The following is a 57,671-nucleotide window of genomic DNA, read 5'->3' as shown; positions in this document are numbered from 1 at the left end:
CGGGTGCCGGCCGAAGGGCTGCGGCTCACCCCGGAGGCGGCCCGGCACCGGCTGGAGATCCTCGGCTTCGCCGACCCGGCCGGGGCGCTGCGCCACCTCCAGGCCCTCACCGGCGGGGTGAGCCGGACCGCGGCCATCCAGCGCACCCTGCTGCCGGTGCTGCTCAGCGAGTTCGCCGACGCGCCCGAGCCGGACCGGGGGCTGCTCAACTACCGGCAGGTCTCCGACAAGCTCGGCAGCACCCCCTGGTACCTGCGGCTGCTGCGGGACTCCGGGCCGGTGGCCCGCCGGCTGGCCCGGGTGCTCTCCTCCTCCCGGTACGCGGCCGACCTGCTGGCCCGCGAGCCGGAGGCGCTGCGGCTGCTGGCCGAGGAGAGCGAGCTGACCCCGCGCCCCCGCGAGGTGCTCTGCGAGGGCTTCACCGCGGCGGCGGCCCGGCACGACGACCCGGTCGAGGCGACCCGGGCGGTCCGCGCCCTGCGCCGCCGGGAGCTGGTCCGGCTGGCCTGCGCCGACGTGCTCAGCCGGGCCGGCGCGCTCGCCCCGCTCACGCCCCGCTCGGCCGACGGCGCCCCCCGGATCCCGACGCTGGCCGACATCGGCGCGGTCGGCACCGCCCTCTCCGACGTCGCGGACGCCACCCTCGCCGCCGCGCTGCGCACCGCCCGGGCCGCCCAGCCGGGGCCGCCCGGCCTCCGCTTCGCCGTGATCGGCATGGGCCGGCTCGGCGGATACGAGTCGAACTACCTCTCCGACGCCGACGTGCTCTTCGTCTACGACCCGCCGCCGGGCGTCGAGGAGAGCGCGTCCAGCGCCGCCGCCCACGCCGTCGCCGAGGAGCTGCGCCGGCTGCTCTCCGCGCCGGCCCCCGACCCGCCGCTCGGCGTCGACGCCGACCTGCGCCCGGAGGGCCGGCAGGGCCCCCTGGTGCGCAGCCTCGCCGCGTACGCGCAGTACTACGCCCGCTGGTCGAAGGTGTGGGAGGCGCAGGCGCTGCTGCGCGCCCGGTTCGTCTGCGGAGACGCCGACCTGGGCGCCGAGTTCCAGGCGATGGCCGACCGGGTGCGCTACCCGGCGGACGGGCTGACCCGCGAGCAGGTGGTGGAGATCCGCCGGATCAAGGCCCGGGTGGAGACCGAGCGGCTGCCCCGCGGCGCCGACCCGGCCACCCACACCAAGCTGGGCCGGGGCGGCCTCGCCGACGTCGAGTGGGCGGTGCAGCTGCTCCAGCTCCGGCACGCCGGCCGGCACCCCGAGCTGCGCGGCACGCGTACCCTCGACGCCCTCGCCGCCGCCCGGGACGCCGGCCTGGTCGACCCGGACGACGCCGCCGCGATGGCCGCCGGCTGGACGCTCGCCGCGCAGGTACGCAACGCGCTGATGCTGGTCCGCGGCCGGGCCGGCGACCAGCTGCCCCGGCACGGGGTGGAGCTGGCCGGCGTGGTCCGCCTGCTCGGCCGGGACGACCCCGGCGAGTTCCTGGACGACTACCTGCGGGCCGGCCGCCGCTCCCGGGCGGCGATGGAGCGGGTCCTCGGTGCCTGAGCTGCACGGCCGGGCCCCATCCGATCGCCGCCCGCCCGGCGGCGGTCCCCGGACGATCGGGCGGCCGGGCGTGCTGGCGGCCGGCGTCGCGCTGCTGCTCGGCGTGGCGTTCCTGCTCGCCCCGCCGATGGGCACCGACCTGGCCGCCCAGGTCGCCCGGGCCGGCTTCGTCGACCGCCACGGCGCGGCCCCGATCGACCTCGGCTGGTACGGCGGGGTCAACCAGTACGGCTACAGCCTCTTCACCGCCCGGCTGGGCGCCTGGCTCGGGGTACGGCCGCTGGGCGTCCTCGCCGCGGTGGCCGGGGCCGCGGCGCTGGGCTGGCTCTTCGCCCGGCACCGGGCCCGCCGGCCGGCGCTGGCCGGGGTGCTCGGCGCGGTGGTGCTGGTCGGCAACCTGGCCAGCGGCCGGATCACCTTCGCCGTCGGCCTGGCCTTCGGGCTGCTCGCGCTCGGCGCGGTGAGCGCCGACCGGCCGGGGCGGCCGGCCCGCCTGGTCCTGGCCGCCGCGCTCGCCGCCGCCGCCACCTGGGCCAGCCCGGTGGCCGGGCTCTTCACCGGCGTGGCCGGCGCGGCGCTGCTGCTGGCCGGGCTGCGCCGGGGCGACGGCCCGGGCCGGCCGTTGCGGGGCGGCTGGCGGGCGGACCGTCCGCTGGCCGAGAGCCTGGTGCTCTGCCTCGCGCCGGCGCTCGCGCTCGCCCCGATGGCCGTGCTGTTCGGCAACGGCGGCACCCAGCCGTACTCGGCCGAGTCGATGCGGATCAACGTGGCGCTGGCCGTGCTGGTCTGCGCCGTGCTGCCCCGGCGCCGCCGGGTGCTGCGGATCGGCGCGGCGCTCACCGTGCTGCTGCTGGTCGCCGCCTTCTACCTGCCCAGCCCGGTCGGCTCCAACGCGCTGCGGCTGCCCATGCTCTTCGCGTTGCCCGTCCTCGCCGGCTACGCCGCACTGCCCGGGCCGTGGCTGGCCGCGCTGCTCGCCGCGACCGTCTGGTGGCAGAACCCGGTGATGGTCAGCGACGTGACCCGGGCCGGCGCGGCGGAGAGCGACCCCGCGTTCCACCGCCCACTGGCCGACGAGTTGGCCCGGCGGCAGCCGGTCGGCCGGGTCGAGGTGGTGCCGCTGCGCGACCACTGGGAGTCGGCGTACCTGCCGCCGACCGTGCCGCTGGCCCGGGGCTGGGAACGGCAGGCGGACACCGACCGCAACGGCCTCTTCTACGCCGACCCGCTGACCGCCGACGGGTACGCGGACTGGCTGCGCCGGGAGGCCGTCCAGTACGTGGCGGTCGCCCCCGACGCCCCGCCGGACCGGTGGGGACGCGCCGAGGCCGACCTGATCGAGGCGGGCCAGCCGTACCTGCGCGAGGTGTGGCGCGACGCGCACTGGCGGCTGTACGCCGTGGTCGACCCGACGCCGCTGGTCGGCGCGCCGGGCCGGCTGGTCGCCGCCGACCAGGCCCGGCTGCGCTTCACCGCGGAACAGGCCGGTGAGGTTCCGGTCCGGGTCCGCTGGTCCCGCTGGCTCACCCTCGCCGGCGGCGACGGATGCCTGCGTCCGGGGCCGGACGGCTGGACCGAGGTGCGGGTGCGTACCCCGGGCGAGTTCAGCGTCTCCAGCAGCCTGACGCCGGGGGGTCACTGCTGAGCCCGCGCCCCGGCCCGGTGCCCAGCGTCGGTCCCGCCCGGCCGGGCTGGCAGCATGGCGGGGTGCCTCACCACCTCTCGCGCTGGACCGGCCTGGCCGGCTCGGCGCTGCTCGCCCTGTCCGCCTACCTCGGCGGCGCGTTCCCGCACGCGAACCTGCGCCCCACCCCGGTCGGCACCTGGCAGGGCCGGAACGGACCGCTGATCATCGCGGCCTGGCTGGTCGGCACCGCGCTGCTGGCGTGGGCCTGGTGGTCGCTGCGGGACCGGGTGCCGTCGGTGCGCTGGGCGCTGGTCACCGCCGGGCTCTGGCTGCTGCCGATGCTGGTCGCGCCGCCGTTCGGCAGCCGCGACGTCTACGCGTACGCCTGCCAGGGCGCCAGCTATGCCGGCGGGATCAGCCCGTACGAGCAGGGGGTCTCCGCGCTGCCCTGCCCGTGGCTGGACACCGTCTCGTTCATCTGGCGGGACACTCCGGCCCCGTACGGGCCGCTCTTCGTGGTGATCGCCGGGGCGGTGGTCAAGGCGACCGGCTCGCTGACCGCGAGCATCGTGCTGTTCCGCCTGCTCAGCCTGGCCGGCGTGGCGCTCATCGGGTACGCCGTGCCGGTGCTCGCCCGGCGCCGCGGGGTGCCCGCCGCGCGGGCGGTCTGGCTGGCGCTGGCCTGCCCGCTGGTCGCCATGCACCTGATCGGCGGCCCGCACAACGACGCCCTGATGGTCGGGGCGCTGGTCGCCGGGCTGGCCCTGGTGGCGTCCCGACCGGGCCGCCCCGGCCCGCTGCTGGCCGCCGGGGCGCTGCTCGGCGTCGCCGTGGCGATCAAGGTGACCGCGCTGGTCGTGGTGCCGTTCGCCGCGCTGGCCGCGATGGTCGGGCCGTACCGGATCCGGACGCTGGTGCGCGACGGCGGGTGGGTGGTCGGCGGCGCCGTCGCAGTCGTGGTCGCGGTCACCTTCGGCGGCGGCCTGGACTTCGGCTGGGTCGGCGGGCTGTCCCAGGGCGGCGTGGCGGTGGCCTGGACCTCCCCGCCCACCGCGGTCGGCCAGACCATCGGCTACCTCGCGGTGCCGTTCGGCGCGCACATCGACGCGCTCCCGGCGACCCGGGGGATCGCCGTGGTGCTGCTCGCCGTGCTGCTGGTCTGGCTCTGGTGGCGGGCCCGCCACCGGGACCCGTTCTACCACGCGGGGCTGGCGCTGGCGCTGACCGTGGCGCTCTCCCCGGTGGTGCACCCCTGGTACTGGACCTGGCCGCTGGCCGTGCTCGCCGCGACCGCCGCGGTGCGGGAGAAGTGGTACCTGGTGGTCGCGCTCGTCGGCTGCTTCCTGATCCTGCCGGACGGGCTCGGCCTGCCCCGGTGGACCAAGATGCCCGGCGCGCCCCTGATGACGCTGTTGGTGATCGTGGTCACCGTCCGGTTGGTACGGTCGGCTCGGGCGGCCCGGAAGGCGGTCCCCGCCGAGGCGGCAGCCGACTGAGGAGAGGTGCCGGTGAGCGAGCCGGGCACGCTTCCCGACGGGCCGGTCCGGCCGGTCGCCGCCGCGCTCGCCCGGTACGCCGGCCTGCTCGGCGCGGTGCTGCTGACCGTCGCCGGCTGGCTGGGCGGCGCGCTGCCCGACGCCCCACCGGTCACCCGCTTCGCCGACCTCTGGCGCGCCCCGCACGGGCCCCCGGTCCTGGCCTGCTGGCTGGCCGGCACGGTGCTGCTGGTCGGCGCCTGGTGGTCGCTGCGCTGGGGCGCCCCGTCGACCCGGTGGGCGTACCTGACCGCCGGGCTGTGGCTGCTGCCGCTGCTGGCCGCGCCGCCGCTGGGCAGCCGGGACGTCTACTCGTACGCCTGCCAGGGCTGGTCCTGGACGCACGGCGCCGATCCCTACCGCGTCGGGGTGGCCGCGGCCGGCTGCCCGTGGACCGACGCGGTGCCCCCGATCTGGCGGGACACCCCCGCCCCGTACGGGCCGTTCTTCGTGCTGCTGGCCGGCCTGGCCGTACTGGCCGGGGGCGGCCTGGTCGGTGCGCTGGTGGCGCTGCGGGTGGTCGCGGTGGCCGGGGTGCTGCTGGCCGCGTTCTGCCTGCCGGGCCTGGCCCACGCCGCCGGCGTGCCGGCCCGGCGGGCGACCTGGCTGGTGCTGGCCTGCCCGCTGGTCGGGGTGCACCTGGTGGCCGGCGCGCACAACGACGCCCTCGGGCTCGGGCTGGTCCTGTGCGGGCTGCTGGTGCTCCTCCGCCGGCCGGGCCGGCCGGGCGTGCTGCTGCTCGCCGGGGCGCTGCTGGGCCTCGCCGTGGCGGTGAAGGCGGTCGCCGTGGTGGTGCTCCCGTTCGCCGCGCTGGTCGCGCTGCCCACCCGCTCCCCGCGAGCCGGCGCTGCCGGGCTCGGCGGCGCGGCGCCCGACCGGTTGCCCCGACGCGACAGTGCCGGGCTCGGCGGCGCGGCGCCGGACCGGTTTCCCCGACGCGGCGCTGCCGGGCTCGGCGGCGCGGCGCCGGTTGCCCCGGTACGGGCGCTGCTGGGTGCCGGTGCCTGGCTCGCCGGCGGGGCGCTGGCCGCGTTGCTGACCACCTCGCTCGCCACCGGGCTGGGCCTCGGCTGGCTGGGCGGCCTGGCGCGCAGCGGCGACTCGCAGCAGTGGACCTCGCCGCCGACCGCGGTGGGCTTCGTCGTCGACTACGCGGGCGGCCTGTTCGGGCGGGAGCCCGACGCCGTGCCGGTGGCCCGGCTGGTCGCGCTGGCCGTGCTCGCCGTGCTGCTGGTGGCGCTCTGGTGGCGGTCGTGGACCGCGCTGCGCCGGCCGGGCGTCGTCCGGGAGCCCGCGGCGTCGACAGCCCCGTTGTCGACGCCGGCCTCGCCGCCGGAGTCGGCTTCGCCGTCGGAGTCGGCCTCGCTGTCGGCGGTGGCCCGGGCCCGGGTGGCGCTGCTCGGAGCGGGCCTGGCGCTGGCCGCCACGGTCCTGCTCGCCCCGGTCTTCCACCCCTGGTACGCGGTCTGGCCCCTCGCGCTGCTCGCCGTGGCGACCCGGTCGCCGGCCCGGACGGCCTGGTTCGTGGCGCCCTGCGCGCTGGCCGGGCTGCTCGTCCTCCCCGACGGCACGAACCTGGCCCGGTTCACCAAGGCCCCGGGCGCGATCGCGATGACGGCGCTGGTCCTGGCGGCAGCAGCCGCCGCCATCCGGGCCGCCCGGGCCGCTCCGACCACCCGCCGGCCCGGCCCGGTTTGATCGACTCGGGTTGCGGCAAACGGTGGCTTCGAACCGTGCCGAGAGGCCGATTTGCCGCAACCGGAGTCGATCAAGGAAGCCCGGCCGCGACTCGGGCCGGTGCGCACGGAAAGCGGCCGGGCCGGCCCCGCTGTCGCGGAGTCGGCCCGGCCGCTGCTGTGGTGTGTGTCGCCCTGGCGGGTCAGCAGTCGAAGTACATCGCGAACTCGTGCGGGGTCGGGCGCAGGCGCACCGGGTCGACCTCGTTGGCCCGCTTCCAGGACACCCAGGTGGAGATCAGATCCGGGGTGAAGACGCCGCCGTCGAGCAGGTAGTCGTGGTCGGTCTCGAGGGCGTCGAGCACGGCGGGGAGCGAGCCCGGCACCTGCTTGACGTCGCCCCACTCCTCCGGGGGCAGGTCGTACAGGTCCTTGTCGATCGGCGCCGGCGGCTCGATCTTGTTCTTGATGCCGTCCAGGCCGGCCATCATCATGGCGGAGAAGGCGAGGTAGGGGTTGCTGGACGGGTCCGGCACCCGGAACTCGACCCGCTTGGCCTTCGGGTTGCCGCCGGTGACCGGGATCCGGGTGCAGGCGGAGCGGTTGCGCTGCGAGTAGACCAGGTTGACCGGCGCCTCGAAGCCCGGCACCAGCCGGCGGTACGAGTTGACCGTCGGGTTGGTGAAGGCCAGCAGCGACGGCGCGTGGTGCAGCAGGCCGCCGATGTACCAGCGGGCCGTGTCGGAGAGGCCGGCGTAGCCGGTCTCGTCGTAGAACAGCGGCTCGCCGTTGAGCCAGAGGCTCTGGTGGGTGTGCATGCCGGAGCCGTTGTCGCCGAAGAGCGGCTTCGGCATGAAGGTGGCGGTCTTGCCGGCGGCCCAGGCCTCGTTCTTGATCAGGTACTTGAAGAGCTGGAGCTGGTCGGCCGAGTGCAGCAGGGTGGAGAACTTGTAGTTGATCTCCGACTGGCCGGCGGTGCCGACCTCGTGGTGCGAACGCTCCACGGTGAAGCCGGCGTCGATCAGGCGGCGGACCATGCTGTCGCGCAGGTCGGCGTAGTGGTCGACCGGCGGCACCGGGAAGTAGCCGCCCTTGTACGCGGTCTTGTAACCGCGGTTGCCGCCCTCCTCCTCGCGGCCGGAGTTCCACGCGCCCTCGATCGAGTCGATGTAGTAGAACGACCGGTGCGCGGAGGTCTCGTGACGGATCGAGTCGAAGATGTAGAACTCCGCCTCGGCGCCGAAGTACGCGGTGTCGGCGATGCCGCTCGCGGCCAGGAACGCCTCGGCCTTCTTCGCCACGTTCCGCGGGTCCCGCGAGTACGCCTCGCGGGTGAACGGGTCGTGGATGAAGAAGTTGAGCGCGAGGGTCTTCTGCCCGCGGAACGGGTCGATGAAGGCGCTGGCGACGTCCGGGAGCAGGAGCATGTCCGACTCGTGGATCGCCTGGAAGCCACGGATCGACGAACCGTCGAACGCGAGGCCGTCGGTGAAGACGCTGTCGTCGAAGGACTCAACCGGCAGGTTGAAGTGCTGCATCACGCCGGGCAGGTCACAGAAACGTACGTCGACGAACTTCACGTCCTCGTTCTTGAGGTATCGCAGGAGTTCCTCGGGATTGGCGAACACACGTCCTCCTGGCAGGTCCACTCCGGTGGCTGGCTCCTGGCGACGCTATGGCCGCGCGGTTGCCCGGCCGTGTCTCCTCTGTTTCCGCCGTGTTACGTCCCTCGCGGAGCGTCATCCGAGCCGCTCAGTCGCCGTGGAGTCTCCGTTCGGACGATACCCGCTGTGGTGATGTGCCGCTGATTGATGGCAATGGTCCGTTTCCTTGCTGGGTGGCGATCCGGTCCAGCCGGGCGGTGACCGCGCCGCGCAGCGCCGCCGAGGTGGCGATCCGGTCCGGCCGGGCAGTGACGGGCACCCCGCGGCGCCGCCGCGCTGCCCGCGCCGGGACGCGGGCTGGCTACCCTTGACCGCTGTGACCGATACCGCCGCCGTGCCGGTGCCGCCCGCCGCGGACCCCACCTTCACGCCCCCGAGCCTGGGCCGCCGCTTCGGCGCGCTCGTCATCGACTGGGTGCTCTGCCTGCTGGTCGCCAACCTCTTCGCCGACCCGGCCCGGGACGGCTGGGCGCCGGTGCTGGTGCTGGTGCTGGAGTACGGCTTCTTCCTCGGCCTGTTCGCGCAGACCCCGGGCATGTACGTCACCCGGGTCCGCTGCCTGTCCTGGGCCGACGGCGGGCGGATCGGCCTGGCCCGGGCGCTGCTGCGCGGTCTCCTGCTCGCCCTGGTCGTCCCCGCCCTGATCATGGACGAGCACCGGCGCGGCCTGCACGACCGGCTCACCGGCTCGGTCATCGTCGACGCCCCCCGGCCGGCCCGCCGCTGACCCACCGGACGACGAAGGAGCCGGCCCCGCGCGGGTCCGGCTCCTTCTCGCGTACGCCTCGGGTCAGCGACCCCGGGTCTGGCGGAACGCGCCGCGCGGCGGCCGCATGTTTTTCGGGATCGCGCCCTTGGGCAGTTGCGGGCGGGCGGTGAGCGCCTTGAGCCGCTTGTCGAGGGCGTTGACGTCCTTCGGGGCGAGGTTGCGGGGCAGCCGCATCAGGGTCATCCGCAGCTTGCGGATCGGCAACTCGCCCTCGCCCTGACCGATCACGTAGTCGTGCAGCGGGGCGGTGCCGATCACCTTGGCCAGCCGGCGCTTCTCCTGGCCGAGCAGGCCGCGCACCCGCTGCGGGTTCCCCTCGGCCAGCAGGATCACGCCGGGGCGGCCGATCACCAGGTGCACCATGTCCATCTGGGTGGTCGAGCTGACCGCCGGGGTGACCCGCCAGTCACCGCGCATGCTCTCCATGATCTGCGCCGCCGCGCCGGGCTGCCCCTCGGCGGCGTTCATCATCGCCTTGTTGGACCGCAGGTTGAGCACGATCAGCACCGCGAGCAGGATGAACAGGATGCCGATCGGCAGCCAGATCCAACCCCACAGGAGCACGGCGACCACGGTGAGCGCCAGCGGGATCAGCACCGCGGCCGCGGTCAGCGGCGCGAACCACCGGTCCTGCTTGGCGGTGAACTGGAACACCATCCCGATCTGCTTCAGCCGCTGGCCGAACGAGACCTTCTCCTGGGGCTTTGCCATGCCGCAGAGTCTAGTGGTCGCCCCGCCACCGGTTGATCCGTGGCCGGCCTTCCGCGCGCGCTGAGTACCTTACGTCGCCGGCGACCCCCTCAGGCCCGCCGGTAAGGAGGGGGAGGGGTCGAAGATCAGGCAGTGGACCCATGCCCCGGGGCCACCTTCGCGCGGAAAGTGAGTGTCGACAGCGAGAACGACACGACAGGGGAAAAGACATGTTCGGCAACGACGCGGAATTGATGCTCACCATCCACCGCAGCCACGCCTCCGAGCTCCAGGCCGACGCGGCCCGCGACCGGCTCGCCCGGTCGGTGCCGCGCCGCCACCAGCGCAGCTGGCTGGGCCGGCGCCACGACACCGCCCGCGCGGCCCAGGGCCGGCGGTGACCACCCTCGCCGCGCCGCCCACCGGCGGTCGGGGCGACCGCACACCCGGTCCGGCCGGCCCGGTGCCGCCGCCACCCGGCGACGCGCCCGGCCCGGCCGAGCGGGATCCCGCACCTGACCCGGCCCCTGCCGCGGGCGCGGCCGGGTTGGGTGCGGTCGGGGCAGCTGCCGGGCCGGCCGCCACGGGGGCGGCCGGCCCGGGGGCGGCCGGTCCCGCAGACCGGCCGGTCGGCCGGGACGGTACGCCGCCCGGCCGTGGCATGCTCGACGGCGTGACCGTACGCGCCGCCAGCACCGTCCTCGTGGGCCGCCAGAAGGAGCTGGCCGAGCTGCGCGCCGCGCTCGGCCGGGCCCGTGCCGGCGAGCCCGTCACCGTGCTGGTCGGCGGCGAGGCCGGCGTCGGCAAGACCCGGCTGCTGGAGGAGTTCCGGGCCCACGTCGCGGCCGCCGGGGCCCGGATGCTGGTCGGCCAGTGCCTGGAGCTCGGCGAGGCCGGTCTGCCGTTCGCGCCGTTCGCGGCCGCGCTGCGCGAGGTGCTGCGCCGCGACGGTCCGGCGCCCTTCGCCGGGTACGAGGCGGAGTTCGCCCGGCTGCTGCCGGAGCTGGCCCGGGTGCCGGCGGCGGTGGCCGCGCCCGCCGGGCTGCCCGTCTCGGACACCCCGCGGGGCTACCTGTTCGACCTGGTCTGTGAGCTGTTCGGCCGGATCGCCGAGGAGCGCCCGCTGGTGCTGGTGATCGAGGACCTGCACTGGGCGGACCGCTCCACCCGGGACCTGATCGGCTTCCTGGTCCGGGCCGCCCGGGCCGCCCGCCTGCTGCTGGTCTGCACCTACCGGACCGACGAGCTGCACCGCGGCCACCCGCTGCGCCCGTTCCTGGCCGAGCTGGACCGGGCGCGTGGCGTGGAGCGGGTGGAGCTGGGCCGGCTGGACCGGGACGGCACGGCCGCGATCCTCGCCGACCTGATCGGCGCCGAACCGGCGCCCCGGGCGGTCGACGACGTGCACGAACGTACCCAGGGCAACCCGTTCTTCATCGAGGAGCTGGCCGCCGCGGGCGACCCGGTGGGCTGCGCCACGCTCCCGGAGACGCTGCGCGATCTGCTGCTGGCCCGGGTGGACCGGCTGCCCGAGCCGGCCCAGCGGGTGCTGCGGATCGCCGCCGCCGGTGGCACCCGCTTCGCCCACCAGCTGCTCGCCGAGGTGGCCGGCCTGCCCGAGCTGGAGCTGGAGGACGCGCTGCGCGCCGCGGTGGCCGCCCAGCTCGTGGTGGCCGACCCGGACGGGGACTACGAGTTCCGGCACGCCCTGGTCCGCGAGGCGGTCCACGACGAGCTGCTCCCCGGCGAGCACGCCCGGCTGCACGCCCGGTACGCCGCCGCGATCGAGGCGCAGCCGCATCTGGTGGCCGCCGGCCGCGCCCCGGCCGAGATCGCCCACCACTGGTACGCCGCGCACGACCACCCGCGCGCCCTGGTCGCCGCCCGGGCCGCGGCCAGCGCGGCCGCCGACCGGTACGCCTACGCCGAGCAGAGCCGGCTGCTGGAACGGGTCCTCGAACTCTGGGAGCTGGTGCCCGACGCCGCCGACCGGTTGGGCATGGACCACCTGCGGGTGCTGGAGGAGACGCTGGCCGCGGCGGTCACCGCCGGCGACTACAACCGGGCGCTCACCCTCACCCGGGCCGGGCTGGCGGAGGTGGACTCCGCCGCCGAGCCGCTCCGCGCCGCCCGCCTGCTCTACCAGCGCGGCCGGCTGCTCGCCCTGCTCGGCAAGACCGACGGCACGGCCGAGGTCCGCGAGGGGTACCGGCTGGCCGCCGACACGCCGGACGGCCCGGAACGGGTACGGCTGCTCGCCGACATCGCCGCGCACCTGGTGAAGATCGATCCGGGGCAGGCCGCCTCAATTGCCGCCGAGGCGATGGCCGGCGCCGAGGCGGTCGGTGAGGAAACGGCCCTGTTGGCCACCCGGATCGCCATGCTCTGCCGCACCGCACGCGCCCCGGACCTGGGATTGGTCGAGCTGCGCCGGGCGGAGGCCCTGGCCCGCGCCACCGGCAACGCGTCGGCGCTGGTCAGCGCCCTGGTCCACCTCTCCGACGTGCTCTACGAGCTGGGTTCGTACGCCGAGTCCGCGGAGGCGGCGGCCGGCGGGGTCGCCGAGGCGCGCCGGGTCGGGATCAGCCGCTCGACCGGGGCGTACCTGCTGTCCAACCGGGCCGAGGCGCTGATCGCGCTGGGCCGCTGGGACGAGGCCGACGAGGCCTGCGCACAGGCGGCCCGGATCGACCCGCCGGGCGTGTCCGGGCTGCACTGGCTGCAGCTCCGGGCCGGGCTGCGGCTGGCCCGGGCCCACCCCGCCGCCGACGAGCTGACCGGCCGGGCGCTGGCCTTCCTGGCCCGCCCCTATCTGTGGCCGAACCTCCGGCTGCCGTTGCGGGAGTTGCGGATCGAGGCGGCGCTCGCGGTCGCTGACAAGGTGGAGGCGGTGGCCGCGGCGCGGGCCGCCCTGGCCGACGAGCGCCTGCCCGACCTGCCCCGCGAGGGGTGGTCGCTGCTCAGCGCAACCGCCCGGGCCGCCGCGCTGGTCGGCGACGCCGGGCTGGCCGCCGAGGTGGCCGAGGTGGCCGCCGCGCTGCCGGCCCGCTATCCGGCCGAGCGGGCGCACGCCGCCCAGATCCCCGCGATCCTCGCCGGCATCGACGGCACCGGTGGGCGGGTCCGGGCCGGCGAGGGAACGGTGGCCGGCACGCGGGTCGCCGGGGCCGGCGCCGTGCTGGCGGCGTGGCGCGCGGCGGTGGCGGCGTGGCGTGCGGCCGGGCCGCCGTACCCGCTGGGCCGCGCGCTGCTCGGGCTGGCCGAGGCCGCCGCTGCGGTGGGGGAGCGGGACGAGGTCGCCGCGGCGGTACGCGAAACAGCCGAGATCGCCGGGCGGCTCGGTGCCGTCCCGCTGGCCGAGCAGGCCGCCACCCTGGCCCGCCGGGTCGGGTTGCGCGGCGGTGGCCGCCCCGGGCCGGACCTGCTCACCAGCCGCGAGCAGGAGGTGCTGCGGCTGGTCGCCGAGGGGCACAGCAACAGCCGCATCGCCGAGCGGCTCTTCATCTCGCCGAAGACGGCGAGCGTGCACGTGTCCCGGATCATCGCGAAGCTCGACGTCGGCAACCGGGTGGAGGCGGCTGCCCTGGCCCACCGCCTCGGCCTGCTGGAGCCGCCGGCGGGCCCGCCGGACCAGCGGCGCGGCCGGTAGCCGGGCAAGCGGGCCGGAGGACGGGCGCGGCCGGTGGCCGCGGAGCGGGCCGGATGACGGGCGCGGTCCGCGTGAGCGGGCCGGCCAGTACGTCGATCGCCCCGGACCGGGGACCGGGCCGGGGCGACGGGTGACGCGGCAGGTGGGCGGCTCAGCCGGCGGCGGTGACCGCTTCGCGGGCCGACAGGGCCTGCTGGTAGAGCCGGCCCGCCCGGTACGAGGAGCGGACCAGCGGCCCGCTCATCACGCCGGCGAAGCCGATCTCCTCGGCCTCCTCGCGCAGCTCGATGAACTCCTCCGGCTTGACCCAGCGGGTGACCGGGTGGTGCCGGGGGGAGGGGCGCAGGTACTGGGTGATGGTGATCAGCTCGCAGCCGGCGTCGTGCAGGTCGCGCAGCGCCTGAGAGACCTCGGCCCGCTCCTCGCCCATGCCGAGGATCAGGTTGCTCTTGGTGACCAGCCCGGCGGCGCGGGCCTGCCGGATCACGTCGAGCGAGCGGTCGTAGCGGAACGCCGGGCGGATCCGCTTGAAGATCCGCGGCACGGTCTCCACGTTGTGCGCGAGCACCTCGGGACGCGAGCCGAAGACCTCGGCGAGCTGCTCGGGCACCGCGTTGAAGTCGGGGATCAGCAGCTCGACGCCGCAGCCGGACTGGAGGGCGTGGATCTGCCGGACCGTCTCGGCGTAGAGCCAGGCGCCGCCGTCGGGCAGGTCGTCGCGGGCCACGCCGGTGATGGTCGCGTAGCGCAGGCCCATCGCGGCCACCGACTCGGCGACCCGGCGCGGCTCGTCGGCGTCGAACTCGGCCGGCTTGCCGGTGTCGATCTGGCAGAAGTCGCAGCGCCGGGTGCACTGGTCGCCACCGATGAGGAAGGTGGCCTCCCGGTCCTCCCAGCATTCGTAGATGTTGGGGCAGCCGGCCTCCTGGCAGACGGTGTGCAGCCCTTCGCGCGAGACCAGCCCGCGCAGTTGGGTGTACTCCGGGCCCATCTTGGCCTTGACCTTGATCCACGGCGGTTTGCGCTCGATCGGCGTCTCGGCGTTGCGCGCCTCGATCCGCAGCATCCGCCGCCCCTCGGGGGCGACGGTTGCGGGGCGCGCGGCCTGCTCAGTCGTCGGCGCGGAATGCTCGATCGTCACAACGCCGAGCGTACGCCGGTCGGTGGCCGTCGATGGACTTCGGGCGACGGGCGTCACGCGCCAGAGGTTGTGACACCGGACACCAGTGGCGAAAAATGGCCGTCACAGTGGCCGGGTCCGGGTGCTAGCGTGGCCGGCAGAGCTGCGACGGAGCCGAGTAGCGCGCCGACCCGCCAGCGCAGAGAGCCGCCGGTTGCTGAGAGGCGGTCTGGCGCCGGTGCGCGAAGACCCTCCCGAGCTGCGGGAAGAACGGTGCGGCGCACGGCAGGGCCCGGCGGGAACGCCTGCGATACGCGAGGGCCCGGCCGGACAGGCGCACCCAGTAGAACCCGCCCGGCTGGCCCCGGTGAAAAGGCGACGAACGAGGCCTCCGCGCGAGCGGGGGCGAAGGTGTGGTGGCACCGCGAGGATCCCGCTCGCCCACACTCCCTGGGGATCGCGTTGCGATTGATCAAGGAGGTAGCCACCATGCAACGCATCCTGTCTTCCCAGCTCAACCACCATGTCGGCGAATCCGTCCGGATCGCCGGCTGGACGCACCGCCGCCGGCTGCTCAAGTCGGTGGCCTTCCTGATCGTCCGGGACGCGGCCGGCCTGGCCCAGGTGGTGGTCACCGACCCCGCCGTGCGCGCCGCCGTCGAGGCGCTGCCCGAGGAGAGCGTCGTCGAGGTCACCGGCACGGCGGTCGCGAACCCGACCGCGCCCGCCGGGGTCGAGGTCGTCGACCCCACGGTACGACCGCTCGGGCCGCCCGCCGTGCCGCCGCCGTTCGACCTGTACCGGCCGGCGCTCACCGCCTCCCTGCCCACCCAGCTCGACCATGCCCCGACCGCGTTGCGCCACCCCACCCGCGCGGCGGCGCTGCGGATCTCCGCGGCGGCGGTGGCCGGCTTCCGCGCCGCCCTGGACGAGCGCGGCTTCGTGGAGATCCACACCCCGAAGGTGGTCGCCACCTCCACCGAGAGCGGGGCGAACGTCTTCGCGCTGGACTGGTTCGGCCGGCCCGCGTACCTGGCCCAGTCGCCGCAGTTCTACAAGCAGCTCATGGTCGGCGTCTTCGAGCGGGTGTACGAGGTGGGGCCGGTGTTCCGCGCCGAGCCGCACGACACGGTCCGGCACCTGGCCCAGTACACCTCGCTCGACGTCGAGCTGGGCTTCGTCACCGACCACCGGGAGGTGATGGCGGTGCTGCGGGACGTCCTCGCCGGGATGCTGGCGGCGGTGGCGGACCGGGCCGGCACCGCGCTCGGCACGCTGGGCCTGACCCTGCCCGGGGTGCCCGCCGAGATCCCCGCGGTGCACTTCACCGAGGCGCTGGCGATCGCCGGGGCGCCGGCCGACGAGCCGGACCTCGCCCCGGCCCACGAGCGGGCACTGGGCGAGTGGGCGCAGGCCGAGCACGGCAGCGACTTCCTCTTCGTCACCGGCTACCCGATGGCGAAGCGGCCCTTCTACACCCACCCGGACCCGGCCCGGCCGGGCCACTCCAACGGCTTCGACCTGCTGTTCCGGGGGATGGAGCTGGTCACCGGCGGGCAGCGGCTGCACCGGTACGAGGACTACCTGGCCGCCCTGGCGGCCCGCGGCGAGCCGGTCGAGCCGTACGCCGGCTACCTGGACGCGTTCCGGCACGGCATGCCGCCGCACGGCGGCTTCGCGATCGGGCTGGAACGGTTCGTGGCCCGGCTGACCGGCGCGGCCAACGTCCGGGAGGTGACCGCCTTCCCCCGGGACCTGCACCGGCTCACACCCTGACCGCCGGCGGGCTCCGGCCCAGGACGCGCACGCCCTGGGCCGGAGTGCGGCCGGGCCGGTCAGCTGAAGTTCACGTCACTGCACCACATGTACGCCTGGTCGAGGTGGGATGCCTGCCAGATGACGAAGAGGATGTGGTGTCCGGTGTAGCCGGAGGTCGAGATGGTGAAGCTGATGTTCTGCGCCGGCGCGTACCTGCCGGTCTGCGTGATGTAGTCGAGGTTCCCCCAGCCCAGGCGCTGGGTGGTCGGGTTGAACCCCTGCTTGCTCACGTAGACCCGGAAGTAGTCGGCGCCGTGGCTGGCCTGGTCGTAGAGCTGGATCGTGAAGCTGCGGCCGACGTTGGTCGTCTTCCACGGCCCGGGCTGGTTCAGGCTGTCGTTGCGGGAGAGCGCGTTGCTGCACAGCTGCCCGTCGGGCGTGCGGGCCTGGAACTGCCCGCCGAGGCCGTCCCGCAACGCGCTCATCCAGTTCCACATGGTGTCGGGGTTGGCCTGGAACGCCCGGTAGCACATCGGGTCCTGCTGCTGCATGGCCGGATTGGTGTGGTTGTTCCCCCAGTTCTGCCAGCACTTGTAGGCCCTGGTCCCCGGGCTGACGATGGTGCCGTGGGCCTCGGCCGTGCCGGGCGCGGCCAGCATGCCGACCAGCATGGTCAGCACCACGGCGAGCGCTCGAACGGGGTGGTGGACGGCTGAGCGGGGCTGCCGGCCGGATTGCTCGGGCTTGTGGGAACGCACGGTACGTCCTCCTTCGGCGCGTGGAGTCGTTGATGGGAGCGCTTCCAAGCCAGAATTGCATCCATGAATACAAATATCAATCGATGTCTATATGGTGGACCGATTTGCCCTACGGGGCGATCGGGAGCCGGCGCTTGTGGTCGGTGGCCCGGTAGCGGGCGACCAGCTTCTCCTCGACCTGCGCGGGCACCGGCCGGCCCTCCAGGTAGTCGTCGATCTGCTCGTACGCCAGGCCGAGCGCGTCCTCGTCGAGCTTGCCCGGGGCCAGGCTCTCCAGGTCGGCGGTGGGCGCCTTGCCGACCAGTTCGGCGGGGGCGCCGAGCGCCGCGGCCAGCGCCCGCACCCGGCGCTTGGTCAGCCCGGTCAACGGCACCACGTCCGCCGCCCCGTCGCCGTGCTTGGTGAAGAAGCCGGTGACCGCCTCGGCGGCGTGGTCGGTGCCCACCACCAGCCCGCCCGTCGCGCCGGCGACCGCGTACTGGGCGATCATGCGCTGCCGGGCCTTGATGTTGCCGAGCACGAAGTCCCGCTGGGCCGCGTCGCGGAACGCCAGCCCGCCGGCGACCAGCGCGTCCAGGGCGGCGTCGGCGGCCGGCTTGACGTCGACGGTCAGCACCCGGTCCGGGCGGATGAAATCCAGCGCGGCCCGGGCGTGCTGCTCGTCGGCCTGCACCCCGTACGGCAGGCGCATGGCGACGAACTCGGCCCGGTGGCCGGCCTCCCGGGCCCGGGCCGCGGCGAGCTGGCAGAGCCGCCCGGCGGTGGTGGAGTCGACGCCGCCGCTGATGCCGAGCACCAGCGTGGCCAGGCCGGTGTCGACCAGGCGGTCGGCGAGGAAGACCAGCCGTCGCTCGATCTCCTCGGCGGCGTCGAAGGTCGCCGGCACCTGCAGCTCCGCGGCGATCCGTCGCTGGGTCGGCAGCACGTCGGTCATCGAGGTCCTCTCTCGGGTCAAGCGGGGCCGAGCAGGTCCCAGGGGTTGCCGGCCAGGTCCCGGAAGACGGCGACCCGGCCGTACGGCTCGGTGCGCGGGGGCCGCACGAACTCGACCTTCGCCTCGACCATCCGCCGGTAGGTGGCGTCGAAGTCGTCGACCTGGAGGAAGAAGCCGACCCGGCCGTGGGTCTGGTCGCCCACCGCGGCCTGCTGGTGCTGGCCGTCGGCGCGAGCCAGCAGCAGGCCGGTGCCGCCGCCCGGCGGGCGGACCACCACCCAGCGCTTGGGGCGGCCGTCGTTGGTCAGCGACGGCTTGTCCTCCACCAGCTCGAAGCCGAGCACCTCGGTGAAGAAGGTGATCGCCGGGTCGTACTCGGCGACGACCAGGGTGACGAGATCGATCCGCACCGCACGAGCCTACGCGGCGGCCCGGACCCCTCGGGACGTGGTCAGCCGGCCGCGACGATGGTGGCGAGGTGCCGCTCGACGACCGGGAGCACGTCGGCCACCGTGATCGGGCGGCCCAGCTCGGCGCTGAGCGAGGTGACCCCGGCGTCCCGGATCCCGCACGGGACGATCCGGTCGAAGTAGGTCAGGTCGCAGTCGCAGTTGATCGCGAAGCCGTGCAGGGTCACGCCGCGCGCCACCCGGATGCCGATGGCCGCCACCTTGCGGGCCGGCCCCCGGTCGTCCTCCGGCACCCAGACGCCGCTGCGCCCCTCGACCCGGCCGGCGGCCAGCCCGAACTCGGCGCAGACGTCGATCAGCATCTGCTCCACGCGCCGCACGTAGGCGACCACGTCGACCGGGTCGGGCAGCGTGACGATGGGGTAGCCGACGAGCTGCCCCGGACCGTGCCAGGTGATCTTGCCGCCGCGGTCGACGTCGACGACCGGGGTGCCGTCCATCGGGCGGTCCCACGGCTCGGTCCGCTTGCCGGCGGTGTAGACGCTGGGGTGCTCCAGCAGCAGCACGGTGTCGCCGCGCTCGCCGGCCACCACGGCCTCGTGCAGCCGGCGTTGCTCGTCCCACGCGGCCTGATAGTCCAGCACCCCGGCACGGACGATGGTCAACCCGGAAGTCGTCACGCTCACCCGTCCAGCCTAGTCCCGCCCCGGGTGGACGGGCGGCGTGAGCCTCGTCGCGTCCGGCCCGGGTGAGCGGTTGCGCCGGCGGGTCGAGCGCCTTCCCGACCAGGTGCGTCGAGTCACCCGGGCGGGACCCGCCAGAGCCAGACGTCGTCCACCCGCTCGGGCGGGCCGAGCAGCGCGGTGGCGGTGCGGCGCACCGTCTCCTCGTCGACGTCGAACTTGGCGCCGTGCACCCGGTCGGCCAGCACCACCGTCTCGACCCGCCAGTAGTGCAGGTCGGCCAGGGCCTCCTTGATGCTGCCGTCGGTGATGATCGGCACCAGGCGGGTCCGCCCCGCCTGGTCCATCAGGGCGCTGAAGCTGCGCGGCACCGGCCCGATCCGCCCGCGGCCGTCCGGCCCGCCGGGGCCGAGGAAGAACCCGGCCGGGATGCGGAACGTGCGCTGCTGGTGGGCCAGCGCGTACGCCTGCCAGCGCTGGCCGTCGGGGTAGAGGTCGACGGTCACCGGCAGCGGGGTGAGCACCCCGTCGGGCGAGACGTAGCGCTGCCAGGTGCCGCTGGTGATGAAGTCGGGGATCGGCTCGCGCACGCTGGTGAGCAGCGGGGTGGGCAGCAGCGGCAGCAGCGCGGCGGCGAAGCCGAGCGCCCAGGCCAGCTCGGTCCAGCGGTGCCGGGGTGGCCGGGCGCGCAGCCGGTCGATCGTGTACGCCAGCAGCAGGCCGATCACCGGGGCCGCCACCAGGGCCAGCCGGGACGGCAGCGCCGCGTTGATCACCGGCAGGTTGTCCAGCACCCCGAACGGCAGGAGCTGATCGGTGCGCCGGCCGTTCCACTTGGCCCGGGGCCCCCAGGAGAGCACCGCGAAGACCACGGCGGTCAGGCCCAGCGCGGTGAGGGTGGCCCGGAACGCCCGGTCCGCCCGGGTCCAGAGAAAGGCGAAGCAGCCGGCCGCGAGCAGCAGCAGCGGGATGCCGAAGAAGGAGTTCTCCTCGGTCGGGTTGGGGGCCAGCGAGGTGCCCAGCCCGGCCCAGCCGGCCAGGGACCGGCGCGGGTACGACCCGAACGCCGCGATGTCCTCGGAGTGGATCATCGGGTCGAAGCCGGTGCCGTGGAAGCGCTGCGGGCCGGCGAAGTGCAGCCACAGCGGGTACGCCAACAGCACGCCGGCCACCAGCGCGGTCACCCCCAGGCCGCGCAGGAAGGGGAGCAGGTCCGCCCGGGCCTCGGCCCGCCGGGCCGGGTGCACCGCGCGGACCAGCAGGAAGAAGGCGAGCGCCAGGGCGGTGAAGAAGAGCCCCTCGGCGGCGATCGAGAACGCGACCGCCACCAGCACGCCGAGCACGATGCCGCCGCGGATCGCCCGGCCGGGTCGGCGCAGCCGGAACACGCCCCAGATCAGCAGCGGCACCAGCCAGCCGGCGGTCCAGTTCAGGTGCGCGTTGGCGTGCGAGACCATCGCCGGGCAGTAGGCGATGAAGAGCGCGCCCACCCCGGCGGCCAGCCGGCTGCCGACCAGGTACCGGCTGAGCAGCCAGTACCAGGCCACCGCGGTGGCGGCGAGGTTGAGGGTGAGGATCACCAGGAAGGTGGCGGGCGGCCCGATCAGGTACGTCAGCGGCGCGAAGACCACCGCGTACGCGGTGATCGAGGTGTTGACCGCGAGGTTGACCCCGTCCGGGACGTTGATCAGGTCGGTGAAGAACGGGTTCTCGCCGTGGGTGAGCGCGTGCCCGCCGAAGGCCAGCAGCCACTCGAAGAGCGCCTGGTCGCTGGAGTTGACCGTGATGGCCCGGGTGTTCGGGCCCCACCACAGGCCGCTGGTCACCCAGCAGGCCAGGGCCAGCGCGGCGAGCACCACGACGAGGTCGGCCCGCCGGTCCCGGTGGCCGGGCTCGGGGGCGGGCGACGGGCCCGGGACCTGGGACGGGGAGGACGGCACGGAGCGGACGTTACCAACCGGACCTGGACAGGCCGGTCAGACTCCTAACCTTTCCTCACCCGGCCGTCGACACTTCGGCGTCCGTGAATGTGTGAGCGGACGCCATTCCGGCGCGGGGAAACGGCGTCGTAACGTCTCGGCAACTCGAAGGTGACCCAGTTCACATTCCGCCACCAGGGAGGTCGCCGTGCGCCGCTCCTCGACCCTGCTCACCCGACTCGCCGGGGCGGCCGCCGGCGTGGTGCTGGCCGCCGCCGCGGTCCTCACCGCCGCGCTGCCCGCCCAGGCCGCCGCGCTCACCCAGGTCACCGGCTTCGGCTCCAACCCCGGCAACCTGGCCATGTACGCGTACCGGCCGAACGGGCTGCCGGCCAACGCGCCCGCCGTGGTGCTGCTGCACGGCTGCACCCAGAACGCCACCGGCTACTTCACCAACTCCGGCTGGCAGAAGTACGCCGACCTGTGGAAGTTCACCCTGATCGTGCCCCAGCAGCCCTCGGCCAACAACGCCAACTCGTGCTTCAACTGGTTCGAGACCGGCGACACCGCCCGCGGCCAGGGCGAGGCCCTGTCGATCAAGCAGATGGTCGACCACGCGAAGACCACCTACGGCACCGACCCGGGCCGGGTCTACGTCAGCGGCCTGTCGGGCGGTGGGGCGATGAGCGCCGTCATGCTCGCCACCTACCCCGACGTGTTCGCCGCCGGCTCGGTCATCGCCGGCCTGCCCTACCGCTGCGCCACCAGCATGGTCAACGTCTTCAGCTGCATGAACCCGGGCGTGGACAAGACCCCGGCGCAGTGGGGCGACCTGGTCCGCAACGCCTACTCCGGCTACGGCGGCAAGCGGCCCCGGGTGGCCATCTGGCACGGCACCTCGGACACCACGGTCGCGCCGCTCAACGCCGCCGAGTCGCGCGACCAGTGGACCAACGTGCTTGGCGTCCCGTCGACCCCGACCAGCACCGGCACCCTGCCCGGCGGCACCAGCCTCGAGGTGTACGGCGCCGACCAGGTCCGGCTCTACCGGGTCTCCGGGATGGGCCACGGCACGCCGGTCGACCCTGGCTCCGCCACCGACCAGTGCGGCAGCACCGCCGCGTACTTCCTGGACACCATCTGCTCGACCTACCGGGACGCGCTCTTCTTCGGCCTCGACGGCGGGGTGACGCCGAGCCCGACCACGAGCCCGACCACGAGCCCGACCCCGACGGCGACCGCGTCGCCCTCGTCCTCGCCGTCGCCCACCGCGGCTCCGGTCTGCGTCACCGCCAGCAACTACGCCCACGTGACCGCCGGCCGGGCCTACCAGTCCGGCGGCTACGCCTACGCCCTCGGCAGCAACCAGCGGATGGGGCTCTACAACACCTTCTACACGTCCACCCTCAAGCAGACCGGCCCCGGCTACTGGGTGATCGGCTGCTGACCCGCGGCCCGCGCCGCTCCCGCCGGCTCAGCCGGCGAGAGCGGCGCGCAGCGCGCCCGGCAGGTCGGGATGGGTCCACCGGAACCCGGCCCGGTCCAGCACCCCGGGGAGGACCCGCGCGCTGGTCAGCGCCTCGTGGGCGAAGCCGCCCAGGGCGATCTTCAAGGCCAGCGCCGGCACCCACATGACCGCCGGCCGGTGCAGCTGCCGGCCCAGCTCCCGGCTGAACTCGGCGTTGGTCACCGGCGCCGGGCCGACCACGTTGACCGGCCCGGCGAGATCCGCGCGGTCGAGCAGGAAGGTCAGCGCGTCCAGCCAGTCCCGCATCGAGATCCACGGCAGCCACTGCCGGCCGTTGCCCAGCCGGCCGCCGACGCCCAACCGGAACGGCAGCAGCTGCGGCTTGAGCAGGCCACCGGTGCCGTCCAGCGGCAGCCCGATGCGCAGCCGGACCACCCGCACGCCGGCGTCCTCGGCCGGCCGGGTCGCGGCCTCCCAGACCCGGCACACGTCGGCCAGGAAGCCGTCGCCGGCCGGCGAGTCCTCCTCGACCGCCCGGTCGCCGGTGTTGCCGTACCAGCCGACCGCGGAGGCGTTGAGCAGGACCGCCGGCCGGTCCGCGGCGGGCAGGCCGGCCATGGCGATGGCGAGCGTGGTGGTGCTGTCCACCCGGCTGCTCCGGATCAACCCCTGGTACGCGGCGTCCCAGCGTTTGTCAGCCACCCCGGCCCCGGCCAGGTTGACCACGGCGTCGGACTCGGCGACGAGCTGCGGGTCGAGCTGCGCCGCGGACGGGTTCCACTGCCGCTCGTCGCTGCCCCGGGGTGGGCGGCGGACCAGGCGGGTGACCTGGTGCCCGTCCGTGGTGAGCCGGTCGACCAGTCGGGTGCCGAGGAAGCCGGACACACCGGCCATGAGGATCCGCATGTGCATATCTTCGGGTACGGAGCCGCGGGCGGATGCGTTGAGCGACATCACTCACCTCCTCACGCCGGCCTCCCGCACGGCCGCGCCCGGCCCGCGGGTCAGGCGTGCGCCGGCGCGGTGCGCAGCTCGGCGAGGAGCCGCTCCACCTCGGCGAAGGCCGCGTCGGAGAGCGGGCCGCACGCCAGGGTGCCCAGGTTCTCCTCGGCCTGGGCCACCGTCCGGCAGCCGGGGATGGGCAGGGTCCGCGGGCTGCGGGCGAGCAGCCAGCCCAGCGCCCCCTGGGCGAGGGTCCGGCCGTCGGCGGTGAGCACCGCCCGGACCCGGGCCACCCGGTCGGCCCACTCGGCCCGCGGCACCCCGCCGCTGAACCAGGGCAGCCACTCGGGGGCGATCCCGCGCACGTCGTCGCCGCCCCGGGCGGCCGGCGTGCCCTGGTACTTGGCGGTGAGCAGGCCCATCGCCAACGGGCCCCGGTTGAGGCTGGCCAGGTCGAACTCGTCGCAGACCGCGAGCATCGCGGCGTTGTCCCGCAGCACGGACTGGTCGTGCTGGATGGCTGTGCAGTGCGGGCCGGCGGCGGCGAACGCCCGCGCCGAGTCGGGGTCGTCGGTGCTCCAGCCGTACGCCCGGATCTTGCCCTGGCTGACCAGGTCCTCCAGCGTGTCGACCAGCTCCAGCGCCGCTGGCACCGGCAGCCCGTTGACGTGCAGCTGGTACAGGTCGACGTGGTCGGTGCCGAGCCGGCGCAGCGAGTCCTCCAGGCTGCGCCGGGCGTACGCCGGGCTGGCGTCCTCGCCGGTGGCCTGCCGGGTCGCCTCGTCGGTGGGGTAGCCGAACTTGGTGGCGATCACCGCCCGGTCGCGGCGGCCGGCGAGCGCGCGACCGAGCACCCGCTCGCTGTGCCCCGCGCCGTAGTTGCTGGACGTGTCGAAGAGGTCGGCCCCGAGGTCGAGCGCCCGGTGGATCGTACGGATCGACTCGTCGTCGTCCACCTCGCCCCAGCCGAGCGGTTGCTCGCCCTCCCAGAGCGGCCCGCCGATCGCCCAGCAGCCCATGCCGATGGCGCTGATTTCGATTCCGCTGCGACCCAGTCGTCGTGTCGTCGTCATGGGACCACTGTTCAACCTGGAGCGCACTCCAGGTCAAGCGCGGATTGCGGACCGACGGCTACCCTGCGGGACGTGAGCGGACGATACTCGCCCTCGGAGGCGGCCCGACGCAGCGGTTTCAGCCTCGACACCCTCCGCTACTACGAGAAGATCGGCCTGCTCAGCGGCATCGGCCGCACCGCCGGCGGGCGGCGGGTCTTCACCGACGAGGACCTGGGCTGGCTGGCGGTGTTCCGTTGCCTGCGCGACACCGGCATGCCGATCGCCGAGATGTGCCGCTACGCCGAGCTGGCCCGCGACGGTGAGCACACCGCCCGGGAACGGCAGGAGCTGCTGGAACGGCACGCCGGGCGGGTCGAGGAGCAGATGGCCCTGCTCCGCCGCCAGTACGACCACCTGCGCGACAAGATCCGCTACTACGAGGGCGTCGCCGCCGCCACCGCCGTCCCGGCCAGCTGACCGCCCGACCCCGCCGGCCGCTCCTGACCTCGCCGCCCCTGACGTTGGTGGCCGGTTGTGGCCCGCTGGCAATCCGACCTGCTCGGCACTCCGCCATCGGCGATGGCACCGGGCGCGGCTCGGCACCGTCGCCGTCGGGAAACGGCATCGGGCCGGGCTCCGCGACGCCGAGGCGGCCCCGGGCCGGATCCCGAACGGGCTCGGCCGCCCGGGCCACGAGGCCGTGGCACGGTGCCACCCGGGCCTCCGACGGGGTCACCGCGACGGGCCGGCGTGGCCGGGGTCGATCAGGCGGCGAGCCGGGGGAGGACGGGGGCCAACGCCTCGACGGCGTCGACGCGTACCACGAAGCGGGTGATGCCCCAGCGGCGCCGGTGGTGGCCGACGGCCGCGACGATCTCCTCGGCCGTGCCGATCAGCACGAACGGGGTGGCCAGCACGGCGGCGGCGGTGAGGCCGGTCTCGGCGGCGATCACCGCGGCGGCGGCCTCGGCGTCGTCGGTGACGGTGACCTGCTGGACCAGCGCCTCCAGGGCCGGCGGGCGGTCCCGGCCGGCCGCCCCGGCGGTCACCTGGGCGAGCTGCGCCTCGATCTGGTCGGACCGCCACCGGACCTCGTGCTGGTGACCGTCGGGCAGGGTACGGCCGAAGCCGGTCAGGCCGACCACGTCGGCCCGCGCGCCGGCCCAGCGGAGCAGGGTGGAATTGGCCGTACCCATGGTGAGCGGGATCCGGTCCTGGACCGGCCGCAGCCCGGTGAGGCGGGCGGCGTACGCGGCCAGGTCGGGGGTGTCCACGGTGACCTCCTCGCCGGCCAGCAGGGCCCGCACGGCCTCGGCCACGGCGACGCACCGGCGGACCCGGCCGGCGACGTCGGGGCGTTCCCGCCCGACCGCCCGCCACTCGGCGGGGGTGTGGCCGGCGCCCAGACCGAGCCGGGCCCGCCCGCCGGAGACCACGTCGAGGGTGGCCACGTCGGTGGCGAGCAGGATCGGCTGCCGGACGCCGGCGTTCGAGACGTACGAGCCGAGGCCGAGCGTCGAGGTGACCGCCGCGGCGGCGGCGAGCGCCACGAACGGTGACGGACCGTGACCGGGATGGTCGGCCGCCAGCAGCGCGTCGAAGCCGGCCGACTCGACCCGCCGGGCCAGCTCGGTCCAGCTCGCCGCGTCGGTGGGCCGGGCCTGCACGGAGAAGATCGCCATCGGCCCAGCATCGCCCCGCCCGACCGCCGCGACCAGCCCGACCACGCCGATTCTGCTGACCGGCGAATCGCCGGCCCCGGGCCCGCGGCGCAATCCGCCGGGGCAGCGGCGCATCCCGCCGAGGCGGCGGCGCATCCCGCCGAGGCGGCGGCGCATCCCGCCGAGGCGGCGGCGCCGACGGTGCGGACGCCGGCCGGGCGCCGGGGCTCAGCCAGCGGGCTGTCCGGCCGCGGCCCGGTGCACGGCCGGTCAGTCGGCCGGTTGTCCGGCCGCGGCCCGGTGCACGGCCGCCAGCCGGCCCAGGTCCTCCGCCGACAGGCGCAGCGCGCCCGCCGCCACGTTCTCCGCCAGGTGGTCCGGGTTGCCGGTGCCGGGAATGGCGAGCACGTTCGGGCCCCGGCTCAGCGTCCAGGCGAGCCGGACCTGGGCCGGGCTGACCCCGTGCTCCCGGGCGACGGCGCGGACCTCGTCGTGCTCGGCCCCGGTCGCGCCGGCCTCGCGGCCGCTGGTGACCAGGGAGAAGAACGGGACGAAGGCGGTGCCGTGCGCCGCGCAGTCGTGGATCAACGCGTCGTTGCTGGCGCGGTAGCCGAGGCCGTACGAGTTCGACACCGAGACGACCGGGGCGATGGTCCGCGCCTCGGTGACCTGGTGCGCCCGTACGGCGGAGACGCCGAGGTGCCGGATCAGGCCGGCGGCGCGCAGGTCGGCGAGCGCGCCGAAGTGCTCGGCCAGCGGCTCCGGGCCGTACACCCGGAGGTAGACCACGTCCAGGTGGTCCCGGCCGAGCTGGCGCAGGTTCTCCTCGACCTGGCCGCGGAGCTGGTCCGGCCGGGCCATCGGCAGCCACTGGCCGGACGGGTCCTTGCCCGGCCCGACCTTGGCCACGATGACCAGGTCCTCCGGGTACGGCGACAGCGCCCGGTTGATCAGCTCATTGGCCGAGCGCAGCGGCGAGAAGTAGAACGCCGCCGTGTCGATGTGGTTGACGCCCAGCTCGACCGCGCGGCGCAGCACCGCCACCGCCCGGTCCCGGTCGCTGGGGCTGCCGTCGGCGTTGGCGGTCAGCCGCATCGCGCCGAAGCCGATCCGGTTGACGGTCAGGTCGCCGAGCTGCCAGGTGCCCGCCGCCGCGGCGTTGACGGTGTCGATGGTCATGCGGTCTCCGTCCGTTCGAGGTTCTCCCCGTTCCCGGGTGGCGTGCTGCCGAGCAGTTCCACGGGGTCGCCGGCCAGCCGGTTCAACGCGGCGACGAGTTTCCGCTCCTCGTAGCCGAAGTGCGACTCCAGCAGCCCGGCCAGCCCGTCCAGCTCGGCCCGGACGGACCGGCCGCCGGCCGGGTCGGCGAGCAGCGCGTCGATCCGGCGCAGCAGGTCGGCGACCACCCGGTGGTCGGCGCGCAGCTCGGCCAGCACCGGACGCAGCTCGGGCGCCTGTTCGGCCAGGGCCCGGAACGCGCCGCCGTCCTCGCCGGTGTGGTGCCGGTCCAGCGCGGCGCAGAAACCGACGCAGTACGCGCGCAGTTCCCGGGTGAGGGCGGCACCGCCGGTGGGGGAGCCGAGGCTCGCGCGGAGCCGGGCCAGCTCCTCGCGGAGCCAGTCGTGGATCTCGATCAACTGGATGCCGAGGGCGGTCAGCCGGCCGCTCGACGGGTGGGCTGGGTGCACATGGTCCCCTGCTGTCCCGCGCCTCCATGCCCACGGCGGCCTGTGTGCCGGGTGCACCGCGACGCTGCCCGGCAGTCTAGAACACCCGCTGCCCTCACTCGCCCTCGTCGGGTTGGCGGGGCTCGTGCCAGCGCGCGCGGTACTCCGCCTCGTGGGCCTCGTGGCTGGTGCGCTCCTCGAAGACCAACCCCCGCAGCGCCCGCCGGCCCTCGTCGAAGATCACCACCTCGGCGGTCACCATGCCGACGGTGACGGCGGTCAGCAGCGTCAGGGCGGCCAGCGCGGGCAGGTGTACGGCCACCGGAATGCTCACCGCGAGCAGCAGCACGGCGACGACCCGGGTCCAGCTCACCGTGCGCAGGGTGCGGAGCTGGAAGAGCATGTTGCCGCAGAGGTAGCAGATCACCCCGCCGAAGAGCAGCGGCACGCCCGGGCCGAGCGCCGGCAGGTGCTGCGGCACCTTCGGGTCGGCGATCTGGTGCACGATCATCTCCGCGCCGAGCGCGAACAGGATGATGCCCGCGATCATCGGCAGGAACAGGTAGCCGTAGGCGTCCCGGGCCATGGCGACGCGGGGGCCGTCCTCTGCGGCGTGCAGGGCGATCCGGGCGGCCGGCCCGATCATGTCGTAGTGCGCCCACCAGAGCGCGGCGGTGAAGAAGATGCCGAGCACGGCCGCGGCCACGGCCGCCCAGGTCGGCGGCTGGCCGAGCAGGTTGCTGCCGACGCCCACCGAGATGACCGACTCGCCCAGCGCGATGATCAGGATGAGGTCGTAGCGTTCGGTCCAGTGCTCGGCGGAGGCGACGCCCCAGCCCCAGGTGCCGGCGATGAGGCCGGTGGAGTACTGGAGCAGCACGACGATCGCCCACAGCCCGTCCCGGACCACCGCGGCCGAGACGAGGTCGTCGATCTTCGGCGGGATCAGCGCGGCGACCCCCAGCAGCAGGGTGCTACCCACCAGTTCGGGGGTGAACCGGAGCAGCTGACGGCGCTCCGCCGGGCTGTCCCGCACGGCGTGCAGGTAGAGCAGCAGGTGCACGCCGCGGATGACGGTGTAGCTGATCGCCGCGACGATCGGCCCGGCCGCGTTGCCGCGCGGGTCCCGGAAGGCGTTCGGCAGGGACAGGGCGAAGGTGAACAGGGCCGCCATGCCGACCGTCATGAGGACCGGGACGAAGCCCTCGCCGAGCCGGATCCGGGTGGCCACGATGCTGTGCACCACCCAGGCCCACCACAGCACCGCGAGGACCAGCAGCGCGTGCAGCAGCGCGCCGCCGTTGACCTGGAGCGCGGTGGCCCGGGTGATGATGAAGAACGAGAAGACGAAGACCAGGTCGAAGAAGACCTCGAACCGGTCCACCCGGGCTCCGGGCGCCACCGGCACCGCCGGCCCGAGGCGCCCCCGCCACCCGAAGCCGCTCACCGACCGAGTCTGTCAGCGGCAGGTCGGCGGCGGGTCGGATTGGGTTCAGCCCGGGCGGCGGCGCAGCCCGTCCATGAGCAGGTCGAGCAGGCGACCGGCCTGGGCGCGCTGCTCCGGCTCGCCGGCCACCAGGGAGACGCCGCTCAGCCCGGCGAGGACATCGGCGGGGGCCACGTCGGCGCGTACGGTGCCCGCGGCGGCGCCGGCCGCCAGCAGGTCACCCAGCGCCGCGAGCAGCCGGTCCCGGCTGTGCGCGTACGGGTTGGCGCCGGAGGCGATGGCCAGCCGCAGCGCGTCGGCCATGCCGCGCTTGGTGGCGAGGTAGTCGACGAACCGGTCCATCCAGGCGCGTACCGCCTCCTCGGCGGGTCGGCTCGCGAGCAGTTCCGGGACGCCGTCGCAGAGCTTCGCCAACTCGTTGCGGTAGGCCGCCTCGATCAGCGCCTCCCGGGTGGGGAAGTGGCGGTAGAGGGTGCCGATGCCGACGCCGGCTTCCTTGGCGATGCGGTCCAGCGTTACCTCGGCGCCGGCCTGGGAAAACGTGCGGACCGCGGCGTCCAGCAGGCGTTGCCGGTTGCGTAGCGCGTCGGCGCGCAGCGGGCGGTCGGGCACGTTCCCTCCTCGGCTCGACCGGGGGCGCGGGCCCGGCCGGGTTTGGCAACCGGAGGAACCTCCGGTTAAGGTCGGAGTAACGGAGGATCCTCCGCTTCTCATCGTAGCGCTCGGACGATCGGTCCGTGCCGCCGCCGACAAGGATGGATCATGACCACCAGCACACCCGTCAGCACCCCGTTCTCCCGCGAGACGACCGCCCTGGAGGTGGTCCGCGACCTCGACCTGACCGGCCGGCGGGCCGTCGTCACCGGCGGCGCTTCCGGTATCGGCGTCGAAACCGCCCGCGCGCTCGCCGCCGCCGGGGCCGACGTCACCCTCGCGGTCCGCAACACCGAGGCCGGCCAACGCGCCGCCGCCGACATCACCGGCAGCACCGGCAACGACCGCGTCCTGGTCGCCCCGCTCGACCTGGCCGACCTCGCCTCGGTGGCCGCCTTCGTCCGCACCTGGGACGGGCCGCTGCACATGCTGGTCAACAACGCCGGCATCATGGCCTCGCCCGAACTGCGCACCGAACAGGGCTGGGAGATGCAGTTCGCGACCAACCACCTCGGGCACTTCGCGCTGGCCACCGGGCTGCACCCGGCCCTCGCCGCGGCCGAGGGCGCGCGGATCGTCTCGGTCAGCTCGGCGGCCCACCTGCGCTCGCCGGTGGTCTTCGAGGACATCCACTTCCGGCAGCGGCCGTACGACCCGTGGCAGGCGTACGGCCAGTCGAAGACCGCGAACGTGCTCTTCGCGGTGGAGGCCACCCGGCGCTGGGCGGACGACGGCATCTACACCAACGCCCTCATGCCGGGCGCGATCCGGACCAACCTCCAGCGCTACATCAGTGAGGAGGAACTCGACCGGATGCGGACCCAGAGCGGCGGCGGCGCGGCGTACTGGAAGAACCCCGAGCAGGGTGCGGCCACCTCGGTGCTGGTCGCCGCCTCGCCGCTGGTCGCCGGCGTCGGCGGCCGGTACTTCGAGGACTGCCAGGAGGCCGGGCCGAACCAGCCGGGCACCCGCACCGGGTACGCCCCGTACGCGCGGGACCCGGCGGCCGCCGAGCGGCTCTGGGCGGTCTCCGCGGAGCACCTGCGCGGCTGACCCGGAAACGACGAAGGGGCGCGCGGCTTCCGCCGCGCGCCCCTTCTGCCGTCCGGGGGTCAGAGCCCCAGTTCGGCCTCGAAGTTGCCGGCCTCCAGCCGCTCCTTGACCGCGACCAGGAAGCGGGCCGCGTCCGCGCCGTCGATCAGCCGGTGGTCGTACGACAGGGCCAGGTAGACCATCGAGCGGACCGCGACGACCTCGCCCAGCTCCGGGTCGTTGACCACGACCGGGCGCTTCACCACGGCACCCGTGCCGAGCATCGCCGACTGCGGCGACGGCACGATCGGGGTGTCGAAGAGCGCGCCCCGGCTGCCGGTGTTGGTCAGCGTGAAGGTCGCGCCGGCGATCTCGTCCGGGCTGATCTTGTTGGTCCGGGTGCGCTCGGCCAGGTCGGCCACCCGCTTGGCGATCCCGCCCAGGTTGAGGTCACCGGCGTTGTGGATGACCGGCACGAGCAGGCCGCGCTCGGTGTCCACGGCGATGCCGAGGTGCTCGGCCTCCGGGTAGGTGATCGTCCCGCCCGCCAGGTCCAGCTGGGCGTTGAGGATCGGGTACGTCTGCAGCGCCTCGATGGCGGCCAGGGCGAAGAACGGCAGGAAGGACAGCTTCACGCCGTGCCGCTGCTGGAAGGAGTCCTTCGCCTGGGCCCGCAGCTTGGCGATCCGGGTGACGTCCACCTCGATCACCGTGGTCAGCTGCGCCATCTCGTGCAGCGACTCGTGCATCCGGGTGGCGATGGCCTTGCGGATCCGGGGCAGCTTCTCGACCGTGCCCCGCTTGCCGCTCGGCTGCGGCTTCGCGGCCGGCTTGGCCGGGGCGGGCGCCCCGGCGGCCGGGGCCGGCTGGGCGGCCGGCGCGGCCTTGGCGGCCCTGGCCTTCTCGGCCGCGTCCAGCACGTCCTGCTTGCGGATCCGCCCGCCGACGCCGCTGCCGTTGAGCGAGGAGAGGTCTACCCCGTGCTCGGCGGCCAGCTTGCGCACCAGCGGGGTCACGTAGCCGGCGGCCTCCTCGCCACCGGCCGGGGCCGGGGCGGTCGGTCGCTGCGCGGTGGTGGCCGGCGCGGGCGGGGTCGCGGCCTGCTCGGCCCTGGCCGGCTGGGCGGCCTGCTCGGCCTCGGCGGCCGGCTCGTTGTACGACAGGCCCGGGGTGGGCTCCTCGACCTTCGGCTCCGGCTTGGGCTCGGGCTTCGGCTCGGGCTTCGGCTCGGGCTTCGGCTCGGCCTTGGGCTCCGGCTTCGGCTGCGCCTGCGGCTGGGCCGGCGCGGCGCCGGCCGCCCCGACGATCGCCAGCACGCCGCCGACCTCGGCGGTCTCGTCCTCGGGGACCTTGATCTCCAGCAGCGTGCCGGCGACCGGCGACGGGATCTCGGTGTCCACCTTGTCGGTGGAGACCTCCAGCAGCGGCTCGTCGACCTCGACGGTCTCGCCGACCTGCTTGAGCCAGCGGGTCACCGTGCCCTCGGTGACGCTCTCGCCCAGGGCCGGCATGGTCACCGGGGTGCCCTCGCCCGACGGCGCGGCGGCCGGGGTGGGCTCCTCGACGGCCGGCTGCTCCGCCTCCGCCTGCGGCTCGGCGGCGGCCTGCTCGGCCTGCTCCGCCGGGGCCTGCTCCTGCTCGGCCGGGGCCTGCTCCTGCGGGGCGGCCCCGCCGGCCTCCTCGCCCTCACCGGCGATGACCGCCAGCTCGCTGCCGACCTCGGCGGTCTCGTCCTCGCCGACCACGATCCGGCTCAGCACGCCCGCCGCGGGCGACGGGATCTCGGTGTCCACCTTGTCGGTGGAGACCTCAAGCAGCGGCTCGTCGACCTCGACGGTGTCGCCCTCCTGCTTGAGCCAGCGCGTGACGGTGCCCTCGGTGACGCTCTCGCCGAGCCGGGGCATGGTGACCGATACCGGCATGTTCTCCAGACTCCTTCATTCCCCTGGTGGGATCATCGCCCGTCGCCGGACGCCGCGGTTGTCGTGATCAGGCGTGGGAGTGCAGCGGCTTGCCGGCCAGGGCCAGGTGCGCCTCGCCCAGGGCCTCGGTCTGCGTCGGGTGGGCGTGCACGAGCTGCGCCACCTCGGCCGGGTAGGCCTCCCAGTTGTAGATGAGCTGCGCCTCGCCGATCAGCTCGCCGACCCGGGCGCCGACCATGTGCACGCCGACCACCGGGCCGTCCTCGACCCGGACCAGCTTCACGAAGCCGGTGGTCTTGAGGATCTGGCTCTTGCCGTTGCCGCCCAGGTTGTAGTTGTAGCTCTTGATCTTGTCGGCGCCGTACTGCTCCTTGGCCTTCGCCTCGGTCAGGCCGACCGACGCCAGCTCGGGGTCGCAGTAGGTGACGCGCGGGATGCCGACCTCGTCGATCACGGCCGGGTTCTGGCCGGCGATCTCCTCGGCGACGAAGATGCCCTGCTGGAAGCCGCGGTGCGCGAGCTGGAGGCCGGGCACGATGTCGCCGACCGCGTAGACGTTCGGCACGCTGGTGCGCAGCCGCTCGTCGGTCAGCACGTAGCCGCGGTCCATCTTGACGCCCTGCTCCTCGTAGCCGAGGTTGGCGGTGTTCGGGCCGCGGCCGACGGCGACCAGCAGCAGCTCGGCCTCGACCGCGTCGCCGCCCTGAATGGTCAGCTTCACGCCCTTGTCGGTCTTCTCGACCTTCTCGAACGGCTTGCCGACCTTGAAATTGATCTTCCGCTTGCGGAACGCCCGCTCCAGCGCCTTCGACGACTCCTCGTCCTCGGCGGCGACCAGGCGGGGCAGCGCCTCGACGATGGTCACGTCGACGCCGAAGGACTTCCAGACACTGGCGAACTCGACGCCGATCACACCGCCGCCGAGCACGATCACCGAGGCCGGGATCCGGTCCATGGTCAGCGCGTGGTCGCTGGTGATGATCCGCTCGCCGTCGATCTCCAGGCCGGGCAGGGTCTTGGCGTACGAGCCGGAGGCCAGCACGACGTTGCGGCCGGTGTAGCGCTTGCCGTCGACCTCGACCACGTTCTTGCCGACCAGCTTGCCGGCGCCGGCCACGAAGGTGATCTTCTTGCTGCTGCCCACCAGGCCCTGGAGGCCCTTGTAGAGGCGGGAGATCACGCCGTCCTTGTACGAGTTGACCGCCGCCATGTCGATGCCCACCAGCTCGGCCTTCACGCCGAACTGCTCGGACTCGCGGGTCTGGTCGGCGATCTCGGCGGCGTGCAGCAGCGCCTTGGTGGGGATGCAGCCGTTGTGCAGGCAGGTGCCGCCGAGCTTCCCCTTCTCGATGAGCGCGACGGAGAGGTCCAGCTGGGCGGCACGCAGCGCCGCCGCGTAGCCGCCGCTACCACCTCCGAGGATGACGATGTCGAAGGTCGTGTCGTTCGGCTCGCTCACATCCAACTCCCAGGTCGCGTCACTGCATCGGGGGTTACGGCGGAGTAACAGACACACCCCACCTCGGTCATCTTGTCACCACCGACGGCCGAGCGCGTACCGAGGTGCCCAACGACACGTCGCCGGCACGTACCCTTGGCATCGTCTTCGATGACGTCCGGGGGAGGAGTGGGTCCGGTGGCGCTGTTCCGACGACGCAAGCGGGTGGCCGCGACGAGCCGCGACCGTGCCGCCGATCGCGCCGATCTGGACCACCTTGAGAACTTCGTCCGGACCCGGCGGGGCGTCGAGGCGTACCTGGAACCGCGGACCACGGTCACCGAGACCACGGTCATGCTGATCGCCGACGACGGCGAGTGGACCCGGCGGCGGGTCGGCAGCCCGGAGGACGCCCGGCGCTGGGCCCACCGGACCGCCATCCCGATCTACGACGTGCGGCTGATGGGCTACCCGCAGCGGATGCGCGACTACAACGAGCGCCGCAAGCGGCGCCCGGAACTCTTCTGACCCGTACCCCGACGACGGGGCGCCCTCCGCGGAGGGCGCCCCGTCGCGGTGGTCGCCGTCAGCCGTTGGCGGCGACGTCGTCGATCAGGTGCAGCAGGGTGCGGACCGGCACGCCGGTGCCGCCCTTGGTCCAGTAGCCGGTCGGCTCGCCCGCGTGGTAGCCCGGCCCGGCGATGTCGATGTGCGCCCAGGCCACGTCGTCGGTGACGAACTCGCGCAGGAACACGCCGCCCTGCAGCATGTGGCCGGCCCGGTCCATCACGGCGTTGACCTGCGAGATGTCGGCGACCTCGGAGTCCATGCCCTTGCGCACGTCATCCGGCAGCGGCATCGGCCACGCCGGCTCGCCGGTCGCCTCGCCGGCCGTCCTGACCCGCTCGCACAGCTGCGGGGTGCCCATCACGCCGGCGATCCGCTTGCCCAGCGCGATCACCTGGCCGCCGGTCAGCGTGGAGGTCTCGAACAGGTAGTCCGTGCCGTCCTCGCAGGCCCGGGCGATGGCGTCGGCCAGGATCATCCGGCCCTCGGCGTCGGTGTTGAGCACCTCCACCTTCTTGCCGCTGTACATGCTGATCACGTCGCCCGGCCGGTAGCTGGTGCCCGACGGCATGTTTTCCGCCATCGGCAGGTAGCCGGTGACGGCCACCGACGGCTTGAGCGCCGCCACCGCCAGCATGGCCGCGCCGACCGCCGCCGCGCCCGCCATGTCGGACTTCATCTCCCACATGCCCTGGGCCGGCTTGATCGAGATGCCGCCGGTGTCGAAGGTGATGCCCTTGCCGACCAGCGCGACCCGCTTGCCGCTGCCGCCGCCCTCCGGCGTGTAGGTGAGCTTGACCAGCCGCGGCGGGGCCTCCGAGCCCTGGCCGACGGCGACGATGCCGCCGTACCCGCCCTCGCGCAGCGCCGCCTCGTCGAGCACCTCGACGCCGAGGCCGGCCTCGCGGGCGGCGGCGGCCACGGCGTCGGCGAACGCCGGCGGGCGCAGCTCGTTCGGGGCGGTGTTGACCCAGTCCCGGCTGGTCAGCACCGCGCCGGTGACCGCCAGCGCCCGGGTGACCTCGGCCCGGGCGGTCGCCTCGCCGGCGTCCGGCACGGCCACCAGCACCTCGGCCACCGGCTCCCGGCGGGCCGGCTGCGGCCTGGTCTTGTAACCGGCGAACCGGTAACCGCCCAGCAGCGCGCCCTCGGCCACCGCGCGCAGCGCGGCCGGGGCGTCGGCGTCGTCGGGCAGCGGCAGGGCCAGCGCGACGCGGGACGCGCCGGCCAGGGCGCGGACCGCCGCGCCGGCGGCCCGGCGCAGGGTCTCCGGGGCGGGGGCGGCGCCGGACGGCTCCGGGCCGAGGCCGACGGCGGCGACCACCGGGGCGGTGATCGTGCCCAGCGTGGCCAGCTTGATCACCTCGCCGGCGCCGCCGGTCGCGCCGAGCAGGGCGAGGGTCGCGGTCAGCTTGCCGTCGAACGCGGCGGCGATGCTCTCGGCGCCGCTGGCCAGCAGCAGGGCGCCGGCGGGTGAGCCGGCCTCCTGCTCGGTGGTCTGGCTGTGCACGCCGATCACGATCGCGTCGACGGCGAGTTCGGCGGGGTCGGTGTCGACCAGGCTGAGGGTGGTGCGAGGCGATGTCACGAAAGCTACTCCGGGCGGGCCGGGCCGGCCGCGTCGTGGCGTGCCGGCGATGAAGGTCTCCGGCGGCAACCTACCCGTCGGAGCAGTGGCTGTCCCGCCGATGGGTGCAGGCGGGGGTCCCGCCGATGCTAACCAGGCCAGCTGGTGACGGTAAGTTGCCACCCATGACCGAGGTGACCTCCGACGCCGCCGCGACCCGGCTGCGCCGTTCCCCCCTGCACGAGCGGCACACCGCGCTCGGCGCCAAGTTCGCCCCGTTCGGGGGCTGGGAGATGCCCCTGGAGTACGCCGGTGGCGGCGTGCTCAAGGAGCACACGGCGGTGCGTACCGGGGTGGGTGTCTTCGACGTCTCGCACCTGGGCAAGGCGCGGATCTCCGGGCCGGGCGCCGCGGACTTCGTCAACGCCTGCCTCAGCAACGACCTGCGCCGGATCGGGCCCGGCCAGGCGCAGTACACGCTCTGCTGCGACCAGGCCACCGGCGGCGTGGTGGACGACATCATCGCCTACCTGCACGCCGACGACCACGTCTTCCTCGTCCCGAACGCGGCGAACACGGCCGAGGTGGTGCGCCGGCTGCGCGCCGCCGCCCCGGCCGGGGTGCTGGTCACCGACGAGCACGAGGCGTACGCGGTGCTCGCGGTGCAGGGGCCGCGCTCGGCGGAGCTGCTCGGCGCGCTCGGCCTGCCCACCGGGCACGACTACATGAGCTTCTCGACCGCCTCGCTGGACGGCGCCGAGCTGACCGTGTGCCGCACCGGCTACACCGGCGAACTCGGCTACGAGCTGGTCGTCCCGGCCGAGCACGCCCCCGCCGTCTGGGACGCGCTCTTCGCCGCCGGCGCCGCGTACGAGCTGCGGGCCTGCGGCCTGGCCGCCCGGGACACCCTGCGCACCGAGATGGGCTACCCGCTGCACGGGCAGGACCTGTCGCTGGAGATCACCCCGCTGCAGGGCCGCTCCAGCTGGGCGGTGGGCTGGGACAAGCCGGCGTTCTGGGGCCGGGACGCGCTGCTCGCCGAGAAGGCCGCCGGCCCCGCCCGTACGCTGCGCGGCCTGGTGGCGGTCGACCGGGCCATCCCGCGCCCCGGGATGGCCGTGTACGCCGGCGACAAGCAGGCCGGCACGATCACCAGCGGCACCTTCAGCCCCACCCTGAAGCAGGGCATCGCCCTGGCCCTGATCGACACCGACCCGAAGCTCGCCGACGGCGAGACGCTGGAGGTCGACATCCGCGGTCGTCGCGCCCAGATGCGCCTGACCCGCCCACCCTTCGTGGAGCCCTCGGTCCGCTGACGGCGGCCCACGCGTCGATCATGAAGTTGGCGGCGCCCGGCGAGATTGCCACCGCCGCCAACCTCCTGATCGACAGTTGTCAGTCCGTGCTGGCGACCTCCGTCGCGGTGTAGTGCCGCATTTCCTCGATGTCGTGGACGTAGGGGCGGATCTCGCGGAAGAACCCGGGGAAGTGCGGGCCGGTGCGGAAGCCCCGGAGGTGGTCCTCGGCCGACGTCCAACGGATCCGCAGGACGTACGCGGCCGGGTCCTCGACGCAGCGGCTCAGCTCGTAGTCGACGCACTCGGGTGCGGCGTCCAGCGCCTTCGCGGCCCGGCCGTACGCCGGGACGAACTCCGCCTGCCGCTCGACCGGCACCCGGTACCTGATGTACTCAACGATCATGCCCACCAGCCCACACCCGGGCCGGCGCGGGTTCAAGTACGCACTTTCCGGTGAGTAGGGGGATCGCGTGCCGAGGCGCTACCACTGCGCGGTGGAGGTGGCCGTCGACGTGCTCGGCGGCCGGTGGCGGCCGGTGATCCTCGCCCACCTCAAGGAGGGCGTGCACCGCTACGGCGAACTGCGCCGACGGATGCCGGACGTCAGTGAGAAGATGCTCGCCCAGCGGCTGCGCGAGCTGGCGGCGGAGGGCCTGGTCGCCCGGCGCGACCTCGGCACCCCGAAGGCCCCGCACGTCGAGTACCACCTCACCGAGGAGGGACGCAGCCTCGTCCCGGTGCTGGCGGCGCTGCACGCCTGGGGCCTGGCCCGGGCCGCCCGGACCGGCACCCCGATCGAGCCCTGAGCCCGGTCAGTCGGTGGCGGGGCGCTCGCCGGCGTCGAGGACGGCCTGGGTCCAGCCGCCCTCGATGACGCCCGTCCCGTCGAGGACCGCCCAGTCGACGACGTCGGCGGCCTCCACCACCACCGGGGCGCCGATGCGGACGGTCGGGTCGCTGCTGGCGTCGCTGGCGCTGGCGCCGACGATCCGTTCCGGGGCGTCCCACGAGGTCACCCCGGCCCAGACGTACTCGGGGCCGTCGTCGCCGGGCAGGCCGTACTTGACCACCAGCTGGCTCTCTGCGGGGAGCCCGCCGGCGAGGAAGCGGGCCCGGATGTCACCCAGCCCGGCCCGGGCGGTGGCGATCGCCTTGCTCATCGCGTCGCCGGGTCGGGCGTACCGGACGTCAGGCTGGATGCCGTTGAACAGGGTCGCGCAGGCCGCCGCGAAGTAGCGGCCGGCCGGTCCCGGGTGCCCCGGCGGCGGGCGCAGGGTGAGGAACGAGTCGGCGTCCGGGTCCGTCGCCGGGTCCAGCTCCAGGGCCAGCAGCACCGGCGCGGTCGCCCCGTGCTGCTCCGGGTTGCCGTACGCCACCGCGATGTCGTGCCCGGTCACCGTGGCCAGCACCGGCAGCTGCACGAACGCCGGCACCTCCGCACCGGCCAGCCCTTCGGTCCAGTCCCGCAGCAGCCGGCGGGCGGCCCCGGTCATCACCGCGCCCCACGCCCGGGTGAGATGGTCCGGCACCCCCTGGGCCTGCAACTCCAGCAGCCCGAACCGGCGCAGCCCCTTGGTGGTGAACCACAGCCCGTCGGCGTCCGACGAGTACGGCACCAGCACCCAGTCGACCAGCCGGATCCGGCCCTCGGCGTCGGGCAGCGAACGCAGCGCCGCCGCCGGGTCGAGGAACTGCAACCCGAAGACGTCCACCACGTCCCCGTCGACCGTCTCGGCGACCGCCGCGGCCACCGCCCGGGCCGCCCACTCGTGCGCCGGCGGCCAGCCCGGCCGGTACTCGGCCTGCACCACCACCAGGTGCGTGGCGGCGGCCAGCCGGGCCAGTTGCGCCTCGGTGGCGCCGAACGCGGTGAGCAGGTCCGGCGGCAGCTCGGGGAACTCGCTGATCGGCCGGGTGTCCACGGTCATCAGCGGGCTGTCCAGCATTTGCTTCGCCAGCCCGTGCACCGGCTCGGCGAGCCGCCCGGCGAGCCCTTCCACCGCGGTCTTCGGGCTGACCTTGGGCAGCCCGGTGATCGGCACCAGGTAGGTCGCGTCCAGCGACTCCGGGACCGGTACGGGCAGGAAGTCGTCCGTGATGAGCATGCCGTCCCCCTCGACCGCGCCGTCGCACCTCGCCTGAGAACGCTACCCGGCCGGACGGGGGACGCTCAGCCGGACAGCACCAGTCCCAGGTAGGACAGCGTGGTGACGATCTCCACGGTGGCGCCCAGCACGTCACCGGTGATCCCGCCGAGCCGGCGTACCGCGTGCCGCAGCAGCCCCGCCGCGACGGCGAGCGCGGCCAGGACGGCGACCGGACCCTGCCACGGGCGGCCCGGCACCGTCGGCACGGCCAGCAGCGCGACGGCCGCCGCGCCGGCCACCAGCGGGACCGGCCCCACCGTGCCGGCCACCAGCGCGCCCAGCCCGTCCGGCCGGGCGGCCGGCACCCCCCGCCGGCAGGCCAGGCCGACGCCGAGCCGGCCGGCCGCGGTGGCGGCCACCAGCGCCGCGAGCGCGGCCGGCGCCGCCCGCCCGGCCAGCTCCGCGAGCACCGCGGTCTGCAGCAGGAGTACGACCACCAGCGCGACCACCCCGAACGGGCCGACGTCCGGCTTCTTCATGATCTCCAGCGCGGCCGCGCCGCGCCGGTACGACCCCAGCGCGTCCACGGTGTCGGCCAGCCCGTCCAGGTGCAGCCCCCGGGTGAGCAGCGCGCCGAGCCCGACGGTCACCCCGGCGGCGACCAGCGGGGGAGCGAGCGTGCCGGCGAGCAGCAGGACGGCGCCGAGCACCGCGCCGAGCAGCGCCCCGACCGCCGGGGCGAGCCCCATGGCGGTGCCCGCCACCGCCCGGTCGATCCGGCCGGCGCGCACCGGCAGCGTGGTGAAGGTGGTGAGCGCCAGCCGGAGCCCCGCGCCGAGCCGCGACTCAGTCGGCACGCGGGCCGGGGAAGACCGGCTGGTCCGGCCCGGCGGTGGTCGGCCCGGGACCGGCGGGCTCCGGCTCGGTGAAGTCCCCTCCGGTGCCGGTCGGGCCGCTACCGGCGGGTGTGGGCCCGGTGAAGTCCGGTTCGGTGCTGGTGGGGCCCGGTCCGGCGGGCTCGGGTTCGGTGAAGTCCGGTTCCGTGCTGGTCGGGCCGGGACCCGCCGGCTCGGGCTCGGTGAACTCCTCGTCGTCATCCTCGCCGCTCAGTGACGGGTGCACCGGCAGGTTGGCGGCGAGCGCCAGCGCCGAGCGCAGCAGCGGCAGCGTGGCCAGCGCGGTGGCCCCCTCGCCCAGGTCGAGCCGCAGGTCGACCAGCGGGGTCAGGCCGAGCACGTCGGCGGCGAGCCGGACCGCCGGCTGGCCGCCGTGGTCGGGCAGCAGGCACCAGTGCCGGGCCTGCCCGGCCAGGTCCCGGCTGACCATGCCGGCCGCCACCCCGACCGGGCCGTCGAGCAGCACGGGGATCCGCCGGGCGGTCGCGCCGAGCAGCACGCCGGTGGCCACCGCCACGTCGCCGCCGCCCAGCTCGGCGAGGATGTCCCTGGCCTCGCGCGGGGCGCGCCGGGTGCGGTGCAGGGCGTCCCGGACCGCCGCGCAGCGGACCATCCAGGCCGCGTCGTCGATCTCGCCGTGCTCGGTCACCACCCGGCCCAGCACCGCCGGGGGCTCGGCCCCGGCCGTGGCCGCCAGCACCGCCGCGGCCGCCGTCTCGGTGCCGGCGCCGCAGGCGGCCAGCACCAGCAGTTGTACGCCCGCGTCGGCGGCCTGCTCGGCCAGCCGCCAGCCGTAGCGCAGGGCCGACTCGACCTGGTCCAGGGTGAGCGCCGGGCCGTCCTCGATGGCGGCGGAGGCGGGCGCCTCGACCACCTGGAGGCTCGCGCCGTTCTCGGCCGCGAGCCGGGCCAGCGGGCCCTTGCCGGCGCGCGCCTGCCGGGCCCGGCGGGCCGACCCGCCCGGGGTCGCGCCGGCCGACGCCCCGCCCGCGTGGTCGCCGTGCAGCAGCAGCACGCGCACCGACGCCCAGGGCGCGGGGACGGTGGTGCCCTGGGTGGCGGCGGCGAAGCCGACCACCCGTTCCAGCACCCCGAGGCCGGCGCCGGGCAGGTCCAGGGTGGCCAGCCGGTCGACGGCCTGCGGCCCGGCGTAGTCGTCGGGCATGGGCAGCTCCATGCCCGGCTGGATGACCAGCCCGGTGGCGACCATCGGCAGCGCCATGGTCGGTGCCGCCCAGGCGGCCCCCGCCGTGGCCGGATCGGCGGCCGGCGCGGGCGGCACAGCCGGGGTGAACACCTCGGGCAGCGTGGCCTCGGCCTCGGCCGCGCCACCGGTCACCGGCGCGGCGGCCGTCGCCATGGTGGCCGCCGTGGCCACCGCTGGGGCCGCCGGCGGGGTGCCCGCCGGACCGGAGCCGGCCTGCGCCAGCACGGTGGGCAGCGCCGCCTCGGCCGGCTTCAACCGGGTGGGCTGGCCGGCCACCACGAGCACGACCGCGTCGCAGGCCTCGGCGACCGCGCGGTTGGTCGCGCCGAGCGCGTCGACGAACGCCCGCCCCAGCGGGGTGGTCGGCACCAGGGACAGCCCCACCTCGGGGCTGACCAGGACCAGCCGGGCGGCGCTGGCGCGTACCGCCGCGGCCAGCTCGGCGATGGTGGCGGTGTCGTCGGCGGGCTGGTGCGCCGGATCGAGCAGCACGGTCACCCAGCCGCCCAGGTCGTCGACGAGCAGCGTGTCGTTCGGCCCGGCCGCCGCGATCAGGGCGGCCAGCCGGCCCGGATCCGCGGCGGTCTCCTCGCTGGTCCAGCTGCCCGGCCGGCGGGCCCGGTGCACCGCCAGGCGGGCCGCCCACTCGGTGTCCTCCGGGTCCCCTTCGGGAGCGGTGGCCACGTACCGGACCGTGGGCGCGTCGGCGACCAGCGACTCCGCGAACTCGGACTTGCCGGACCGGATACCGCCGAGCACCAGGAGTGTGTTCCACCCGTCAACGGACATGCCCGTACCTTAGAGCCGACGGGCCGTTCACCGCCCGCCGGCCCGGCCGGCTCAACCGCAGTGCTCGAACGGGCTGCCGTAGCTGGCCCCGCCGGCCGAGCCGCCCCACTTCACGCAGACCCCGGCGGCGCTGGTCCGCAGCGGCCCGGCGTAGTACTTGAACGCCCCGCTGTCGGCCTGCCGGGCCTTCCCCTGCACCTCCAGGTGGACCGAGACGGCGGTGGCCCGGCCGACGCCGGTGTCCTTGAGGGTGACCGCGCAGTTCGCCCCGGTGGCGCTGTTGTAGAGCAGGTAGACCCGGCCCGTGCGGACCCCGTTCGCGGTCAGCGTCGCCGAGTCGACGACCTGGAAGCCGCTGCCGCACACCTGCCGGGCCGTGTACGGGTTGGGCTGCTCGGCCGCCGCCGAGGCGCTCGTCGGCGCCGGCGCGCCCGGACCGCTCCCGGTCGGGGCCGGCGCGCCGGCCGACGGGCCGCCGGTCGCCACCGGGCGGCTCGGCGTGGCCGACGGCGACCGGCCGGGCCGGCCGCTGTGCCCGGGCGTGGCGGCCCCGGCGGCCGGCGGGCCGGAACCGGCCGGATCGGCGAGCGCGGACTCGCCGGCCAGGGTGGCCGGCCGCCGATCCGGGCCGTCCGGGGACCGCAGCGTGGTCACGGCCACGGCGGTCAGCACCGCGACGAGGACCACGGCGGCCGCCCCTGCCAGGGCGAGCAGCCGGCCACGCCCCCTCCCGCCACCGGTCGGCCCCTCCAGCGTCGGCGGCACCCCGGAGCCGGCGTGCCGCTCCTCGGCCGACCCGTACCCGCCGGGACGCGGACCCGCGGCGCCGACCGCCCAGGCCGGACCGGGCGGGCCGCCGGCCGGTGAGCCGGGCGGCTCGCCGAAGCCACCGACCGCCCCGCCCGGGGCGGCCCGGCCGGGCACGAACCGGCCCGGGGCGCCGCCGGGCGCGAAGCCCTGCGGGGCACCGCCCGCAGCCCGGCCGGAACCGGTGCCACCGTCGGCCGCCGGGCCCGCGCCCGGGCCGAAACCCAGCAGGGGGCCCGCGGGCGGGCCGACGACCTGTTGAGGGTCCGCGGTGGGGACGAGGCCCGGCGGAGGGCCTGCGCTCGGACCGGGGCCCGGCCGCGTGCCGCCGGCCGGGTCGACGGCGTGCGGGACGTGGCCGTCGGCCAGCGCGCCCGCGGTCGGGGCCGGGGCGATCGGGCCGGGGACGGCCGGCGTGGGGAGCGCGGCGGGCCCGGGCACGGCCGGACCGGCCACCGCCCACGGTGGGCGGGGCGGCACGGGGAGCCGGGCCAGGGTGGCGTCCCGGGCGTCCTGGGCCGCCTCGGCCAGGGCCAGCCCGCTCGGGTGGCGCTCCGCGGCGCTCTTCGCCAGCGCCCGCCGGACCACCTCGACCACCGCCGGTGGCGTCCCCGCGGGCAGCGGCGGCGGCTCGTCCTGGGCGTGCCGCATGGCCACCTGGAGCGGGTTGTCACCCTCGAACGGCGGCCGGCCGGCCAGGCAGAAGTACGCGACCGCGCCGAGCGCGTACACGTCGGTGGCGGCCGAGACGGGCTGGCCGGTGGCCTGCTCCGGGGACATGAACGAGGCGGTGCCGAGCACGGTGTGCGCGGCGGTGATCCCGGCCATGCTGCGGGCCCGGGCGATGCCGAAGTCGACCAGCACCACCGTGCCGTCCCGCTTGACCAGCAGGTTGCCCGGCTTCACGTCGCGATGCACGATCCCGGCGAGATGCGCGGTGTGCAGCGCGTGGGCCGCCTGCGCCACCACCGACATGGTCGAGGCCGGGTCGAGCCGGCCGGCCCGGCGGATCCAGGTGACCAGCGGTTCCCCGTCGACGTACTCCATCACCAGGTAGCTGACCTGGCTGCCGTCGGCCAGCGCGGCCGAGCCGAAGTCGTGCACCTGCACGATGCCGGGGTGGCGCACCGCGGCCAGCATCCGGGCCTCGGCGCGGAACCGGGTGGTGAACTCCGGGTCGGCGACGAGCGAGGGCAGCAGCACCTTCACCGCGACCTCCCGGCCGAGCAGGGTGTCGGTGCACCGCCAGACGGCGCCCATGCCGCCGGTCGCGATCCGTTCGCTCAGCCGGTACCGCTCGCTGAGCATGACTCCTTCAGTCAGCACCGGGCCACCGTACCGACCGGCGCGCGGGCACATGATCCATGTGGCCGCCGGGGCCGTCACCCGCCGAGCCGACTACGCTTGCGGGGCATTGGCGTCCCAGGGGGACGACGGCGGCGAGGGGAGACGCGGCATGGCGTGGAGCTGGCGGTACGAGGGCGAGAACCGCGAGTCGGTCGACGGGCCGGCCGAGTCGTTCGGCAGCCAGGCGGATGCCGAGTCGTGGATCGGCCAGGCCTGGCGGGAGCTCGCGGCGTCCGGCGTCACCTCCGTCGCGCTCGTCGAGGACGACCGGGTGGAATACCGGATGAGCCTGCTGCCGCCGGCCGAATGACCGGCTACGACCGCCCCGGCGACCCGCTGGTGCTCGGGGTGCCCCGGGCGGCCTTCCGGCCCAGCCCGGTCTTCCTCGCCCTGGTCGCGCTCTTCGTGGCCAGCGGGGTGATGACCTGGCAGCGGTTCGGCAACGTCCGGTTCGACGTCTTCCTCTTCGTGGTCTCCGGCTGGCTGGTCTCGCTCTGCCTGCACGAGTACGCGCACGCGGTGGTCGCCTACCGGGCCGGCGACCGGGACATCGCGCACCGCGGCTACCTGACGCTCAACCCGGTCAAGTACACCAACCCGCTGCTGTCGATCGTGCTGCCGGTGGTCGTGGTGCTGCTCGGCGGCATCGGCCTGCCCGGCGGCGCGGTCTGGGTGGACCGGCACGCGATCCCCGGCCGGCTGCGGCACACCCTGGTCAGCCTGGCCGGGCCGGCCACCAACGTGCTGTTCACCCTGCTGCTGGTCGTGGCGCTGCGGGTCGGCTTCGGCACCGGCGGGCCGATCGAGTTCTGGGCCGGGCTGGGGCTGCTGGCGTTCCTCCAGCTCACCGCCAGCGCGCTCAACCTGCTGCCGGTGCCGGGCCTGGACGGCGGCAACATGATCCAGCCCTGGCTGAGCCCCAACTACCGGCGGATGTACGACCTGTTCGCCCCGTACGGCTTCCTGCTGCTCTTCGCGCTGCTGTGGAGCCCGCGGATCGGCGGGTGGTTCTTCTCGGCGGTGTTCACCGTGGGCGACGCGCTGGGGCTGCCGCCCGGCCTCTACGTCGTCGGGCTGGACCTGATCCGCTTCTGGCAGGGCTGACCGGCCGGCGGGAGCCGCCGCGGCGCGGCGGTCGGCCCGGGATGCGCGTACCCCCGGCAGGGCCCGGGCCGGCGCGGTGGCCGCGCCGGCCCGGGGAGAGCGTCACGGACGCTGCGCCGGGCTCTCGGTCTTGGCCGGGTCCCGCTCGGTGATCGGCTCGACGATCTCGTCGATGGCCTTGAGCAGGTCGGCGTCGAGCTTCACGCCGGCCGCCTTCACGTTGTCGTGCACCTGCTCGGGCCGGGACGCCCCGATGATCGCCGAGGAGACGTTCGGGTTCTGCAGCACCCAGGCGATGGCGAGCTGCGGCATGCTCAGCCCGGCCTGCTCGGCGAGGGGCTTGAGCCGCTGCACCCGGGTGAGCACCTCGTCGGTCAGGAACCGGGCGATGAAGTTCGCGCCCGACTTCTCGTCGGTGGCCCGGGAGCCGGCCGGCGGCGGCTGGCCCGGCAGGTACTTGCCGGAGAGCACGCCCTGGGCCATCGGCGACCAGACGATCTGGCCGACGCCCAGCTCCTCGCTGGTCGGGATCACCTCCGTCTCGATGACCCGCCACAGCATCGAGTACTGCGGCTGGTTGGAGACCAGCGGGATGCGCAGCTCGCGGGCGAGCGCGTGGGCCTCGCGGAGCTGCGAGGCCCGCCACTCGGAGACGCCGATGTAGTGTGCCTTGCCGGAGTGCACGACGTCGGCGAACGCCTCCATCGTCTCCTCGAGCGGGGTGCTGTAGTCGTAGCGGTGGGCCTGGTAGAGGTCCACGTAGTCGGTCTGCAGCCGGCGCAGCGAGCCGTTGATCGACTCCATGATGTGCTTGCGGGACAGGCCGCGGTCGTTGCGGCCCGGCCCGGTCGGCCAGTACACCTTGGTGAAGATCTCCAGCCCCTCGCGCCGCTCGCCCTTCAGCGCGCGACCGAGCACCTCCTCGGCCCTCGTGCCGGCGTAGACGTCGGCGGTGTCGAAGGTGGTGATGCCGGTCTCCAGGGCGGCCCGCACGCAGGCGGTCGCCGCGTCCTCCTCGACCTGCGAACCGTGGGTGATCCAGTTGCCGTACGAGATCTCGCTGACCATCAGGCCGGAACGGCCTAGGTGTCGGAATTCCATGCCTTGACCCTAACGCCGCCCGATCATCGCGCTACCGCGACGCTCGCCGGCCGCGCTCGTCAGAGGACCGGGCTGGTGTCGGCGAGCAACTGATCGATCTCCGCGACCACCGCGGCCCGGCTCGGGTGCACCGGGTCGATCAGCGGCCCGCCCCGCCGGTCCAGCGCGCCCCAGCGGCCCGAGTCGTGGCTGACCAGGAAGGCCACCGGGTGCACGACCAGCGCCGGGTACGCCGGTGTCACCAGCACTCGCCCGGTCCGGTCCACCACCCCCCGGCGGCCGGCCAGCTCCACGCCGGCCAGGCCCTCCTCGGTGAACCCGTCCACCTGCCGGCCGTCCGCGAGGGCCGTGGTGAGGCCGTGGTAGCGCGTGGGCACCACCACCTGGCCGGTCCGGTCGACCGCGCCCCAGCCGCCGTTCTGCCGTACCGCCGCGAGGCCGCCCCGGAACGGCCGGACGTCCTCGAAACCCGGCGGGATCTTCACGATGTTGGTCGGGTCCACCGCCATCCACCGGCCCTTGCCGTCCATCGACACCCAGGCCAGCCCCTCGGAGAACGAGCCCACCGCCCGGTAGCCGTTGTTCGCCTCGATCAGCGCCGCCCCGGTGGTGTCGATCAACGCCCACCGGGACGCCTCCGGCCGGCGTACCCAGGCCATCCCCTCCCGGAACGGCTGCACCTCGGCGTACCGGTGGTCGACCACCAGGTTGCCCTCGGCGTCCGCGTAGCCCCAGAGCTGCTGCTCCTCGTCGCGGGTCGGCACCGGGTAACGCTCCTCGCCGAGGACCGCCTCCCGGGAGCGCGGCTTCGGCCCGAACCCGCCGGTCACGGCCCGCTCGGCGACCGCGTCCAGCGCCAGCGCGGTACGCGCGTTCAGCTCCGCGTCGTCCCCGTGGCGCAGGTCCAACGCCCGCTCGAAGTGCAGGCACGCCTCGGTCAGCCGGCCCTGGTCGTAGCAGCACCGGCCGGCGTGCTCGTGCAGCACCGCGCGCAGCCGGTCGGGCAGCTCCGGCGAGTTGGCCGCGGCGAAGAGGCGGTCCGCCTCCGCGTACTCGCCCCGCCAGCGCAGCACCTCGGCCAGCCGGGCCCGGACCAGCGCGGTCCGCCGCAACTCGCCGGTGGCCTCGGCGTACGTGTGGGCCAGCCGGGCGTCGGCGAGGGCGTCGTCCAGGTCGCCGAGGACCCGGGACGCCACCGACCGCAGGCTCAGCAGCCGGGCCCGGCTCCGGTTGTCCAGCGAGCTGCCCAGCTTCGCGGTGAGCCCGTCCCGGATCTCCCGCAGCGCCTCCGGCTCGGGCGCCTCCTCGCGCAGGGTCTCCGGGTTCAGCCGCCACCGGACCGCGGCCAGCGCCTGCTCCGGATCCGCCGGCCGTTCCGTCGGCCGCTCGACCTGCTCGGCCGGCTGGTCCGGTGCGGCCGCTTCGGCCGGCTGGTCCTGCTCGGTTCGCTGGTCCTGCTCGGCCTGTTCGACCTGCTCGGCCTGCCTGGCCTGCTGGTCGTGCTCGGGCCGCTGGTCCTGCCCGGCCTGGCTGGCCTCCTGGTCCTGCTCGTTCTGCCGGTCCTGTTCGGCGGGCGAGTCCAGGGCTTCCCGCTCGGCCTGCTCGGTTGACCCGTGCCGCTCGGCGGACGGGTCCTGCTCGGTCCACTCGACCTGCTCGACCTGCTCGACCTGCTCGACCTGCTCGACCTGCTCGGCCCGCTCGACCTGCTCGGCCCGCTCGACCTGCTCGGCGGGCGAGCCGTCGGCGCCCGGCATGTCCCGCTCGACGAACCGGTCCTGGGCGGCCGGCTCGTCCTGCGCGGGGGAACCGTCCGGCACCGACCGCTGCTGCCCTCCCCGGTCCTCGTCGCCACCAGGTGCGGCAGACACGGGCACCGCCGAAGCGAGTGCCGCGGACACCGGCGGCGGGGACGCGAGCGGCGCCGACGGGGGCGCCGCGGACACGGGCGCCGCGGACACGGGCGCCGCGGACACGGCAGCCGCGGACGCCGCGGTGGCCGGAGGCGCGGAGACCGGTGCCGCCGGGGCCGGGTTGGGCTCCGAGGGCGGCTCGGGGACGGCCGCCGGGGGCGCGTACGCGGGCGGCGGCGCGACCGGGCCGGATGCCGCTGCGGCCGGTGCGGTGGCCGTCGGCGGGGCCGGAACGGGTGCGGTGGACACCGGTCCGGCGTCGGTCGGCCGGCCGGCCAAACCGTTGACACGGGCCTGGTCAGCCTGGTCGTTCCGCTGGCCCCGGTCGGCCGGGTCGGACGTCCCGGTCATCGCATTGGCGGTCCAGGCTGGCGGCGCCGACACCGGCCGCGCGGGGGCTGCCGCCGGATCTGGCTTCGCCGCCGCGTCCGGTGCCCACGCCGGCGGGCCCGGCTCCGGCCGAGGGGCGGGCACCGGCGCGGACCGAGCAGCGGATGGTGCCGCGTCGGGTGCCGGCGTGGCCGGGTCGCCGGTCCAGGCCGGTGGGGCGGAGACCGGACGGGCCGCGGGCGCGGCCGGGTGGTCCCGGTCCGGTGCCGGAGCCGCACTCCGGGCGGGTGGGGCGGACACCGGGCGCGCGGCCGGCCGCGCCGCGTCGGGTGCCGGTGCGGCCGGGTCGCCGGTCCAGGCCGGCGGGGCGGAGACCGGGCGGGCCGTGGGCGGGGCGGCGTCCGCCGGCGGTGCGCTGACCGGCCGTCCCGCCGCCGGTCCCGCTGGCGCGGGGGAGACCGGCGCCTGGAGGCCCGGCGCAGGGGAGACCGATGGAGGGGCGACCTGCGCCTGGGGGGCCGGCGTTGGGGAGGCCGGCGCCTGGGGGACCGGCGTTGGGGAGGCCGGGGCCTGGGGGACCGGCGCCTGGGAGGCCGGCGCGTCTGTGGGTGTCGGGGCGCTCGTGTCGCCGTCCGGGTGTCCGGGCCGGAACCAGGCGGCCGGATCCGCGTCCTGGACGACCGGACCGTCGGGCCGGGAGGCAGAGCGACCGTCCGCCCCGGTGGCGGTCGGGGCCGGCGCGGCGGGACCGGCGGGCTCCGGCGGGGCCGGCGCGTCGGTGGCGCGGGGGTCCGCCGGCGCGGCGGCGGGACCGGGCAGGAACTCCACCCGCAGGTTGGCCGCTGGCGGCCCGGACACGGGCGCGCCGGGGAAGGGCGCGCCGGAGACAGGGACCCCGGACACGGGCGCACCGGAAACCGGCGCGCTGGACTCGGGCGCGCCGGGAACGGGCTGCCCGGAGGTGGGCGCGCCGTGCGCGGGCGGCCCGGAGGTGGGCGCGCCGCGCACGGGCTGCCCGGAGGTGGGCGCCCCGGAGACCGGCCGGTCCGGGACGGCTGACGGCGGGCGGTGCTCCGGTCCCGGCGTGGGCGGGCGGCGTAGCTCGTCGGGGCGGACCGCCGCTGGCCGGTCCGGCCGCGGCGCGGGCGGTACCACCCGGTGGGGCTGGTCGTGCGGCTGCGCCGGGGCCGGCGGACGGCCGGCGTCCGGGCGGGTGGGAGCCGTCGAGGGGTCCCGCAGGTCGTCCGGTCGGGTCCGGGCGGCCGGCTCGACGGACGGCCGCCACCCCTGGCCGGGGTGGGCCGGCCGACCGGCCCGCTCCTCCGGCTGCGGCCGGAGGCCCGGCCGCTCCTGGGGAGTCTCGGGTCGGGCCGGGGTCGCGCCGGGGCGCGGGCCGACCTGCGGCTGCGGCGGGACCGGGTCGCGGCGGGGACCGTCGGGGCGGCGAGCGGCTACGTCGGGCCGGCCCACCGGCTCGTCCGCCGGGCGCGGCGGCCGGCCGTCGGGGGCGGGCCCGGCCGGGACGACCGGCGGGCGGGGCCGCTCGTCGGGGCGGTACGGCGCCGGCTCGGTCCGGGGCCGCCGTTCCACGGCCGGCCACTCCTGGGGGCGCGGGCCACCGGGTCCGGCCGCCGGCCGCCGGCCGTTCCACCGCTCGTCCGGGCCCTGCGGGGCGGGACGCGGGTCAGGGTGGCGACCGGGCTCGGCGCGGTACGGGTCCACGGGACCGCGCGGCGCGTCCGGTGCGTCGCGGTACACCTCGGCGCGCCCGGCGGCCTCCCGGCGCGGGTCGCGCTCACGCGGCGGCGGACCGTCGAACCCGGGGTCGCGCCGCGGGACCCGGCGGTCGGGTCCGGGCTCGGGCCGGCCGCCGGGGCCGTCGTAGGGCCGGTCGGGCCGGCGGTCGGATCCGGGCTCGGGCCGGCCGCCAGGGCCGTCATAGCGCCGGTCGGCCGGGCGGTCGGGCTCGCGGCCGTCGAAGCCCCGCTCCGCCGGACCCTCGTAGCCTCGCTCGCGCCGGTCCGCCGGTCGGCCGAGGCCGGGTTCGCGCCGGTCGGCCCAGCCCTCGGGCGTTCCGTCGGGCCGCTCCCGGGGCCCCACGGCCGGTCGCCCGTCCTGGGTGCCCCGGCGCTGCTGCGGGCGGTGGGCCAGTTCGTCGGGCTCGGGGAGCCAGCCGGGCTCGGCCGCCGGGGAGACCGGCCGGTGCGGGCCGCCGTCGGGCGTGCGCCGCCCCGGCTCCGGGCGGACCCAGCGCTGGTCGGGTCGTTCCTCCCGCCAGGCCGCGGGCTGCTCCCGGTCCGGCCGCCGCTGCGGATCGCGCTGGTCGCCCCGCCGATCGGACCAGGACCGCCGCCCGTCCGGGCGCGGCTCGTCGTGGTGGCGCCGGTCGTCCGGGTACGCGCCGGCCCGGTCGCCCGGTGCCGGGCTGACCGGGTACGTCCCGCGCCCTCCAGCCGGTCCGGCCGGACTGATCGGGTAGGTGCCGCGCCGGTCGTCCGGCCCGGCGGGGCGGACGGGGTACGTGCCGCGCCGGCCGTCAGCGGCGGCCGGGCTGACGGGGTAGGTGCCGCGCCGCTCGTCGGGGTTGCCGGGGTAGCCGCGGGGCCGCTCGTCGGGTCCGGCCGGGCTGACGGGGTAGCTGCCCCGCCGCTCGTCGGGGTTGCCGGGGTGGGTGCCGCGCCGTTGGTCCGGGCCGCCCGGGTCGGTGCCCCGCCGCTCCTCCGGGCCGGCCGGGTGGGTGCGGCGCCGCTCGTCGGGGCCGGCCGGGCTGACCGGGTACGTACCGCGCCCGTCGGGGCCAGCCGGGCTGACCGGGTAGGTGCCGCGTCCGTCGGGGCCGGCCGGGTAGGTGCCACGCCCGTCGGCACCGGCCGGGCTGACCGGGTACGCGTCGTCCGGGGCGTGGCTGTCCGGGTGCACCTCGGCGCGGCCGACCACGGCGGCCCGGCCGCGCGGGGCGGGCGGGGCCAGGTGTTCGAGGCCGATGTCGCCCGGGTAGCGCTGCCCCGGGAACTGCGGACGCCACTCGTGGGTGGGTTCGGCGGCCCAGGACGGTTCGGCCAGCTCGCGCCAGCGGTCCCAGCCGCTCATCGTCGCATCCTGTCGCCGCCCGCGCGGCGCGGCCCCGGGGCCGGCTCGCGTCGCTCGCTCACGGCGATGTCACCTCGTTGGAAATTGTCGCGCTGGGGCCCCGACGTGCCGGTAGAGTCGCCCGGTCCTGCACGTCATGGCTGCGGATGGAGGGTAGCGGCGTGGGCTCTCTCACCGCCACTGTGGCACCGCCCACGGGTTCAAACGTTACCCCATCGTTTCGGACATTCGGTGCGATAGCGGTGGCTGGCTTCCGGCGCCACGCCACCTACCGCCAGGCGACCCTGGCCGGGCTGGTCACCAACACCGTCTTCGGCTTCCTGCGCTACTACGTCTTCCTGGCCGCGGCCGGTACGGCCGGCCAGGTGGCCGGCTACGACCGCACCCAGCTGGCCACCTACGTCTGGGTGGGGCAGGGGCTCCTCGCGGTCATCGCCATCTGGGGCTGGACCGAGCTGGCCGACCGGATCCGCACCGGCGAGATCGCGGCCGACCTGCTCCGGCCGGTCCACCCGGTGACCAGCTACCTCGCCGCAGACCTGGGCCGGGCCGGCTTCGCCGCGCTGTTCCGGCTGATGCCGCCGGTGCTGGTCGGCGTGCTCCTGTTCGAGGTGTACCTGCCCCGTCGGGCGGCCACCCTGCCGCTGGCCGTGCTCTCCGTGCTGCTGGCGCTGGTCGTCTGCTTCGGTTGCCGCTACCTGGTCAACGCGACCGCTTACTGGTTGCAGGACGTCCGGGGACCGATGACCCTCTGGATGCTCGCCGGCAACGTGCTGGGCGGGCTCTACTTCCCGCTCAGCTTCCTGCCCGGCGGCCTGGAGGCGCTGCTGCGCTACGGCACCCCGTTCCCCAGCCTGCTGCAGATCCCGCTCGACGTGCTGGTCGAGCGGGAGCCGATGCCCGCCCAGCTCGGCCTGGTCGCGGTGCAGGCGGGCTGGGCGGTCGCGCTGCTCGCCCTCTGCCGGCTGGTCCAGCGCCGGGCGGAGCGCCGGTTGGTGGTGCAGGGTGGCTGAGCCGGCAACCCTGACTGGGCCGGCCGCCCCGGCGCAGCGGCCGCGGCCCGGGGCGCGGCGCCGCCCGGGGGGCGCGCTGCGGGCGTACCGGGCGCTGTTCGGCGCGCAGGCGCGGTCCCAGACCGCCTACCGGACGTCGTTCGTGGTGGACCTGGTCGGCAACGTCGGGGCGACCGCGTTCGACGTGGTCACCGTGCTGGTGCTCTACGGGGTGACCCGGGAGCTGGGCGGCTTCACGCTGCGCGAGACGCTGGTCATCGTCGGGCTGTCGTCGTTCGCGTTCGCCGCCGCGGACCTGCTGGTCGGCAACATCGAACGGCTGTCCCGGTACGTGCGGACCGGTCTCTTCGACGCCGTGCTGGTCCGGCCGCTGGCCGCGCTGCCCCAGCTGCTGCTGATGGACCTGCCGGTGCGCAAGGTCTCCCGGGTGGTCTTCGGGCTGGCCGTGCTGCTGACGGCGCTCGCCTCGGCCGGCATCGAGTGGACCCCGGGGCGGGTCGCGCTGGCGGTGGTCGCCCCGCTGGCCGGGATCGTCTTCTTCGGCGCGGTCTTCGTCATCACCGCCACCGTCTCGTTCTACTGGATCGACTCGGGGCAGCTGGCCAACTCGGTCACCTACGGCGGGCGGGACTTCACCTCGTACCCGGCCACCATCTACGGCGGCTGGTTCCGGGCGCTCTTCGCGTACGGGCTGGGTTTCGCCTTCGTCAGTTATCACCCGGCGCTGGCGCTGCTCGGCCGGGCCGACCCGCTCGGCCTGCCGGGCTGGGTCGGCTGGGCCGCGCCCGGCGTCGCGGCGGTCGCGGCCGCGGTGGCCGCCCTGGCCTGGCGCGTCGGGATCCGTCACTACCGGAGTACGGGGTCATGAGCGTCATCGAGCTGAGCGGCCTGCGCAAGGAGTTCACGGTCCGGGTGAAGACCGGGCGGCTACGCCGGGAGAAGCGGACGGTCAGCGCGGTCGACGGGATCGACCTTCGGGTGGAGCGCGGGGAGATGCTCGGCTACATCGGCCCGAACGGCGCCGGGAAGTCGACCACGCTGAAGATGCTCACCGGCGTGCTGATGCCCTCGGCGGGCCGGGCCACGGTCTGCGGGCTGCGCCCGGTGGCCGACCGGACCCGGCTGGCGCTGCGCATCGGCGTGGTGTTCGGGCAGCGGTCGCAGCTCTGGTGGGACCTGCCGCTGCGCGACACGTTCGCGCTGTTGCGGCACATCTACCGGGTGCCGGCGGCCGAGCACGCGGCCCGGCTGGCCCGGTGCCGGGGCCTGCTCGACCTGGACGGGTTCCTGGACACCCCGGTCCGGCAGCTCTCCCTGGGCCAGCGGATGCGCGGCGAGCTGACCGCCGCCCTGCTGCACGGCCCGGAGGTGCTCTTCCTGGACGAGCCGACCATCGGCCTGGACGTGGTCAGCAAGCAGGCGGTCCGGGGGTTCCTGGCCGAGCTGGGCCGGGCCGGCGACACCACCCTGGTGCTCACCACCCACGACCTGGCCGACATCGAGCGGCTCTGCGGGCGGCTGGTGGTCATCGACCACGGCCGGGTGGTGCACGACGGCTCGATCGCCGCGCTGCACCGCCGGTACGGGTCGCGCCGGATGGTGGTGGCCGAGCTGGACGCCGCGCTGCCGGCGCCCCCGGTGCTGCCCGGCGCCCCGCTGCACCGGTTGGAGGCCGACGGGCGCCGGCTGGTCTTCGCGCTGGAGTCGGCGAGCGTCGCCGAGGTGGTCGCCGGGCTGGCCGGGCTGGCCACGCTCCGGGACATCTCGATCGTGGAGCCGGACATCGAGGAGGTGGTGGCCCGGCTCTACCGCACGCCGGCCGACGCGTGACCGGCTCTACCGCGCGCCCGCCGGCCGACGCACCGCCCGCCGGCCGACGCACCGCCCGCCGGCCGACGCACCGCCCGCCGGCCGACGCACCGCCCGCCGGCCGACGCACCGCCCGGCGGCTGACCGGCTCAGCCGCCCGCCGGCCGGGGCCGCAGCCGTCGGCGCGCCGGGCGGGCTCAGCTCAGACCTTGTCGCCGATCGCCACCTGCGGCGCCGGGGCGCGCATCTTGCGGAAGGTGATCGACCGCATGATCGCGTAGAAGTAGAGCGAGCCGAGCCGCTCGGTGCTCTTCGGGTAGCGCTCGCGTACCAGCTTCTTGATCTTCCGTGCGATCAGCACGGAGTCGACCACCACGCCGAGGGCCAGCAGGCCCCACAGCAGGTTGGAGAGGAGCCGGACGATCGGCGGCATGGCCTGGTTGGACCCGATCAGCACGATCAGCGCGCCGCCGAAGAACCAGGTGCCGACCGTACGCCGGGAGTCCACCACGTTGCGGGCCAGCAGCCGCTCCGGGCCGCGGTCGCGCGGGCCACCCTCGCGCCGGAACTCGGCGGCGGCCTCGGCGCGGGCGGCGCGGCGCTGCTCGCGCGCCTCCTCCTTGTTCAGCGGCTTCGTCGGCGTGCCGGGGCGCCGGCCGGCGCTCGGCCGCTTCGGGGTCTCCCGCCCCTTCGCCGGCGTGTAGCCCCGGGATCGGGCAGCGGTGGACTCCTCGTCGGTCGTCACCTGGGTGACTGACTCCTCGACGAGGTCGGCGGGCTTACGGCGAAACAGCGACGGCACGCCGGCAAGGGTAGCCAACCGGCCGCGCCCGGTGCACATCGCGGGTGCACCGGGCGCGGGGAGAGCGGACGGACGCTACGGACGCTCGGCGTGCGCGCCCAGGTCGGCCAGCTTCGCCTCGAAGTCCTCGTAGCCGCGGTTGATCAGGTCAACGCCGTACACCCGGGAGGTGCCCTCGGCGGCGAGCGCCGCGATGAGGTGGCTGAAACCGGCCCGCAGGTCCGGGATGACCAGGTCGGCCGCGTGCAGCTTGCTGGGGCCGGCGATCACCGCGGAGTGCTTGAAGTTGCGCCGGCCGAACCGGCACGGGGTGCCGCCCAGGCAGTCCCGGTAGACCTGGATGTTGGCGCCCATCGAGTTCAGCGCCTCGGTGTAGCCGAGCCGCTGCTCGTAGACCGTCTCGTGCACGATCGACAGGCCGCGGGCCTGGGTGAGCGCCACCACGAGCGGCTGCTGCCAGTCGGTCATGAACCCTGGGTGCACGTCGGTCTCCAGGGCGACCGCGTTCAGCTCCCCGCCCGGGTGCCAGAAGCGGATCCCGCCCTCCTGGCCCGGGCCGCCGCCGCGCGGCGGGCGCAGGTCGGTGACCTCGTACTCGCCGCCGACCGAGCGGAAGATGTTCAGGAAGGTCATCATGTCGGCCTGCTGGGCGCCGAGCACCTCGACGTGGCCGCGGGTGGCCAGCGCGGCGGCCGCCCAGCTGGCGGCCTCGATCCGGTCCGGGATCGGCCGGTGGGTGTAGCCGTGCAGCTTCTTGACGCCCTGGATCTCGATCACCCGGTCGGTGTGCACCTTGATGATCGCGCCCATCTTCTGCAGCACGCAGATCAGGTCGACGATCTCCGGCTCGACCGCCGCGTTGCGCAGCTCGGTGACGCCCTCGGCCATCACCGCGGTGAGCAGCACCTGCTCGGTGGCGCCCACACTCGGGTACGGCAGCGCGAACTTGGTGCCGTGCAGCCCGTTCGGCGCCGACAGGTGCAGCCCTTCGGGGGTCTTGTCGACGGTCGCGCCGAACTCGCGCAGCGCCTGCAGGTGGAAGTCGATCGGGCGCGGCCCGATGTGGCAGCCGCCCAGGTCGGGGATGAAGGCGTGGCCGAGCCGGTGCAGCAGCGGACCACAGAACAGGATCGGGATCCGGCTGGAACCGGCGTGCACGTTGATCTGGTCGGTGCTGGCGCTCTCGACGTTGGACGGGTCGAAGACCAGCTCGCCGTCCTCCTCGCCGTCGCTCACCTTCACGCCGTGCAGGCCGAGCAGGCCACGGACGACCTCGACGTCGCGGATGCGGGGCACGTCGAACAGCCGGCTCGGGGTGTCGCCCAGGAGGGCGGCGACCATCGCCTTGGACACGAGGTTCTTCGCGCCGCGCACGCGGATCCGCCCTTCGAGCGGAGTGCCTCCGTGTACGACCAGGACGTCGTCGGTCAACGCAACCTCCAGCGCGTTGGTGCTGCCGTGTGGATGGGTGGGGTGCACGATCTGCATCGCTACCCGAAGTGCGGCCAGATGAAAACGGCCCGCAGGTGTCCTCGCCCGGCAGCATAGCCCTCTGTGACGAAAATGGAATCGGTCACATCACCTGCGACGGCATGAACCGGGGATACCGACGCTCATGCGTGCCAGTGATGTGACCGTCCGTGATCAGGCGCCGGGCAGGGCCAGCATCTGGTCCAGCGCGACCCGGGCGTGGTGCGCGGTCTCCGGGTCGACGGTGATCTGGTTGACCACCCGCCCGGCGGCCAGCTCCTCCAGCGCCCACACCAGGTGCGGCAGGTCGATCCGGTTCATCGTGGAGCAGTAGCAGACCGCCCGGTCGAGGAACATGATCTGCTTGTCCGGGTGCGCCAGCGCCAGCCGGCGGACCAGGTTCAGCTCGGTGCCGACCGCCCACGCCGAGCCGGCCGGGGCCGCCTCGATG

General features: G+C 75.4%; 46 protein-coding genes and 1 pseudogene (2 of these 47 cut by a window edge). 19 read left to right on the top strand and 28 right to left on the bottom strand.

The window, feature by feature from the left end:
* The 4 genes from AB0I11_RS10270 to mptB (AB0I11_RS10255) all read left to right on the top strand — a co-directional run.
* Positions 1-1,545, top strand: the 3' portion of a protein-coding gene (locus AB0I11_RS10270) for a bifunctional [glutamine synthetase] adenylyltransferase/[glutamine synthetase]-adenylyl-L-tyrosine phosphorylase (RefSeq protein ID WP_357316515.1). It extends 1,473 nt beyond the left edge of the window; 1,545 of the gene's 3,018 nt are visible here — the last part of the coding sequence; the start codon falls outside the window, past its left edge; its stop codon occupies positions 1,543-1,545.
* Positions 1,538-3,190 (top strand): hypothetical protein, encoded by a 1,653-nt coding sequence (locus AB0I11_RS10265; RefSeq protein WP_357316512.1) that lies wholly within the window; start codon positions 1,538-1,540, stop codon positions 3,188-3,190. Before AB0I11_RS10270 ends, AB0I11_RS10265 begins: the two co-directional genes overlap by 8 nt.
* 62 nt (positions 3,191-3,252) lie before the next feature.
* Positions 3,253-4,668, top strand: a complete 1,416-nt coding sequence (mptB, locus tag AB0I11_RS10260) for a polyprenol phosphomannose-dependent alpha 1,6 mannosyltransferase MptB (protein ID WP_357316509.1) — start codon at positions 3,253-3,255, stop codon at positions 4,666-4,668.
* 12 nt (positions 4,669-4,680) lie between these two features.
* On the top strand, positions 4,681-6,405 hold the full coding sequence (gene mptB, locus AB0I11_RS10255) for a polyprenol phosphomannose-dependent alpha 1,6 mannosyltransferase MptB (protein ID WP_357316506.1): 1,725 nt from the start codon (positions 4,681-4,683) through the stop codon (positions 6,403-6,405).
* A 181-nt stretch (positions 6,406-6,586) separates the two neighbouring features.
* On the opposite strand, the gene glnA is transcribed toward mptB (AB0I11_RS10255), so the two are convergent.
* A complete protein-coding gene (gene glnA / locus AB0I11_RS10250) occupies positions 6,587-8,011 on the bottom strand; it encodes a type I glutamate--ammonia ligase (protein ID WP_357316503.1) in 1,425 nt (474 codons plus the stop codon).
* Between the two features lie 370 nt (positions 8,012-8,381).
* Here glnA and AB0I11_RS10245 point away from each other — a divergent pair, with 370 nt between their 5' ends.
* Entirely contained in the window at positions 8,382-8,774 is a 393-nt protein-coding gene (locus tag AB0I11_RS10245; RefSeq protein WP_357316606.1) for an RDD family protein, read from the top strand.
* 63 nt (positions 8,775-8,837) lie between these two features.
* Here AB0I11_RS10245 and AB0I11_RS10240 read toward each other — a convergent pair whose 3' ends face one another.
* The gene (locus tag AB0I11_RS10240) at positions 8,838-9,527 is read right to left on the bottom strand and encodes a DUF4191 domain-containing protein (RefSeq protein WP_046568888.1); all 690 of its coding nucleotides are present in this window, start codon (positions 9,525-9,527) and stop codon (positions 8,838-8,840) included.
* Between the two features lie 209 nt (positions 9,528-9,736).
* Between AB0I11_RS10240 and AB0I11_RS10235 the strand changes: the two genes are divergently transcribed.
* Positions 9,737-9,907, top strand: coding sequence for a hypothetical protein (locus AB0I11_RS10235; RefSeq protein ID WP_357316498.1), 171 nt, complete (start codon positions 9,737-9,739; stop codon positions 9,905-9,907).
* 272 nt (positions 9,908-10,179) lie between these two features.
* A complete protein-coding gene (locus AB0I11_RS10230) occupies positions 10,180-13,155 on the top strand; it encodes an AAA family ATPase (protein WP_357316495.1) in 2,976 nt (991 codons plus the stop codon).
* Between the two features lie 151 nt (positions 13,156-13,306).
* On the opposite strand, the gene lipA is transcribed toward AB0I11_RS10230, so the two are convergent.
* The gene (gene lipA, locus AB0I11_RS10225) at positions 13,307-14,353 is read right to left on the bottom strand and encodes a lipoyl synthase (protein ID WP_357316492.1); all 1,047 of its coding nucleotides are present in this window, start codon (positions 14,351-14,353) and stop codon (positions 13,307-13,309) included.
* A gap of 411 nt (positions 14,354-14,764) precedes the next feature.
* Here lipA and aspS point away from each other — a divergent pair, with 411 nt between their 5' ends.
* Positions 14,765-16,051 carry an aspartate--tRNA(Asn) ligase gene (aspS, locus tag AB0I11_RS10220; RefSeq protein ID WP_357316489.1) on the top strand — a complete coding sequence of 429 codons (1,287 nt, stop codon included), beginning with the start codon at positions 14,765-14,767 and terminating at the stop codon, positions 16,049-16,051.
* Positions 16,052-16,110: 59 nt separating this feature from the next.
* Here aspS and AB0I11_RS10215 read toward each other — a convergent pair whose 3' ends face one another.
* The 5 genes from AB0I11_RS10215 to AB0I11_RS10195 all read right to left on the bottom strand — a co-directional run bounded on the left by AB0I11_RS10215 (position 16,111) and on the right by AB0I11_RS10195 (position 20,758).
* A complete protein-coding gene (locus tag AB0I11_RS10215; protein ID WP_357316485.1) occupies positions 16,111-16,791 on the bottom strand; it encodes a lytic polysaccharide monooxygenase in 681 nt (226 codons plus the stop codon).
* 109 nt (positions 16,792-16,900) lie between these two features.
* Positions 16,901-17,725, bottom strand: coding sequence for an ammonia-dependent NAD(+) synthetase (nadE, locus tag AB0I11_RS10210; protein ID WP_357316482.1), 825 nt, complete (start codon positions 17,723-17,725; stop codon positions 16,901-16,903).
* 17 nt (positions 17,726-17,742) lie between these two features.
* On the bottom strand, positions 17,743-18,135 hold the full coding sequence (locus AB0I11_RS10205; protein ID WP_357316480.1) for a VOC family protein: 393 nt from the start codon (positions 18,133-18,135) through the stop codon (positions 17,743-17,745).
* A 41-nt stretch (positions 18,136-18,176) separates the two neighbouring features.
* Entirely contained in the window at positions 18,177-18,821 is a 645-nt protein-coding gene (lipB, locus tag AB0I11_RS10200; protein ID WP_357316477.1) for a lipoyl(octanoyl) transferase LipB, read from the bottom strand.
* 113 nt (positions 18,822-18,934) lie between these two features.
* Entirely contained in the window at positions 18,935-20,758 is a 1,824-nt protein-coding gene (locus AB0I11_RS10195) for a DUF2079 domain-containing protein (RefSeq protein WP_357316475.1), read from the bottom strand.
* Between the two features lie 187 nt (positions 20,759-20,945).
* Between AB0I11_RS10195 and AB0I11_RS10190 the strand changes: the two genes are divergently transcribed.
* Complete coding sequence (locus AB0I11_RS10190; protein WP_357316472.1) at positions 20,946-22,184, top strand: PHB depolymerase family esterase; 1,239 nt, start codon at positions 20,946-20,948, stop codon at positions 22,182-22,184.
* Positions 22,185-22,211: 27 nt separating this feature from the next.
* Here AB0I11_RS10190 and AB0I11_RS10185 read toward each other — a convergent pair whose 3' ends face one another.
* Positions 22,212-23,111 (bottom strand): TIGR01777 family oxidoreductase, encoded by a 900-nt coding sequence (locus tag AB0I11_RS10185; RefSeq protein WP_357316603.1) that lies wholly within the window; start codon positions 23,109-23,111, stop codon positions 22,212-22,214.
* Positions 23,112-23,209: 98 nt separating this feature from the next.
* Positions 23,210-24,220, bottom strand: coding sequence for an aldo/keto reductase (locus AB0I11_RS10180; RefSeq protein ID WP_357316468.1), 1,011 nt, complete (start codon positions 24,218-24,220; stop codon positions 23,210-23,212).
* Between the two features lie 72 nt (positions 24,221-24,292).
* Between AB0I11_RS10180 and AB0I11_RS10175 the strand changes: the two genes are divergently transcribed.
* On the top strand, positions 24,293-24,679 hold the full coding sequence (locus tag AB0I11_RS10175; protein WP_357316464.1) for a MerR family transcriptional regulator: 387 nt from the start codon (positions 24,293-24,295) through the stop codon (positions 24,677-24,679).
* A gap of 287 nt (positions 24,680-24,966) precedes the next feature.
* Here the strand turns inward: AB0I11_RS10175 and AB0I11_RS10170 are convergent, their stop codons facing one another.
* The 5 genes from AB0I11_RS10170 to AB0I11_RS10150 all read right to left on the bottom strand — a co-directional run bounded on the left by AB0I11_RS10170 (position 24,967) and on the right by AB0I11_RS10150 (position 29,589).
* Positions 24,967-25,884, bottom strand: coding sequence for an LLM class flavin-dependent oxidoreductase (locus AB0I11_RS10170; protein WP_357316460.1), 918 nt, complete (start codon positions 25,882-25,884; stop codon positions 24,967-24,969).
* Between the two features lie 249 nt (positions 25,885-26,133).
* On the bottom strand, positions 26,134-27,042 hold the full coding sequence (locus tag AB0I11_RS10165; protein WP_357316457.1) for an oxidoreductase: 909 nt from the start codon (positions 27,040-27,042) through the stop codon (positions 26,134-26,136).
* Positions 27,039-27,551, bottom strand: coding sequence for a hemerythrin domain-containing protein (locus AB0I11_RS10160; RefSeq protein ID WP_357316455.1), 513 nt, complete (start codon positions 27,549-27,551; stop codon positions 27,039-27,041). Before AB0I11_RS10160 ends, AB0I11_RS10165 begins: the two co-directional genes overlap by 4 nt.
* Positions 27,552-27,645: 94 nt before the next feature.
* Positions 27,646-28,977, bottom strand: a complete 1,332-nt coding sequence (locus AB0I11_RS10155) for a low temperature requirement protein A (protein ID WP_357316452.1) — start codon at positions 28,975-28,977, stop codon at positions 27,646-27,648.
* A 45-nt stretch (positions 28,978-29,022) separates the two neighbouring features.
* Positions 29,023-29,589, bottom strand: coding sequence for a helix-turn-helix domain-containing protein (locus AB0I11_RS10150; protein WP_357316449.1), 567 nt, complete (start codon positions 29,587-29,589; stop codon positions 29,023-29,025).
* A gap of 150 nt (positions 29,590-29,739) precedes the next feature.
* Here AB0I11_RS10150 and AB0I11_RS10145 point away from each other — a divergent pair, with 150 nt between their 5' ends.
* Positions 29,740-30,684, top strand: coding sequence for an SDR family NAD(P)-dependent oxidoreductase (locus tag AB0I11_RS10145; protein ID WP_357316446.1), 945 nt, complete (start codon positions 29,740-29,742; stop codon positions 30,682-30,684).
* Positions 30,685-30,743: 59 nt separating this feature from the next.
* Here AB0I11_RS10145 and sucB read toward each other — a convergent pair whose 3' ends face one another.
* Both sucB and lpdA read right to left on the bottom strand, forming a co-directional pair.
* Positions 30,744-32,585: a 2-oxoglutarate dehydrogenase, E2 component, dihydrolipoamide succinyltransferase gene (gene sucB, locus AB0I11_RS10140; RefSeq protein ID WP_357316443.1), complete on the bottom strand. Its 1,842-nt coding sequence runs from the start codon at positions 32,583-32,585 to the stop codon at positions 30,744-30,746.
* Between the two features lie 67 nt (positions 32,586-32,652).
* Complete coding sequence (lpdA, locus tag AB0I11_RS10135) at positions 32,653-34,044, bottom strand: dihydrolipoyl dehydrogenase (RefSeq protein ID WP_357316441.1); 1,392 nt, start codon at positions 34,042-34,044, stop codon at positions 32,653-32,655.
* Between the two features lie 177 nt (positions 34,045-34,221).
* Between lpdA and AB0I11_RS10130 the strand changes: the two genes are divergently transcribed.
* The gene (locus AB0I11_RS10130) at positions 34,222-34,551 is read left to right on the top strand and encodes a hypothetical protein (RefSeq protein ID WP_357316438.1); all 330 of its coding nucleotides are present in this window, start codon (positions 34,222-34,224) and stop codon (positions 34,549-34,551) included.
* Between the two features lie 58 nt (positions 34,552-34,609).
* Here AB0I11_RS10130 and AB0I11_RS10125 read toward each other — a convergent pair whose 3' ends face one another.
* Positions 34,610-36,178 carry a leucyl aminopeptidase gene (locus AB0I11_RS10125; protein WP_357316435.1) on the bottom strand — a complete coding sequence of 523 codons (1,569 nt, stop codon included), beginning with the start codon at positions 36,176-36,178 and terminating at the stop codon, positions 34,610-34,612.
* 164 nt (positions 36,179-36,342) lie between these two features.
* Between AB0I11_RS10125 and gcvT the strand changes: the two genes are divergently transcribed.
* Entirely contained in the window at positions 36,343-37,473 is a 1,131-nt protein-coding gene (gcvT, locus tag AB0I11_RS10120; RefSeq protein WP_357316432.1) for a glycine cleavage system aminomethyltransferase GcvT, read from the top strand.
* 79 nt (positions 37,474-37,552) lie between these two features.
* Here the strand turns inward: gcvT and AB0I11_RS10115 are convergent, their stop codons facing one another.
* Positions 37,553-37,858, bottom strand: a complete 306-nt coding sequence (locus AB0I11_RS10115; protein ID WP_357316429.1) for an antibiotic biosynthesis monooxygenase family protein — start codon at positions 37,856-37,858, stop codon at positions 37,553-37,555.
* 67 nt (positions 37,859-37,925) lie between these two features.
* Between AB0I11_RS10115 and AB0I11_RS10110 the strand changes: the two genes are divergently transcribed.
* Positions 37,926-38,261, top strand: coding sequence for a helix-turn-helix domain-containing protein (locus tag AB0I11_RS10110; RefSeq protein ID WP_357316426.1), 336 nt, complete (start codon positions 37,926-37,928; stop codon positions 38,259-38,261).
* A 6-nt stretch (positions 38,262-38,267) separates the two neighbouring features.
* Here AB0I11_RS10110 and AB0I11_RS10105 read toward each other — a convergent pair whose 3' ends face one another.
* The 4 genes and pseudogenes from AB0I11_RS10105 to AB0I11_RS10090 all read right to left on the bottom strand — a co-directional run.
* A complete protein-coding gene (locus AB0I11_RS10105; RefSeq protein ID WP_357316423.1) occupies positions 38,268-39,560 on the bottom strand; it encodes a DUF2314 domain-containing protein in 1,293 nt (430 codons plus the stop codon).
* A 65-nt stretch (positions 39,561-39,625) separates the two neighbouring features.
* Positions 39,626-40,399: an adenosylcobinamide-GDP ribazoletransferase gene (gene cobS / locus AB0I11_RS10100; RefSeq protein WP_357316420.1), complete on the bottom strand. Its 774-nt coding sequence runs from the start codon at positions 40,397-40,399 to the stop codon at positions 39,626-39,628.
* Complete coding sequence (locus tag AB0I11_RS10095; protein ID WP_357316416.1) at positions 40,389-42,434, bottom strand: bifunctional adenosylcobinamide kinase/adenosylcobinamide-phosphate guanylyltransferase; 2,046 nt, start codon at positions 42,432-42,434, stop codon at positions 40,389-40,391. Before AB0I11_RS10095 ends, cobS begins: the two co-directional genes overlap by 11 nt.
* A gap of 1,314 nt (positions 42,435-43,748) precedes the next feature.
* A pseudogene (locus AB0I11_RS10090) lies at positions 43,749-44,567 on the bottom strand (serine/threonine-protein kinase); the annotation flags it as partial.
* Between the two features lie 130 nt (positions 44,568-44,697).
* Here AB0I11_RS10090 and AB0I11_RS10085 point away from each other — a divergent pair.
* Positions 44,698-44,898: a hypothetical protein gene (locus tag AB0I11_RS10085; RefSeq protein ID WP_046564471.1), complete on the top strand. Its 201-nt coding sequence runs from the start codon at positions 44,698-44,700 to the stop codon at positions 44,896-44,898.
* Positions 44,895-45,692 carry a site-2 protease family protein gene (locus AB0I11_RS10080; protein ID WP_357316412.1) on the top strand — a complete coding sequence of 266 codons (798 nt, stop codon included), beginning with the start codon at positions 44,895-44,897 and terminating at the stop codon, positions 45,690-45,692. The genes AB0I11_RS10085 and AB0I11_RS10080 overlap by 4 nt, the downstream gene beginning before the upstream one ends.
* Positions 45,693-45,794: 102 nt before the next feature.
* On the opposite strand, the gene AB0I11_RS10075 is transcribed toward AB0I11_RS10080, so the two are convergent.
* Entirely contained in the window at positions 45,795-46,793 is a 999-nt protein-coding gene (locus tag AB0I11_RS10075) for an aldo/keto reductase family protein (RefSeq protein WP_357316410.1), read from the bottom strand.
* 59 nt (positions 46,794-46,852) lie between these two features.
* A complete protein-coding gene (locus AB0I11_RS10070; protein WP_357316407.1) occupies positions 46,853-52,126 on the bottom strand; it encodes a WG repeat-containing protein in 5,274 nt (1,757 codons plus the stop codon).
* Positions 52,127-52,368: 242 nt separating this feature from the next.
* Between AB0I11_RS10070 and AB0I11_RS10065 the strand changes: the two genes are divergently transcribed.
* The 3 genes from AB0I11_RS10065 (at position 52,369) to AB0I11_RS10055 (ending at position 54,969) form a co-directional block, all read left to right on the top strand.
* Entirely contained in the window at positions 52,369-53,139 is a 771-nt protein-coding gene (locus AB0I11_RS10065) for an ABC-2 family transporter protein (RefSeq protein ID WP_357316404.1), read from the top strand.
* A 76-nt stretch (positions 53,140-53,215) separates the two neighbouring features.
* Complete coding sequence (locus AB0I11_RS10060; protein WP_357316600.1) at positions 53,216-54,007, top strand: ABC-2 family transporter protein; 792 nt, start codon at positions 53,216-53,218, stop codon at positions 54,005-54,007.
* Positions 54,004-54,969: an ATP-binding cassette domain-containing protein gene (locus AB0I11_RS10055; RefSeq protein ID WP_357316401.1), complete on the top strand. Its 966-nt coding sequence runs from the start codon at positions 54,004-54,006 to the stop codon at positions 54,967-54,969. The genes AB0I11_RS10060 and AB0I11_RS10055 overlap by 4 nt, the downstream gene beginning before the upstream one ends.
* A 181-nt stretch (positions 54,970-55,150) precedes the next feature.
* Here AB0I11_RS10055 and AB0I11_RS10050 read toward each other — a convergent pair whose 3' ends face one another.
* The 3 genes from AB0I11_RS10050 to nadA all read right to left on the bottom strand — a co-directional run.
* Positions 55,151-55,789: a DUF3043 domain-containing protein gene (locus AB0I11_RS10050; RefSeq protein ID WP_357316398.1), complete on the bottom strand. Its 639-nt coding sequence runs from the start codon at positions 55,787-55,789 to the stop codon at positions 55,151-55,153.
* 36 nt (positions 55,790-55,825) lie between these two features.
* A complete protein-coding gene (gene murA / locus AB0I11_RS10045; protein ID WP_357316395.1) occupies positions 55,826-57,238 on the bottom strand; it encodes a UDP-N-acetylglucosamine 1-carboxyvinyltransferase in 1,413 nt (470 codons plus the stop codon).
* A 156-nt stretch (positions 57,239-57,394) separates the two neighbouring features.
* On the bottom strand, positions 57,395-57,671 hold the final stretch of the coding sequence (nadA, locus tag AB0I11_RS10040; RefSeq protein WP_357316391.1) for a quinolinate synthase NadA. 899 nt of this gene lie beyond the right edge of the window; 277 of the gene's 1,176 nt are visible here — the last part of the coding sequence; its start codon lies off the right edge, out of view — the gene reads right to left on this strand; it ends in the stop codon at positions 57,395-57,397.

It is taken from the genome of Micromonospora sp. NPDC050495 (genome assembly GCF_040655175.1).
Classification (GTDB): domain Bacteria; phylum Actinomycetota; class Actinomycetes; order Mycobacteriales; family Micromonosporaceae; genus Micromonospora.
The sequence above is the reverse complement of the archived record's forward strand: the minus strand, read 5'-3'. Positions and strand labels throughout refer to the sequence as shown.

Bases quoted from the DNA above. Each gene is read 5' to 3' on its own strand.
- AB0I11_RS10240 (WP_046568888.1), bottom strand. From the start codon at position 9,527: ATGGCAAAGCCCCAGGAGAAGGTCTCGTTCGGCCAGCGGCTGAAGCAG.
- AB0I11_RS10235 (WP_357316498.1), top strand. From the start codon at position 9,737: ATGTTCGGCAACGACGCGGAATTGATGCTCACCATCCACCGCAGCCAC.
- aspS (WP_357316489.1), top strand. From the start codon at position 14,765: ATGCAACGCATCCTGTCTTCCCAGCTCAACCACCATGTCGGCGAATCC.
- nadE (WP_357316482.1), bottom strand. From the start codon at position 17,725: ATGACCGACGTGCTGCCGACCCAGCGACGGATCGCCGCGGAGCTGCAG.
- AB0I11_RS10185 (WP_357316603.1), bottom strand. From the start codon at position 23,111: ATGCGGATCCTCATGGCCGGTGTGTCCGGCTTCCTCGGCACCCGACTG.
- AB0I11_RS10180 (WP_357316468.1), bottom strand. From the start codon at position 24,220: ATGACGACGACACGACGACTGGGTCGCAGCGGAATCGAAATCAGCGCC.
- AB0I11_RS10170 (WP_357316460.1), bottom strand. From the start codon at position 25,884: ATGGCGATCTTCTCCGTGCAGGCCCGGCCCACCGACGCGGCGAGCTGG.
- AB0I11_RS10165 (WP_357316457.1), bottom strand. From the start codon at position 27,042: ATGACCATCGACACCGTCAACGCCGCGGCGGCGGGCACCTGGCAGCTC.
- AB0I11_RS10145 (WP_357316446.1), top strand. From the start codon at position 29,740: ATGACCACCAGCACACCCGTCAGCACCCCGTTCTCCCGCGAGACGACC.
- sucB (WP_357316443.1), bottom strand. From the start codon at position 32,585: ATGCCGGTATCGGTCACCATGCCCCGGCTCGGCGAGAGCGTCACCGAG.
- gcvT (WP_357316432.1), top strand. From the start codon at position 36,343: ATGACCGAGGTGACCTCCGACGCCGCCGCGACCCGGCTGCGCCGTTCC.
- AB0I11_RS10115 (WP_357316429.1), bottom strand. From the start codon at position 37,858: ATGATCGTTGAGTACATCAGGTACCGGGTGCCGGTCGAGCGGCAGGCG.
- AB0I11_RS10105 (WP_357316423.1), bottom strand. From the start codon at position 39,560: ATGCTCATCACGGACGACTTCCTGCCCGTACCGGTCCCGGAGTCGCTG.
- AB0I11_RS10095 (WP_357316416.1), bottom strand. From the start codon at position 42,434: ATGTCCGTTGACGGGTGGAACACACTCCTGGTGCTCGGCGGTATCCGG.
- AB0I11_RS10085 (WP_046564471.1), top strand. From the start codon at position 44,698: ATGGCGTGGAGCTGGCGGTACGAGGGCGAGAACCGCGAGTCGGTCGAC.
- AB0I11_RS10080 (WP_357316412.1), top strand. From the start codon at position 44,895: ATGACCGGCTACGACCGCCCCGGCGACCCGCTGGTGCTCGGGGTGCCC.
- AB0I11_RS10075 (WP_357316410.1), bottom strand. From the start codon at position 46,793: ATGGAATTCCGACACCTAGGCCGTTCCGGCCTGATGGTCAGCGAGATC.
- AB0I11_RS10070 (WP_357316407.1), bottom strand. From the start codon at position 52,126: ATGAGCGGCTGGGACCGCTGGCGCGAGCTGGCCGAACCGTCCTGGGCC.
- AB0I11_RS10055 (WP_357316401.1), top strand. From the start codon at position 54,004: ATGAGCGTCATCGAGCTGAGCGGCCTGCGCAAGGAGTTCACGGTCCGG.
- AB0I11_RS10050 (WP_357316398.1), bottom strand. From the start codon at position 55,789: ATGTGCACCGGGCGCGGCCGGTTGGCTACCCTTGCCGGCGTGCCGTCG.
- murA (WP_357316395.1), bottom strand. From the start codon at position 57,238: ATGCAGATCGTGCACCCCACCCATCCACACGGCAGCACCAACGCGCTG.